At 73.3% G+C, this 56104-nt stretch carries 50 protein-coding genes and 1 pseudogene (1 of these 51 only partly in view); 28 read left to right on the top strand and 23 right to left on the bottom strand.

Going from position 1 to position 56104, the window contains the following annotated elements:
• On the top strand, positions 1–110 hold the final stretch of the coding sequence (locus ACQY0Z_RS24450; protein WP_439812810.1) for an NAD-dependent epimerase/dehydratase family protein. The gene continues 880 nt to the left of window position 1, outside the view; the window shows 110 of its 990 coding nt (coding positions 881–990); the start codon falls outside the window, past its left edge; the stop codon is at positions 108–110.
• Positions 111–259: 149 nt separating this feature from the next.
• Here the strand turns inward: ACQY0Z_RS24450 and ACQY0Z_RS24445 are convergent, their stop codons facing one another.
• Positions 260–1369, bottom strand: a complete 1110-nt coding sequence (locus ACQY0Z_RS24445; protein ID WP_189899326.1) for an ATP-binding protein — start codon at positions 1367–1369, stop codon at positions 260–262.
• 5 nt (positions 1370–1374) lie between these two features.
• Entirely contained in the window at positions 1375–2106 is a 732-nt protein-coding gene (locus ACQY0Z_RS24440; protein WP_189899194.1) for a response regulator transcription factor, read from the bottom strand.
• A gap of 105 nt (positions 2107–2211) precedes the next feature.
• Between ACQY0Z_RS24440 and ACQY0Z_RS24435 the strand changes: the two genes are divergently transcribed.
• From ACQY0Z_RS24435 to ACQY0Z_RS24425, 3 genes are read left to right on the top strand one after another with little or no spacing between them, the layout of a single operon-like run.
• Positions 2212–2970 (top strand): glycosyltransferase family 2 protein, encoded by a 759-nt coding sequence (locus ACQY0Z_RS24435; RefSeq protein WP_381727307.1) that lies wholly within the window; start codon positions 2212–2214, stop codon positions 2968–2970.
• Complete coding sequence (locus ACQY0Z_RS24430) at positions 2967–3587, top strand: TIGR04282 family arsenosugar biosynthesis glycosyltransferase (RefSeq protein WP_439812809.1); 621 nt, start codon at positions 2967–2969, stop codon at positions 3585–3587. The genes ACQY0Z_RS24435 and ACQY0Z_RS24430 overlap by 4 nt, the downstream gene beginning before the upstream one ends.
• Complete coding sequence (locus ACQY0Z_RS24425; RefSeq protein WP_439812808.1) at positions 3584–4405, top strand: class I SAM-dependent methyltransferase; 822 nt, start codon at positions 3584–3586, stop codon at positions 4403–4405. Before ACQY0Z_RS24430 ends, ACQY0Z_RS24425 begins: the two co-directional genes overlap by 4 nt.
• Here ACQY0Z_RS24425 and ACQY0Z_RS24420 read toward each other — a convergent pair.
• Both ACQY0Z_RS24420 and ACQY0Z_RS24415 read right to left on the bottom strand, forming a co-directional pair.
• A complete protein-coding gene (locus tag ACQY0Z_RS24420) occupies positions 4326–4766 on the bottom strand; it encodes a hypothetical protein (RefSeq protein WP_189899329.1) in 441 nt (146 codons plus the stop codon). The two genes, ACQY0Z_RS24425 and ACQY0Z_RS24420, sit on opposite strands and share 80 nt — an antisense overlap.
• Positions 4767–4789: 23 nt before the next feature.
• The gene (locus ACQY0Z_RS24415) at positions 4790–6052 is read right to left on the bottom strand and encodes a molybdopterin-dependent oxidoreductase (RefSeq protein WP_439812807.1); all 1263 of its coding nucleotides are present in this window, start codon (positions 6050–6052) and stop codon (positions 4790–4792) included.
• A gap of 115 nt (positions 6053–6167) precedes the next feature.
• Between ACQY0Z_RS24415 and ACQY0Z_RS24410 the strand changes: the two genes are divergently transcribed.
• Complete coding sequence (locus tag ACQY0Z_RS24410) at positions 6168–7541, top strand: hypothetical protein (protein WP_439812806.1); 1374 nt, start codon at positions 6168–6170, stop codon at positions 7539–7541.
• Positions 7542–7558: 17 nt separating this feature from the next.
• Here the strand turns inward: ACQY0Z_RS24410 and msrB are convergent, their stop codons facing one another.
• The 4 genes from msrB to ACQY0Z_RS24390 all read right to left on the bottom strand — a co-directional run bounded on the left by msrB (position 7559) and on the right by ACQY0Z_RS24390 (position 10948).
• Positions 7559–7966, bottom strand: a complete 408-nt coding sequence (msrB, locus tag ACQY0Z_RS24405) for a peptide-methionine (R)-S-oxide reductase MsrB (RefSeq protein WP_189899204.1) — start codon at positions 7964–7966, stop codon at positions 7559–7561.
• A 14-nt stretch (positions 7967–7980) separates the two neighbouring features.
• A complete protein-coding gene (murC, locus tag ACQY0Z_RS24400; RefSeq protein WP_439812805.1) occupies positions 7981–9369 on the bottom strand; it encodes a UDP-N-acetylmuramate--L-alanine ligase in 1389 nt (462 codons plus the stop codon).
• 81 nt (positions 9370–9450) lie between these two features.
• Complete coding sequence (locus tag ACQY0Z_RS24395) at positions 9451–9924, bottom strand: hypothetical protein (RefSeq protein WP_026243616.1); 474 nt, start codon at positions 9922–9924, stop codon at positions 9451–9453.
• 229 nt (positions 9925–10153) lie between these two features.
• Positions 10154–10948 (bottom strand): pyrimidine reductase family protein, encoded by a 795-nt coding sequence (locus ACQY0Z_RS24390; protein ID WP_189899208.1) that lies wholly within the window; start codon positions 10946–10948, stop codon positions 10154–10156.
• Between ACQY0Z_RS24390 and zapE the strand changes: the two genes are divergently transcribed.
• The 3 genes from zapE (at position 10947) to ACQY0Z_RS24375 (ending at position 15857) form a co-directional block, all read left to right on the top strand.
• On the top strand, positions 10947–12086 hold the full coding sequence (gene zapE, locus ACQY0Z_RS24385) for a cell division protein ZapE (protein ID WP_254587703.1): 1140 nt from the start codon (positions 10947–10949) through the stop codon (positions 12084–12086). The two genes, ACQY0Z_RS24390 and zapE, sit on opposite strands and share 2 nt — an antisense overlap.
• Positions 12087–12648: 562 nt before the next feature.
• Positions 12649–14097 (top strand): SulP family inorganic anion transporter, encoded by a 1449-nt coding sequence (locus tag ACQY0Z_RS24380; RefSeq protein ID WP_254587704.1) that lies wholly within the window; start codon positions 12649–12651, stop codon positions 14095–14097.
• A gap of 362 nt (positions 14098–14459) precedes the next feature.
• On the top strand, positions 14460–15857 hold the full coding sequence (locus tag ACQY0Z_RS24375) for an alkaline phosphatase PhoX (RefSeq protein ID WP_347225448.1): 1398 nt from the start codon (positions 14460–14462) through the stop codon (positions 15855–15857).
• Positions 15858–15923: 66 nt separating this feature from the next.
• On the opposite strand, the gene ACQY0Z_RS24370 is transcribed toward ACQY0Z_RS24375, so the two are convergent.
• Positions 15924–16409 carry an SRPBCC family protein gene (locus ACQY0Z_RS24370; RefSeq protein ID WP_189899210.1) on the bottom strand — a complete coding sequence of 162 codons (486 nt, stop codon included), beginning with the start codon at positions 16407–16409 and terminating at the stop codon, positions 15924–15926.
• A gap of 49 nt (positions 16410–16458) precedes the next feature.
• A complete protein-coding gene (locus ACQY0Z_RS24365; RefSeq protein WP_189899211.1) occupies positions 16459–16821 on the bottom strand; it encodes a metalloregulator ArsR/SmtB family transcription factor in 363 nt (120 codons plus the stop codon).
• Positions 16822–16936: 115 nt separating this feature from the next.
• Here ACQY0Z_RS24365 and ACQY0Z_RS24360 point away from each other — a divergent pair, with 115 nt between their 5' ends.
• The 3 genes from ACQY0Z_RS24360 to ACQY0Z_RS24350 all read left to right on the top strand — a co-directional run bounded on the left by ACQY0Z_RS24360 (position 16937) and on the right by ACQY0Z_RS24350 (position 19623).
• Positions 16937–18463, top strand: a complete 1527-nt coding sequence (locus ACQY0Z_RS24360; protein ID WP_439812804.1) for an FAD-dependent oxidoreductase — start codon at positions 16937–16939, stop codon at positions 18461–18463.
• Between the two features lie 107 nt (positions 18464–18570).
• Positions 18571–19413, top strand: a complete 843-nt coding sequence (locus tag ACQY0Z_RS24355; protein WP_381731557.1) for a polysaccharide deacetylase family protein — start codon at positions 18571–18573, stop codon at positions 19411–19413.
• Positions 19414–19431: 18 nt separating this feature from the next.
• Positions 19432–19623, top strand: coding sequence for a hypothetical protein (locus ACQY0Z_RS24350; RefSeq protein ID WP_019523443.1), 192 nt, complete (start codon positions 19432–19434; stop codon positions 19621–19623).
• 91 nt (positions 19624–19714) lie between these two features.
• Here the strand turns inward: ACQY0Z_RS24350 and ACQY0Z_RS24345 are convergent, their stop codons facing one another.
• Positions 19715–20080: a gas vesicle structural protein GvpA gene (locus ACQY0Z_RS24345; protein ID WP_189899214.1), complete on the bottom strand. Its 366-nt coding sequence runs from the start codon at positions 20078–20080 to the stop codon at positions 19715–19717.
• Positions 20081–20232: 152 nt separating this feature from the next.
• On the opposite strand from ACQY0Z_RS24345, the gene ACQY0Z_RS24340 reads away from it, so the two are divergent.
• The 3 genes from ACQY0Z_RS24340 to ACQY0Z_RS24330 all read left to right on the top strand — a co-directional run bounded on the left by ACQY0Z_RS24340 (position 20233) and on the right by ACQY0Z_RS24330 (position 24890).
• On the top strand, positions 20233–20952 hold the full coding sequence (locus ACQY0Z_RS24340; protein ID WP_189899215.1) for a peptidyl-tRNA hydrolase: 720 nt from the start codon (positions 20233–20235) through the stop codon (positions 20950–20952).
• Positions 20953–21048: 96 nt separating this feature from the next.
• Positions 21049–22644 (top strand): alpha/beta hydrolase, encoded by a 1596-nt coding sequence (locus ACQY0Z_RS24335; protein WP_439812803.1) that lies wholly within the window; start codon positions 21049–21051, stop codon positions 22642–22644.
• Positions 22645–22823: 179 nt separating this feature from the next.
• The gene (locus ACQY0Z_RS24330; protein WP_254588490.1) at positions 22824–24890 is read left to right on the top strand and encodes a neutral/alkaline non-lysosomal ceramidase N-terminal domain-containing protein; all 2067 of its coding nucleotides are present in this window, start codon (positions 22824–22826) and stop codon (positions 24888–24890) included.
• Positions 24891–24920: 30 nt separating this feature from the next.
• On the opposite strand, the gene ACQY0Z_RS24325 is transcribed toward ACQY0Z_RS24330, so the two are convergent.
• The gene (locus ACQY0Z_RS24325; protein ID WP_189899220.1) at positions 24921–25121 is read right to left on the bottom strand and encodes a DUF7691 family protein; all 201 of its coding nucleotides are present in this window, start codon (positions 25119–25121) and stop codon (positions 24921–24923) included.
• 205 nt (positions 25122–25326) lie between these two features.
• On the opposite strand from ACQY0Z_RS24325, the gene ACQY0Z_RS24320 reads away from it, so the two are divergent.
• The 3 genes from ACQY0Z_RS24320 to ACQY0Z_RS24310 all read left to right on the top strand — a co-directional run bounded on the left by ACQY0Z_RS24320 (position 25327) and on the right by ACQY0Z_RS24310 (position 29224).
• Positions 25327–26637 (top strand): DUF692 domain-containing protein, encoded by a 1311-nt coding sequence (locus ACQY0Z_RS24320; RefSeq protein WP_439812802.1) that lies wholly within the window; start codon positions 25327–25329, stop codon positions 26635–26637.
• A 117-nt stretch (positions 26638–26754) separates the two neighbouring features.
• The gene (locus ACQY0Z_RS24315) at positions 26755–27537 is read left to right on the top strand and encodes a TIGR04222 domain-containing membrane protein (RefSeq protein ID WP_254588468.1); all 783 of its coding nucleotides are present in this window, start codon (positions 26755–26757) and stop codon (positions 27535–27537) included.
• Between the two features lie 127 nt (positions 27538–27664).
• Entirely contained in the window at positions 27665–29224 is a 1560-nt protein-coding gene (locus ACQY0Z_RS24310; protein WP_347225442.1) for an alpha/beta hydrolase, read from the top strand.
• 4 nt (positions 29225–29228) lie between these two features.
• On the opposite strand, the gene hemQ is transcribed toward ACQY0Z_RS24310, so the two are convergent.
• Complete coding sequence (hemQ, locus tag ACQY0Z_RS24305) at positions 29229–29960, bottom strand: hydrogen peroxide-dependent heme synthase (protein WP_019523452.1); 732 nt, start codon at positions 29958–29960, stop codon at positions 29229–29231.
• Positions 29961–29965: 5 nt separating this feature from the next.
• On the bottom strand, positions 29966–31423 hold the full coding sequence (gene hemG / locus ACQY0Z_RS24300; RefSeq protein ID WP_439812801.1) for a protoporphyrinogen oxidase: 1458 nt from the start codon (positions 31421–31423) through the stop codon (positions 29966–29968).
• A gap of 158 nt (positions 31424–31581) precedes the next feature.
• On the opposite strand from hemG, the gene ACQY0Z_RS24295 reads away from it, so the two are divergent.
• Together ACQY0Z_RS24295 and ACQY0Z_RS24290 are read left to right on the top strand one after the other, a co-directional pair.
• Positions 31582–32610, top strand: a complete 1029-nt coding sequence (locus ACQY0Z_RS24295) for a DUF4349 domain-containing protein (RefSeq protein WP_254588465.1) — start codon at positions 31582–31584, stop codon at positions 32608–32610.
• A gap of 37 nt (positions 32611–32647) precedes the next feature.
• Entirely contained in the window at positions 32648–34042 is a 1395-nt protein-coding gene (locus tag ACQY0Z_RS24290) for an FAD-dependent oxidoreductase (RefSeq protein ID WP_381731187.1), read from the top strand.
• 383 nt (positions 34043–34425) lie between these two features.
• Here ACQY0Z_RS24290 and ACQY0Z_RS24285 read toward each other — a convergent pair whose 3' ends face one another.
• Positions 34426–34776 (bottom strand): hypothetical protein, encoded by a 351-nt coding sequence (locus ACQY0Z_RS24285; RefSeq protein ID WP_189899235.1) that lies wholly within the window; start codon positions 34774–34776, stop codon positions 34426–34428.
• A 132-nt stretch (positions 34777–34908) separates the two neighbouring features.
• Here ACQY0Z_RS24285 and ACQY0Z_RS24280 point away from each other — a divergent pair, with 132 nt between their 5' ends.
• From ACQY0Z_RS24280 to ACQY0Z_RS24270, 3 genes are all read left to right on the top strand, one after another.
• A complete protein-coding gene (locus ACQY0Z_RS24280; protein WP_439812800.1) occupies positions 34909–35841 on the top strand; it encodes a rhomboid family intramembrane serine protease in 933 nt (310 codons plus the stop codon).
• Between the two features lie 88 nt (positions 35842–35929).
• Positions 35930–37465: a glycoside hydrolase family 43 protein gene (locus tag ACQY0Z_RS24275; protein WP_254585258.1), complete on the top strand. Its 1536-nt coding sequence runs from the start codon at positions 35930–35932 to the stop codon at positions 37463–37465.
• 52 nt (positions 37466–37517) lie between these two features.
• Positions 37518–38561, top strand: coding sequence for a LacI family DNA-binding transcriptional regulator (locus ACQY0Z_RS24270; RefSeq protein WP_189899240.1), 1044 nt, complete (start codon positions 37518–37520; stop codon positions 38559–38561).
• Positions 38562–38809: 248 nt separating this feature from the next.
• Here ACQY0Z_RS24270 and ACQY0Z_RS24265 read toward each other — a convergent pair.
• From ACQY0Z_RS24265 to hemE, 5 genes and pseudogenes are all read right to left on the bottom strand, one after another.
• Positions 38810–39193: pseudogene (locus tag ACQY0Z_RS24265) on the bottom strand (CocE/NonD family hydrolase); the annotation flags it as partial.
• 68 nt (positions 39194–39261) lie between these two features.
• Positions 39262–40113 carry a carbohydrate ABC transporter permease gene (locus ACQY0Z_RS24260; protein ID WP_439812799.1) on the bottom strand — a complete coding sequence of 284 codons (852 nt, stop codon included), beginning with the start codon at positions 40111–40113 and terminating at the stop codon, positions 39262–39264.
• On the bottom strand, positions 40113–41054 hold the full coding sequence (locus ACQY0Z_RS24255) for a carbohydrate ABC transporter permease (RefSeq protein ID WP_189899244.1): 942 nt from the start codon (positions 41052–41054) through the stop codon (positions 40113–40115). Before ACQY0Z_RS24255 ends, ACQY0Z_RS24260 begins: the two co-directional genes overlap by 1 nt.
• A 10-nt stretch (positions 41055–41064) precedes the next feature.
• A complete protein-coding gene (locus ACQY0Z_RS24250) occupies positions 41065–42351 on the bottom strand; it encodes an extracellular solute-binding protein (protein WP_189899246.1) in 1287 nt (428 codons plus the stop codon).
• Positions 42352–42656: 305 nt separating this feature from the next.
• Positions 42657–43724: a uroporphyrinogen decarboxylase gene (hemE, locus tag ACQY0Z_RS24245; RefSeq protein ID WP_189899247.1), complete on the bottom strand. Its 1068-nt coding sequence runs from the start codon at positions 43722–43724 to the stop codon at positions 42657–42659.
• Positions 43725–43928: 204 nt separating this feature from the next.
• On the opposite strand from hemE, the gene ACQY0Z_RS24240 reads away from it, so the two are divergent.
• The 3 genes from ACQY0Z_RS24240 (at position 43929) to ACQY0Z_RS24230 (ending at position 47189) form a co-directional block, all read left to right on the top strand.
• Entirely contained in the window at positions 43929–44561 is a 633-nt protein-coding gene (locus ACQY0Z_RS24240) for a DUF3000 domain-containing protein (RefSeq protein ID WP_254585255.1), read from the top strand.
• 317 nt (positions 44562–44878) lie between these two features.
• A complete protein-coding gene (locus tag ACQY0Z_RS24235; RefSeq protein ID WP_006130493.1) occupies positions 44879–45541 on the top strand; it encodes a helix-turn-helix transcriptional regulator in 663 nt (220 codons plus the stop codon).
• Between the two features lie 358 nt (positions 45542–45899).
• The gene (locus ACQY0Z_RS24230; RefSeq protein WP_189899251.1) at positions 45900–47189 is read left to right on the top strand and encodes an HRDC domain-containing protein; all 1290 of its coding nucleotides are present in this window, start codon (positions 45900–45902) and stop codon (positions 47187–47189) included.
• 38 nt (positions 47190–47227) lie between these two features.
• Here ACQY0Z_RS24230 and ACQY0Z_RS24225 read toward each other — a convergent pair whose 3' ends face one another.
• Genes ACQY0Z_RS24225 through ACQY0Z_RS24215 form a run of 3 tightly spaced genes read right to left on the bottom strand, consistent with a single transcriptional unit; the run spans position 47228 to position 50327 of the window.
• The gene (locus tag ACQY0Z_RS24225) at positions 47228–48058 is read right to left on the bottom strand and encodes a carbohydrate ABC transporter permease (RefSeq protein WP_189899253.1); all 831 of its coding nucleotides are present in this window, start codon (positions 48056–48058) and stop codon (positions 47228–47230) included.
• Complete coding sequence (locus ACQY0Z_RS24220; protein WP_189899255.1) at positions 48055–49008, bottom strand: carbohydrate ABC transporter permease; 954 nt, start codon at positions 49006–49008, stop codon at positions 48055–48057. Before ACQY0Z_RS24220 ends, ACQY0Z_RS24225 begins: the two co-directional genes overlap by 4 nt.
• Entirely contained in the window at positions 49008–50327 is a 1320-nt protein-coding gene (locus ACQY0Z_RS24215; RefSeq protein ID WP_439812798.1) for an ABC transporter substrate-binding protein, read from the bottom strand. Before ACQY0Z_RS24215 ends, ACQY0Z_RS24220 begins: the two co-directional genes overlap by 1 nt.
• Before the next feature lie 151 nt (positions 50328–50478).
• Here ACQY0Z_RS24215 and ACQY0Z_RS24210 point away from each other — a divergent pair, with 151 nt between their 5' ends.
• The 3 genes from ACQY0Z_RS24210 (at position 50479) to ACQY0Z_RS24200 (ending at position 56013) form a co-directional block, all read left to right on the top strand.
• Complete coding sequence (locus ACQY0Z_RS24210; RefSeq protein ID WP_439812797.1) at positions 50479–52878, top strand: glycoside hydrolase family 2 protein; 2400 nt, start codon at positions 50479–50481, stop codon at positions 52876–52878.
• Entirely contained in the window at positions 52875–53909 is a 1035-nt protein-coding gene (locus tag ACQY0Z_RS24205) for a LacI family DNA-binding transcriptional regulator (protein ID WP_381728142.1), read from the top strand. Before ACQY0Z_RS24210 ends, ACQY0Z_RS24205 begins: the two co-directional genes overlap by 4 nt.
• A gap of 280 nt (positions 53910–54189) precedes the next feature.
• Positions 54190–56013, top strand: coding sequence for a hypothetical protein (locus tag ACQY0Z_RS24200; RefSeq protein ID WP_439812796.1), 1824 nt, complete (start codon positions 54190–54192; stop codon positions 56011–56013).
• Positions 56014–56104 lie beyond the last annotated feature (91 nt).

The following is a 56104-nucleotide window of genomic DNA, read 5'->3' as shown; positions in this document are numbered from 1 at the left end:
GCGACGTACGCCACATCACGGCGGACTCGACGCGCCTGAGGACGGACCTGGGCTGGAAGCCGGAAGTCACCTTCGAGCAAGGAATGAGGGAGTTCGCCGCAGCTTCTTGAGGAACACGGGGATCAGCACGCCTCAAGGGGCGCGGGGAACTCCGCGCTCAACCCCCACCGGCCCGCAGTCAACCCCCCCCGGCAACCCCCCTCAGGGGCGCGGGGAACTGCGCGACAAACCCCCGCCGGCCCGCGGCGAAGATGAACCCTCACCCCGCCAGAGGCAACGTCACCTCGAACCGACACCCACCCTCGACATTCCGCACCACCGCCCTCCCCCGATGCGCCTCCACAATCCCCCGGACGATCGCCAACCCCAACCCCGCCCCCGCCGGAGGCGTCCTCGCATCGCTCCCCCGCCACCCCGTGTCGAACACCCGAGGCAGATCCTCCTCGGGAATCCCCCCGCACCCGTCCGTCACGGACAACACAACCCCCTCCCCCGCCCGCCGCGCGGACACCGCGACCGTCCCGTCCTCCGGCGTCCGCCGGATCGCGTTCACGAGCAGATTCCCCAGCACCCGACTCATCTCCCGCCCGTCCACCTCCACCGGCACAGGCTCCACCCCGTCCCCCACGAGCCGCACCCCGTGCTCACGAGCGAGCGGATCCGCCCCGGCCAGCGCGTCACCGACAAGGTCGTACACACTCATCCGCGCGGGCGACAGCGACAACGCCCCCGCGTGAATCCGGGACAGCTCGAAAAGGTCCCCGACCATCTCGTTCAACCGCTCCACCTCCGTACGGATCTGCTTGAGGTACCGGTCGGGCTCGGCTGCCACCCCGTCCTCCAACGCCTCCGCCATGGCCCGCAGCCCCGCAAGAGGCGTCCGCAGATCATGCGAGATCCAGGCGACTAGCTCACGCCGCGAGGACTCAAGCGCCCTCTCCCGGTCCCGCGACTCCGCGAGCTTCACACTGGTGGCCTCCAACTCCCGGCTCAGCGCGGCGAATTCAGCAGTCGCCGGCCCGTCCGGGGCGGCGAAGTCCCCACCGTCCCCGAACGACCTGGCGGCCATGGCGAGTTCACGGCTCCGGGCGACAACCCACCGCCCCAGCAACAACGCGGTGACGAGCGAGACGACCGCCGCCATGGCCACCACCGTCGTCACCACACTCAGGTCGTGCGCCGACAGGAACATCGCGCGGGCGACGGCCAGCGTCCCCGCCAGCATCGCGGCGACCGCGACGGCGGCGACGACCGCGAGGTGCGCGGTCAGCGACCGCCGGCGGATCAGCAGCAGGACGCCCGCGCCGAGCACCCCGGCCGTGGTGGCGCCGAGGAACGCGAACAGGGCGATGAGCAGAGCGTCGCGCACCACGCTCACCCCTCTTCCGTCGTAGCGGGGTCGAAGCGGTAACCGACGCCCCACACGGTGCGGATGAGCCGGGGCCGGGCGGGGTCGTCCTCGACCTTGCCGCGCAGCCGCCGCACATGGACGGTCACGGTGGACAGATCACCGAAGTCCCAGCCCCACACCTCCCGCATCAACTCCTCACGCGCGAAGGCGCGCCCGGGGTGGGCCAGAAAGAATGCGAGCAGGTCGAACTCCCGTACGGTCAGAGCAAGTTCGGCCCCGCCCTTCGTAACCCTCCGAGCCCCGGGATCGACCACAAGCCCCGCGGCCCGCAGCACCCCCGAACCACCGGAGGCGTCTTCCACCGGCCGCACGCGCCGCAGCACCGACCCCACCCGCAGTACCAGCTCCCGCGGGCTGAACGGCTTGGTGACGTAGTCGTCGGCCCCGACCTCCAGGCCGAGGATCCGGTCGTCCTCGTCGCCGCGCGCGGTGAGCATGATGACCGGCACCGGACCCTGCCCGCGCATCCTGCGGCACACCTCGAGGCCGTCCATGCCGGGCAGCATGAGGTCGAGGACGACCAGGTCGGGCCGGTGGGCGGCGGCGCGGGCGAGGGCGTCGGGGCCGTCGCCGGCCCGGTCGACGACGTAGCCGGCGCGGTCGAGGTAGCCCGTGACGATCTCGGCGACGGTGGGGTCGTCGTCGACGACGAGGACCCGGGCTCCGGCCCCGTCGCCGGTGGGTGGCTGCTCCATGCCGTCCAGCCTCGCACCCCGCGCGCGCGAGGCGTCCGGGGCGGGCGCGGACGTCCGAGTTTCGTAAGGAGCCGATGCCCGGTATGCCCGTTTCGCGTTCGTAGGGTGAGAGCCGTGACCACCTCCCCCGAACCCATCCCCGAGCCACCGCCGAGCGGCCCGACGGCCCCCGTGGACGTCGTACTGCCGTGTCTCGACGAGGCCGCCGCACTTCCCTGGGTGCTGCGCCGCATCCCGCCCGGCTGGCGGGCGCTCGTCGTCGACAACGGTTCCACGGACGGCTCCGACCGCATCGCCCGCGAACTCGGCGCCACGGTCGTGCGCGAGACGCAACGCGGCTTCGGCGCCGCCTGCCACGCCGGACTGACCGCGGCCACCGCCGAGATCGTCTGCTTCTGCGACTGCGACGCATCCCTGAACCCCTCGGAGCTGGTGCCGTTCGTCGACGAGATCCGCGCGGGCGCGGCCGACCTGGTGCTGGGCCGGCGCCGTCCGCAAGGGCGGGGCGCCTGGCCGCCGCACGCCCGCGCCGGGAACGCGGCCCTCTCCCTGCTGCTGCGCCGCCGTACCGGACTGCGGCTGCGCGACCTGGGCCCGCTGCGGGCGGCCCGGCGCGAGGAGTTGCTCGCGCTGGACCTGACCGACCGGCGCAGCGGCTACCCGCTGGAGATGGTGGTGCGCGCCGCCGACGCCGGCTGGCGGATCACCGAGCACGACGTGCCGTACACCCCGCGCACCGGCGCCTCCAAGGTGACCGGCACCTGGCGCGGCACCTTCCAGGCCGTGCGGGACATGAGCCGGGTGCTCAAGGAGCCGCCCGCGCGCGAACAGGAGCCGTCCAGGCGCGAGGGAGTGACGCGGTGACGACGTCGGAGGTGACGCTGCTGGTCATCGCCAAGGAGCCGCGGCCGGGCCGGGTGAAGACCAGGCTGACCCCGCCGTTCGCCCCGGAGGAGGCGGCGACGCTGGCGGAGGCCGCGCTCGCCGACACCCTCGACACGGTGGTGCGTACGCCAGCGCGGCGGCGGGTGCTGGTCCTCGACGGGGAGCCGGGGCCGTGGCTGCCGGCCGGTGTGGAGGTCGTGCCGCAGTGCTCGGGCGGTCTCGACGAGCGGCTGGCCGGCGCGTTCGCCGGGTGCGACGGGCCCGCCCTGCTCATCGGCATGGACACCCCGCAGGTGACGCCGGAGCTGCTGACGGTGGACTTCGCGGACTGCGACGCCTGGTTCGGCCCGGCGGCGGACGGCGGCTTCTGGGCGCTGGGCCTGGCCGACCCCGATCCGGAGCTGCTGCGCGGGGTGCCCATGTCGACGCCGCACACAGGGGCCGCGCAACGGGGACGTCTTGACGGGCTGCGGGTACGGGACCTGCCGTTGCTGCGGGACGTGGACACGGCCGAGGACGCGGCGGCCGTGGCGGACGCGGCGCCTGGCGGGCGGTTCGCCGCGCGGCTGGCCCGGCTGACGGCGGCCCGCCGGTGAGCGGGGCACGCGCGACGGCCACGCCCCGCCTGGGCCCCCGGCGCACCCCCGGCCGTTCCTCCCCGACCGCTGACCCCGCCTGGTCGGCCGACCCGTACGCCGACGCGCTACGCGCGGGCCGGGGCCCGCTCTTCCTGCGCCGCACGGACGGCTGGCTGCTGCCGCTGGACGTGGAACGCTGGTGCGCGGACCCTGACCCGGCCGACCTCGACGTCCTGGCCCGCTGCGAGGGCGCGGTGCTGGACGTGGGCTGCGGACCCGGCCGGCTGGTGGCCGCGCTCGGCGGGCAGGGACGTCAGGCGCTCGGCATCGACGTCAGCGAGGCCGCGGTGGCGCACACGGTCCGGCGCGGCGGACGGGCGCTGCGGGCCTCGGTGTTCGACCGGCTGCCCGGCACCGGGCGCTGGGACACGGCGCTGCTGATGGACGGCAACATCGGCATCGGCGGCGACCCGCACGCCCTGCTGGCCCGGCTGGCGCGGCTCCTCACGGCGGACGGCCTGCTTCTCGTGGAGACGGTGCCGTACCCGGACGTCGACGAACGCCTCACGGTCCAGCTCACCGCCCCGCACACCACCCCGGGCACCCCCTTCCCATGGGCGCGCCTCGGCACCCCGGCCCTGCTGAGCCGCGCCCGCGCGGACGGCTGGCGCGTGGCGGACCGATGGTCCACGGACACCCGCACCTTCGTGGCCCTGCGGACGCCCGCGACGCGGACAGAGCCACTCCGGAGCCCCGTCAGTTCCCCGCCCCCGGCCGCCTCCTCCCCCCACGCACCGCGAACAGCACCGCCGACCCGCCGAACAGCGCCGCAGTGATCAGCAGCCAGCGGGCCGCGAAGCCGTCGGCGGAGAGGGCGGTGACGGCCTGGTACCGCTCCGACACCCGGCCGGAGATCAGCGGGAACCACACCAGGAGCAGCAGCCCGGACAGGGCGGCCGGGACGCGGACGTGGTTCACCCAGGCCGTGCGGCCGGCCGTGACGGTGATCAGGGCGCGGTCGGCCGCCGCGTACAGCGGCAGCAGCACCAGGTCGTGGACGATCGCCGCGCCCACGAACCAGACGGTGATCATCAGCCAGTCGCCGTCGAGCAGCCGCACCCCCGCGTAAGCACAGAGCGCGAACGAGCACAGCAGCACCAGCAGATGGAAGGGACTGCCCAGCACCGGCCGGGGCATCCGCTCGGCCACGGGACCTCTCCTCACAGCTCGCCGAAGGTCAGCCGTGTGACCCACTTGGTGTTGAGCACGCCGGGCGCGGCCGGGACGACGACGCGGGCCGGGTATCCGTGGTCCGGGGTCAGGTCGGCGCCGTTGACCGACAGGGCCAGCAGGGAGCGCCCGTCGGCGACCTGACCTGCGCTCAGGGCGGCGTGCCGCCAGGTGCCGCGCAGTTGCAGCGACTCCACGTACACGTCGGCCGGTTCGTCGTGTCCGACCAGCGCGGCGAGGTCCCGCAGCCGTACGCCCCGCCACGCCTGGTCGGAGGTGGACCAGCCCTCGACGCAGGCGATGGGCAGGGCGGCGTCGTGCTGCTCCATGGCGAGCAGGTCGGCCCTGGTGAGCCGTACGGTCCGGGTGCGGCCGGTGACGGTCAGCCGCCAGGTCTCCTCGGTGGTGTCGTCGGGGCGGATCCCGGCGTGGTCGGCCGTCTTGTTGACCTGGAACGCGCCGGGGCCGTGGCCCGGTTCGGGGCCGCCGTGCGGGGCGAGGACGGCGGTCTGGCGCAGGGGTCCGTCGATGCTGCGTCCGGCGGAGGTGGCGACGAGCAGCAGGGAGGCCCCGCCGACCAGGCCGAGGGCGCCGCGCCGGGTCACGGTCGGCGGGTCCGGCCGTGGCGCGGTCAGTTCCTCGTCCGGCTCCTCGTCCTCCCCGCGCCGCATGCGCCGCAAGTTCCGGAAGGCAGCCGGCGCCTTGAGCACGACGTGCGCGAGGAACGCGCCGAAGAAGACCCACGCGCCGTAGAAGTGCAGGGAGTAGAACGAGCCGGGGAAGATGTAGTCGAGCTGGATGTTGAGGATGCCGGTGACGAACTGGAACAGCGCGCCGCCGACCAGCAGGATGAGCGAGATCCGCTCCAGGGCGTGGGTGACGGAGCGGGCCGGCGGCAGGGTGAAGAGTTTCGGCACGACCGACCACAGCTTGGCCAGCAGCACCGGTACGAGCCCCAGGCCGAGGGTGACGTGGACGCCCTGGGTGAGCCGGTAGAGCCAGGGCGGGTCGGTGGGCCAGGAGAACAGGTAGAAGCCGAGGACGCCCTTGTCGGGGGTGCGGTCGTTCACCGGCGACAGATCCGGGTTGTACGCCGCGTACGACACCAGGCCCGTCACGAACAGGATCGTGATGCCGGCGAGCAGCACCACGCCGAGCACCGAGGTGAACCAGGTGCCGCGCAGCGGGCTGCGCCAGAAGTCCGGCGAGAAGGGGCCGCGCGGGAGGCGGCCGGGGAGGGAAGACCGTGCCATGTGCCGACGGTAGGTCGGCGCGGTGCCCGGAAGGGGTCCGCAACCGGTGACGAAACGCTGACGTCGCCGCTCGTCAGCCGCTTGCCGCAGGCCGGGCGGCCTAGCGTGTGACGTCGTGAAGCGCACTCCTGACCGCACGGACCTCCACGGCCCGCGTGTCCGCCCCGGCGCGGCGGCCGACACCTGCGCCGTGGCCGCCGCCGCGCTGCTGGTCCTGGCCGCCGCCCTGATCGGCACGCACCTGCAGGACCGCTACGGCGTCCTCCGCGTCGGCCGGCCGCCCCTCGTGGGCGACTGGATGCCGCACGTCGGCCCGGGCACCCCGGCCGCGCTCGTGGTCGCCGTGGCGGTGGTGGCGTGCGGGCCGTCGGTCGCGGCGCGGCTGCCGTGGCGGCCGCTGCTGCTCGCCGTGTGGGGCGGGGCGCTCGCCTGGACGTGGTCGCTGGCCCTGGTCGACGGCTGGCGGCGGGGGGTCGCCGGACGGCTGACCACCCGGCACGAGTACCTCCAGGTGATCGGCCGCTTCCAGGACATCCCGGCGGCCCTGCGGGACTTCCACGCGCACATCCTCATCGGCGCCCCCGACAACTGGCCGGCGCACGTGGCGGGGCACCCGCCGGGCGCCACGCTCACCTTCGTGCTGCTGGACCGGATCGGGCTGGGCGGCGGGGCGTGGGCCGGGGCGTTCGTCCTCACCGCCGGCACCACGGCGGCCGTCGCCGTCCTGGTCACCGTGCGGCGGCTCGCCTCCGAGGACCTCGCGCGCCGGGGCGCGCCCTTCCTCGTCCTCGCTCCCGCGGCGATCTGGACGGGCACGTCCGCCGACGGCTGGTTCGCGGCGGTCGCCGCCTGGGCGCTCGCCCTGCTGTCCCTCGCCGTCACCGGCCGGCGCCCGGTGTGGACGGGCCTCGGCGCGGGGCTGCTGTTCGGCCTGACGGTGTACCTGTCGTACGGGCTCACCCTGATGGCGGTGCCCGCCGTTGCCGTCCTGCTGCTGGGCACGCGGCGACTGCGGGCGCTGCCGTACGTGGTGGCCGGATTCCTGGTGGCGCCGGTCGTGTTCACGGCGCTCGGCTTCGACTGGTGGGAGGCGTACCGGCTGCTGGTGACCCGCTACTACCAGGGCGCGGGCGGTGTCCGCCCGTACGGCTACTGGGTGTGGGCGAACCTGGCGTGCACGGTGCTGATGGTGGGCTCCGCGACGGTGGCGGGGCTGCGTCGGGGCGGCGCGGAGCTCTGGAGGTCCGGCCGTGCGGCCGCCCTCCGGGAGCCGGCGCCCCGGCTGGCGCTCCTCGTCGGGGCCGCGCTGGTGGCGCTGCTGGTCGCGGATCTGTCCGGGATGAGCAAGGCGGAGACGGAGCGCATCTGGCTGCCGTTCGCCCTGTGGCTGCTGCCCGCCTGCGCGTACCTGCCCGGTCCGCGCGCATGGCTTGCCGGGCAGGCGGCACTGGCCCTGCTCCTCAACCACCTGGTGCTGACCGGGTGGTGAGGAGCGGGGCCGGCGGCTCAGGAGCCGGCGGTGCGCAGCTTCAGCGAGATGCTGTTGATGCAGTACCGCTGGTCCGTGGGCGTCGGGTAGCCCTCGCCCTCGAAGACGTGCCCGAGGTGCGAGCCGCAGCGGGCGCAGCGCACCTCGGTGCGCACCATGCCGTGCGAGCGGTCCTCGACCAGCTCGACGGCGTCGGTGTCCTTCGGGTCGTAGAAGGACGGCCAGCCGCAGTGCGACTCGAACTTGGTGTCCGAGGTGAACAGCTCCGCGCCGCAGGCACGGCAGGAGTAGACGCCCTCGGTCCTGGTGTCGGTGTACTCACCGGTGAAGGCCGGTTCCGTCGCCGCCTGGCGCAGAACCGCGTACTCGGACGGCGACAGCTCCGCGCGCCACTGCTCGTCCGGCTTCTCCACGTCGTACGGCATGAGGTTCCAGCCCCTTACTTCGGCAGTCGGTCCAGGATGCGCGGGCCGAGGTCGGTGACGTCGCCCGCTCCCATGGTGAGAACCAGATCGCCGGGCCCGGCCATTCCCGCGACCGCCGCGGGGACCTCCGCCGCGTCGTGGACGGCCGTCACGTCCGCGCCGGCCGCGCGGGCCGCCTCGATGATCAGCTCGCTGGTGACGCCGGGGATCGGGTCCTCACGGGCCGGGTAGATGTCGAGGACCAGCAAGGCGTCGGCGAGGGCGAGGGCGACGCCCATCTCCTTGCCGAGCTCGCGGGTGCGGGAGAACAGGTGGGGCTGGAAGACCACCAGGATGCGGGCGTCCCCGGCGGCGGAACGCATCGCCTCCAGGTCTGCGGTCATCTCGGTGGGGTGGTGCGCGTAGGAGTCGATGACCTGGACGCCGGCCGCCTCGCCCTTGAGCTGGAGGCGGCGCTTGACGCCGGTGTACGCGGCCAGCGCGGGCGCCAGCTCGGCGGCGGGGACGCCCAGCGCGACACCGGCGGCGAGGGCGGCGACCGCGTTGTGCGCGTAGTGCCTGCCGGGCACCGACACGGTGAAGGTGAGCGGGGCGCCGTCCAGCTCGACGGTCACCTCGCTCTTCAGGCCCTGCGGGACGACCGACAGCACCCGCACGTCGGCGTCCGCGGACTCGCCGTACGTGACGGTCCGCACGGAGCCGTCCAGGCGGCGGGTCAGCTCGCGGGCGCCCTCGTGGTCGGCGGAGATCACCAGCGTGCCGCCGGGGACGATCCGGCCGACGAACGTCTCGAAGGACTCGTGGATCTCCTCCATCGACGCGTAGTTCGCGTGGTGGTCCAGTTCCACGTTGAGGATGATCGCGACCTCGGGCGCGTACGTGTGGAAGCTGCGGTCGGACTCGTCGGCCTCGGCGACGAAGATCTCGCCCGCGCCGTGCAGCGCGTTGGAGCCGGGGGCGTCCAGGTCGCCGCCGATGGCGTACGACGGCTCGCGGCCCAGCTCGGTGAGGGCGACCGCCAGCATGGAGGTGGTGGTGGTCTTGCCGTGGGTGCCGGCCACCGCGATCGGGCGCAGGCCGTCCATCAGGGCGGCGAGGGCGTCGGAGCGGTGCACCACGGGGATGCCCAGCTCGGCGGCGCGCCGCAGCTCCGGGTTGTCCTCGCGGATCGCGGAGGAGACCACGACGCAGCTGGCGTCGTCGGCGAGGTGCGCGGCGGCGTGCCCGATGTGCACGGTGACGCCGAGGGCGCGCAGGGCCTCGGCGGTCGCCGAGTCCTTGGCGTCGCTGCCGGCCACCTTCGCGCCGCGCTGGGCGAGGATCTTGGCGATGCCCGACATCCCGGCGCCGCCGATGCCGATGAAGTGCGGTCGGTCCATGGCGGTAGGAAGGCCGGGTGCCATGCGTGTTCTCCCAGTGGTGCGACGAGCGGGACGACGGTCTTCGCGCCCTCGCGTGCCGAGCCGCGAGAGCGCCGCCCCAGCCTATGCCTTGCTGTGGGAGAAGAGTTTCAGCACCGGCACCCCGACCTTGTGGCGGGCCCGGGAGGCCCAGTCGCGGTGGAAGAACTCCTCCACGTAGTGCGGGTCGGTCAGGACGATCACCTCGTCCGCGTTCACCTCTTCGACGAGCTTCCTCAACGCGTCCAGCGGGTGGTCCTCGACGAGGCGGCCCTCGGCGGTGTCGCCGGTGGTGCGCAGCGCCTTCAGGGACACCTCGAGCGCCCGCTCCCCCATGCTCCGGGCCTCGTCGCCCTCGGGGGTCTCGGCCTCGCGCACGGCCTCGTCGATCTCGCCGAGCGCGACGTCGTCGATGGCTCTCAGCAGCCGGTCGGCCTGTTCCCCGCGTGGCTGGAGCAGGACGTGGAAGGCGACCGGCTCGTCGCCGTGCAGGGTGGTGACGAACTCCACGTCGGCGGACGTCAGGGCCTTCTCGATCATCAGTACGCTTGTGAACACCAGGCGCCCCTCTACTCCTCGGAGGGCTCGCGGACCCTCGCTGCTCCGTGGGCCGAGCCAGGCCCCCGCGGAGATCATCCTTCCCCGTGCGGGCGCGAGTACGGCCGGATTCAGTCTCGCCCTTCACCGCACGGGACGGGCCGGCGGTTCCGCCGATCGCCGGACCGGCAGGCTTCGTCGTCGTACCGGTTGTCCTTTCCACAGGCGGTTCCACCCCCGGCCGGGCCGGTCAGGCCCGCCGGTAGCGCGTGAACAGGAATCCGTCCTCCTCCAGCATCGACGACAGCGTGAACCGCCGCGGAACTGTCACTGAGGGTCCACCGGCGATGCGCTGAGCGTCACCCGCCGTGAGCATCGGGGAGACGGTGAGGCAGAGCTCGTCCAGCACGCCGGCGGCGATCAGCTGGCCGAGCAGCCGGGGTCCGCCCTCGGTCAGCAGGCGGGTGTGCCCCCGCTCGGCGAGAGCGTGCACGGCCCGGCCGGGGTCCACCCCGGCGCCCTCCCCCGCGACGACCACGCGGGCGCCCGCCTTCTCGGCGGCGGCGACGCGCTGCGGATCGGCGGCGGCGCCGGTGAGGACCAGGGTGGGCACCAGCGGAGAGGTGAACAGGGGCAGCGAGAAGTCGAGGTCCAGGCTCGCCGAGACCACCGCGATCGCGGGCGCCGGGCCCTGTCCCGCGGCCTCGCGTGCGGCGGCGAACTCGGCCCGGGCGCGGGCCGGGCGGTAGCCCTCCTGCCGTACCGTTTCCGCGCCGACCACGACCGCGTCCGCGAGGGCCCGCAGCACGCCGAAGATCCGCATGTCGGCGGGGCAGGAGATGGGCTGCGAGCGGCCCTCGTGCTGGGCGGCGCCGTCGAGGGTGGAGACCATGTTGCCCCGCAGCCAGGGCGCGGGGCCGTCGGGACCGGGCTCCGGGTAGGCGTAGGCGGCGGCCAGCTCGGCCAGGCTCCACTCCCGGGCGTCCGCCCCGCCGGCGGCTGCCGTCTCGTCGGTCACATCGGTCACGGGGAACAGGCGTCGCATGTCAGGCAGTCTTCCACGCCCCGTACGATGGGGGACCGTGTCGTCCTCCGCTGCCTCCCGCCCCGGTCCGATAGCCGACGTGGCTCCGCTCTCGCTGTGCGCCCGCGAGCCGCACGTCCCCGCGGACCGGCTCGTCGCCGAGATGGTGCCGCCGCCGCGGTTCGACGCCGTCCGCTTCGGTACGTACATCCCGGACCCGAACCAGCCGAGCCAGACCGAGGCCGTGCGCGTCCTCGAGGGCTTCGCGGCGGGTCTCGACGGGAAGCAGGGCGGGGACTCGGGCCGGCGCCGGCTGTTCGGCTTCGGCAAGGCCCCGAAGAAGGCCCCCTCCGGGCCGCGCGGCGTCTATCTGGACGGCGGCTACGGCGTCGGCAAGACGCACCTGCTGGCCTCCCTGTGGCACGCCACCCCGGCCGAGCCGGCGCTCAAGGCGTTCGGCACGTTCGTGGAGCTGACGAACCTGGTGGGCGCGCTGGGCTTCCAGCAGACCGTGAAGACGCTCTCCGGGCACCGGCTGCTGTGCATCGACGAGTTCGAGCTGGACGACCCGGGCGACACCGTCCTGGTCTCGACCCTGCTCGGCAAGCTGGTCGAGGCGGGCGTCGCGCTCGCCGCCACCTCCAACACGCTGCCCGGCAAGCTCGGCGAGGGCCGCTTCGCGGCGGCCGACTTCCTGCGGGAGATCCAGGGCCTGTCGGCGCACTTCCGCGCGCTCAGGATCGACGGCGAGGACTACCGGCACCGGGGCCTGCCCGAGGCGCCGCCGCCGTACTCCGACGACGTGGTGACCCGGGTGGCCCACGCCACCGAGGGCGCGTCGCTGGACGCCTTCCCCGACCTCCTCGACCACCTCGCCCGGGTCCACCCCAGCCGCTACGGCGCCCTCACCGACGGCATCGGCGCGGTGTGCCTCACCGGGGTGCGGCCGGTGCCGGACCAGTCGACCGCGCTGCGGCTCGTGGTCCTCGCGGACCGGCTCTACGACCGTGAGGTGCCGGTGCTCGCGTCGGGGCTGCCGTTCGACCAGCTGTTCAGCGAGGAGATGCTGAAGGGCGGCTACCGCAAGAAGTACTTCCGGGCGATCTCCCGGCTCACCGCTCTGGCCAGGGACGCCAAGCGGCTCGCGGACACCGTCTGACACCTCGCCGCACGGACGTTCGACACCCGAACGGACCATCGGCGGCCACGGAAGTGATCCCGCCAACCCATGTGTTCTTTTCGGGCTGAGTGCGGCGCGGCCCTCCGATGAGACGGTGCAAACGGCCACGCAGGGTTACCGTGTTTCTTGACCAACCGTTGACCTTGCGCGGACCTGTGGCACACGGTGCGAACCACCTTGTCAGGTGCGCGTGTTGCGAGGTCGGGCGACCGACGGCCGCACCCCGGGCCCTTGCCGTCGCTTTACCTCGGCCACCCCGTCCCGCGCCTTCCGCGGCCTTCGCATCCGCGCATACGGCCCGTCACCACGCGGGCCGGTGATCAGCGGGACCGGTCCTCGTCATGCCCGTCCGACGCGTCCCCACACGCGCCAGGAGGAAACAGATGCACCGCCCTTACGTCGACCACCCCCGCTCGTCCGGCCGGCGCCCCGAACCGTCCGCCGCGACACCTTCCGGGCGCCTGTCCCCCGGTGCCGTACCGCCCCCCGCCGACGCCCAGCGCCGCGCCCGCCGGGCGTGCCGGACCCGGTGAGGGCCCGCGTGCACCGCTTCCCGCATCTGCGGCAGGACGTCGCCGCCTCGCTCGTCGTGTTCCTCGTCGCCCTCCCGCTCTGCGTCGGCGTCGCCGTCGCCTCCGGGGTCCCCGCCGAACTCGGCCTCGTCACCGGCATCGTGGGCGGTCTGGTGACCGGCCTGCTGCCGGGCAGCAGCCTCCAGGTGTCCGGCCCCGCCGCCGGACTCACCGTGCTGGTCTACCAGGCGGTGGACTCCTACGGGCTCCCCGCGCTCGGCGTGATCGTGCTCGTGGCCGGGCTGCTCCAGCTCGCCATGGGGGCGCTGCGGCTCGGCCGCTGGTTCCGGGCGATGTCGTTGTCGGTGATCGAGGGCATGCTGGCCGGCATCGGCCTGGTCCTCATCGCCGGCCAGCTCTATGCCGCCGCCGGGCTCGAGGCGCCCGCCGGGGGCGTCGACAAGCTCCTCGGGATGCCCGGGGCCGCCGCGGACGCGCTCGCCGGCCGGGAGGCGCTCGCCTCGCTGGCGGTCGGCGCGGGCACCGTCGTGGTGATGGTGCTGTGGCGGCGCCTGCCCGGACCGGCCGGGGCCGTGCCGGGCGCGCTCGCCGCGGTGCTGCTGGCGACGGCGGTCACGGCGGCGTTCGCCGTGCCGGTCTCCACGGTCGAGGTGACGGGCCTGCTCGCGTCCGTCCAGCCGCCCGGAGCCGACGCCTTCGGTGTCCTCACGGACGTGGGCGTGCTGGGCACGATTCTCGCCTTCGCCCTCATCGCCTCCGCGGAGAGCCTGTTCAGCGCGGCGGCGGTGGACCGGCTGCACACCGGTCCGCGCACCCGCTACAACCGGGAGCTGATGGCGCAGGGCGCGGGCAACACGGTCTGCGGTCTGCTCGGCGCGCTGCCCATGACCGCGGTCATCGTGCGCAGCTCGGCCAACGTCCAGGCGGGCGCCAGAACCAAGGCGTCCCGGGTGCTGCACGGGGTGTGGCTGCTGCTGTTCGCGGCGCTGCTGCCGTCCGCCCTCGCGTGGATCCCGCTGCCGGCGCTGGCGGGCATCCTGATCCACGCCGGCTGGAAGCTGATCCCGTTCCGGGGGCTGGTCTCCCTGTGGCGCGGCCAGCGGGGCGAGGCGCTGATCCTGGTCGTCACGGCCGTGTCGATCGTCGTGGTGAACATGTTCGAGGGCGTGCTGATCGGTCTGGCGCTGTCGGTGGTGAAGACGGCCTGGGAGTCCTCGAAGGTCAAGCTGGAGGTCATGGACAAGGGCGCGGGCCCCATTCAGGTCCACCTCTCCGGCAACGCGACGTTCCTGCGCCTCCCGAAGATCCTGGACACCCTGGAGTCCCTCCCCCAGGACCGCCCGGTCGAACTCGACCTCACGTCCCTGCACCACCTGGACCACGCGGTCAGCACGGCCCTGAGCCACTGGGCGGAACGGCACGGGGCGGATGCACCGCCGGTGCGGTTGACCGGCTGACGCTGCGGTGCCCTCCGGGGGTTCGCCGGTTCCGGGCGCGACTCGGCCCCGGGCCGGTCCGGGCGCGGGGCCGGCTCCCCGGCTGGCTGGGGTGCGGGCCCCTGAGCGGGGCCAGGGCCCGCGGGCCCGTCCCGGCGCACGCGTGCGCCGGGACGGGCCCGGCCCCCGGCTTCCGGGGCCGCCACTTCCCCGAGGCACGACTCACCGGGGTGCGACTCACCGGGGTGCGAAGCGCCCCGTGGGAAGCCGGGGGCCGGGCCAGGTTCCCGGGACACATGCGGGTCGCGTGGTTCCCGTGATCGGCGGCAGGTGATAGACACGGCGGGGTCACAGTTCCTGTCCGCCAGCAGGAAGGTTTCCCCATGTCAGAAAACGGGTCCCCCCACGGCTCCACGGCAACAACCCGGCGCCAGATGCTCGCCCGTTCCGGCGCCGTCGGTGTCGGTATCGCCTTCACCGGCGCCCTCTCCGAACTGTTCACCGAGACCGCGGCCGCGCAGAACCTCGGCCACCACGGCTACGGCGACCTGGTTCCCGACCCCGACGGACTGCTCGACCTGCCCAAGGGATTCCGCTACACCGTGCTCTCCAGGGAGGGCGACCAGCTCCGCTCCGGTGAGGGCCCCGTCCCCTCCAACCACGACGGCATGGCCGCCTTCGCCGGCCGGCACGGCCGTACCCACCTGGTCCGCAACCACGAGAACCGCCACACCGGCAGAGCCCCGGTCCCGGTGATCGACGGGCTGACGTACGACCCGCAGGGCAAGGGCGGGTGTACCGCGCTCACCCTCGACCGCAGCGGCCGCGTGGTCGACGAGCGGGTGGCCATCGCCGGCACGGCCGTCAACTGCGCGGGCGGGCCCACCCCGTGGAAGACCTGGCTGACCTGCGAGGAGACCGAGGACAGGGCCGGCACCAACGGCTACACCAAGGACCACGGCTTCATCTTCGAGGTGGACGGCGCCGACCCGCGCCGCACCGGCGCCGTACCGCTGACCGCTATGGGCCGCTTCCAGCACGAGGCGATCGCGGTGGACCCGCAGCGGGGCGTGGTCTACGAGACGGAGGACGCCTTCGAGCGCCCCTTCGGCCTGTTCTACCGCTTCCTGCCGAAGAAGCCGCTCGGCGGCACGGGTTCGCTGCGCGCGGGCGGCAAGCTCCAGGCGATGCGGGTGCCCGGCGTGCCGGACCTGTCCTCGATCCAGGAGATCGGCGCCCGCTTCGACGACATCGAGTGGGTGGACGTCCCCGACCCGCTGGCCGCCGAAACGCCCATCCGTTTCCAGGACTTCGGCCCGAAGGGCATCACCCACGCGCAGAAGCTGGAGGGCTGCTACTGGGGCGGCCGCTCCGTCTACTTCGTGTCGTCCTTCGCCCGCGCCTCGGACGGGTCGGCCGCCGACCACTACGGCCAGATCTGGCGCTACGACCCTGACCGCCGCCGCCTCACTCTGGTGATCGTCTTCGGCCCGGACACCGACATCCAGCTGCCCGGCGAGTCCCCGGACAACATCTGCCTCGCGCCCAGCGGCGGTCTGATGGTGTGTGAGGACGGCGGCGGCGCCCAGCACGTGTACGGCGTCACCCGGCGCGGCGAGGTCTACCCGATGGCGCGCAACCGCCAGAACACGGGCACGGCCGAGGACCCGGAGTGGGGCGAGTTCGCGGGCGTCACGTTCTCCCCGGACGGCCGGACGATGTACGTCAACGTCTACGACCCGGGCACGACGTTCGCCGTGACCGGCCCCTGGCGCCGGTAACAGCGGAAGGTACGGATGGGAGGGAGGGCGGGCGAGTGCCGCGCCCGCCCTCCCTCTCCCCTTCCGTCAGTCCTTCAGCAGCGCGTCCATCTGGCCGACGGCCTGGCTCATGCCCTCGACCATGCCCATCTCGGCCAGCCGCTCCATCTGCTCCCGGGTGTCGAACACGGACCGCAGCTCCATGCGCGTGCCGTCCTCGTGCCCGGTGAGCGTCATCCGGACCGTGGTGACCGGCATCTCCGGGTCCGGCTTCCCGTCCTGGTCGGCGAAACCGTCGGTGAACTCGAGGGACGTCGGCGGCGTGACCGACGAGATCCGCCACCAGCCGCCGTACTTCTCGCCCTCCGGCCCGGTCATGTAGTACTTCACGCCGCCGCCGGGGGTGAGGTCGTGCTCCTCGACGGTCGCCGGGAATCCGGGCGGGCCCCACCAGCGCTCCAGCAGCCGCGGGTCGGCCCACAGCTGCCAGACCCGCTCCACCGGTGCGGTGAAGTCCGCGACGAGGGTGAACGTGAGAGCGTCGACGTCCTTGTCGACACGGGTGAGAGTCATCCGTCCGGTCCTTTCCTGTTGGCGTTCCTGTCGCTTCCGTACGCGGGCCTCAGCCGGTGTCCGGGCCGCCGCCCTCCTCCTCGGAGAGCAGGCCGGACATCCGGTCCACGCGGGCCCGCCAGGCCGACTCCAGCGCGTCGAGGGCCTGCCGCGCGCGGGCCACCGCGTCGGGGTCGGTGCGTACGAGCTGTTCCCGTCCGCGCCGCTCCTTGGTGACCAGCCCCGCCCGCTCCAGCACCGTGACGTGTTTCTGCACCGCGGCGAAGCTCATCGGGTACGCGGCGGCCAGCCGTGACACGGACAGCTCACCGCGGACGCAGCGGCGCAGCATGTCGCGCCGCGTCGCGTCGGCCAGCGCGTGGAACAGCCGGTCCACGGCCCGGTCGGCCTCGTCCATCCCATCTACAACCATTTGGTTGTACGTTACGCCCGCGACCGCCCTCCGGCAACCGCACGGCGCCGCCGGCAACCGCACGGCGCCCGTTCCGCCCGCCGTGAAGCCCCCGCACCGGGGTACTCGCCCCCGCATGACGGAGAAGCAGCACTCGGGTGACTCGTACTGGCTGAACACCGCGCCCGGCGGGGAGCGCCGCCCCGCGCTGTCCGACCCCCTGGAGGTCGACGTGGCGGTGATCGGCGGCGGCATCGCCGGTCTGTGCACGGCGTGGGAGCTGGCCAGGGCGGGGCGCAGCGTCGCCGTGCTGGAGGCGGGCAGGCTCGCGGCGGGCGTCACCGGGCACACCACCGCGAAGGTCACCGCGCTGCACTCGCTGGTCTACGACAAGCTGCGCCGCACCCGCGGCAGCGAGGGCGCGCGGCTGTACGCCCGGTCGCAGGCGGAGGCGATCGAGCGCACCGCCGGGGTGGTGGAGGAGCTGGGCGTCGACTGCGAGTGGGAGCGGCGGAGCTCGTACACGTACGTCACGGACGCGGACCGGGTGGATGAGGTGCGCGCGGAGGCGAGGGCCGCGCGGGAGGCGGGTCTGCCGGCGTCGTTCGTGACGGAGACGGGGCTGCCGTTCCCGGTGGCGGGGGCGGTGGAGGTGCCGGAGCAGGCGCAGTTCCATCCGCGCAAGTACCTGCTGGCGCTCGCCGACGACATCGAGGCGCACGGCGGACGCCTGTACGAGGACACCACGGTGCTGGGTCTGGAGGAGGGCGAACCCTGCCGCCTGTCGACCTCGACCGGGGCGTTCGTGACGGCCCGGGACGTCGTGGTCGCCACCCACTACCCGGTCTTCGACCGCGCGCTGCTGTTCACCCGCCTCTCCCCGCGCCGCGAGCTGGTCGTCGCGGGACCGGTGCCGGCGGAGCTGGACCCGGAGGGCATGTACATCACCCCGTACGGCGGCTCCCGCTCGGTGCGCACCGCGCCCTACGGCGACGACGCCTCCCGCCGGCTGCTGGTGGTCACCGGCGAGCACTTCACCCCGGGCACGGGCGACACCCGCGCCCGCTTCGACCGGCTGGCGCAGTGGACGCGCCGGCACTTCCCGGGTGTGGAGCTGACGTACTTCTGGGCCACGCAGGACAACGACCCCACCGACACGGTGCCGCTGGTCGGCCCGCTGCACCAGGGCGCCCGGCACTCGTACGTGGCCACCGGCTTCGGCGGCTGGGGCATGAGCGGCGGCATGATGGCGGGCCGGCTGCTGACCGCGCTGATCACGGGCGGGGAGTGCGCGTGGGCGGGTCTGTACGACCCACGGCGCGTGGCCTCGGCCGTGCGGGAGGCGCCGGCCTTCCTCAAGCACCAGGCGCAGGTCGCCAAGCACTTCGTCGGCGACCGTCTGCGCCCGACGCCCCCGGTGGAGGCACTGCCGCCGGGCGAGGGCGCGGTGGTCCGCACGGAGGGCGGCCGCCTGGCGGTGTACCGCGACGACGAAGGCACCCTGCACGCGCTCTCCGCCCGCTGCACCCACATGGGCTGCCTGGTCGACTTCAACGCGGCCGAACGCGCCTGGGAGTGCCCGTGCCACGGCTCCCGCTTCGACACGGAGGGGAACGTGGTGCAAGGGCCGGCGACGAAGCCGCTGGAGCGGCGGGACATCTGAACCGGCCCCCGGTCGGAGGGGGCCGTCCGCCTCCGACCGGGTGAGCGTGCGGTCGCCACCGACCGAGCCGCGGCGGTCACCGTCGACCCCCGCCCTACTGTCATACGGTGATCACACTTTCACGTCGTGTTATCGCCGCCTGTGCCCTCGCCGCCGCCCTCACCGCGTGCGGCTCCTCCACCGAACCGGCCGCGCGGCCTCCCGCCCCCGCGCCCTCCCCCGCCGCCCCGTCGGCGCCGCCCACGCTCGCCGCGGGTCCCGCGGGGGGCGTCCCGATGTTCGAGCACGGGCCGCGCGACGCCGGGAAGACCGTTGCCCTCACCTTCGACGCCGACATGACCGCCGACCAGGGTCCGCGGGCCGCGGCGGGCGAGCGGTTCGACCATCCGGGGTTGATCGAGACGCTCAAGAACCTGAAGGTGCCGGCGACCGTGTTCATGACCGGGCGGTGGGCCGAGGAGTACCCGGAGCAGGCCCGCGCCATCGGCCGTGACCCCCTCTTCGAGGTCGCCAACCACTCCTACAGCCACTACGCCTTCACCGCCGACTGCTACGGCCTGCCCACGGTCCCGGAGGAGCGGATGCGGGCCGATGTGGAGCGGGCGTACCAGGTGTTCCGTGCGGTGGGCGTGCCCGAGCCGATGCCGTACTTCCGCTTCCCGGGCGGGTGTTACGACCGGCGGGCGCTGAAGGCGCTCACCCCGGCCGGTGTCACGGCCGTGCAGTGGGACGTCGTCGGCGGCGACGCCTTCGCCACCGACCCGGACGCGGTGGCCCGGCAGGTGCTGGACGGGGTGCGCCCCGGTTCGGTGGTCGTCCTGCACTGCACCCGCAGCGCCGCCCCGACGACGGAGGAGGCCGTACGGACGGTCGTCCCGGAGCTGCGCCGCCAGGGCTACCGCTTCGTGAAGGTGTCGGAACTGATCGGCACGGCGAACGGACGCGGCTGACCGTCCTACGCTGGAGGCATGAGCGACGACGTGACCGACCGCGACTACTGCCTCGTCGGCACCGAGCGCCCGCCGAAGGCGGACGGCCCGCCGTACGCGGCGTGCGTCCAGTGCCAGGAGCCCACGGAGTACCCCGAGTCGTACAAGGGCATCACGCTGTGCCCGGTCTGCGAGTGGCGCGAGGCGGAACGCACGGCCTGCTCGGGCTGACCGGAGCCGAGTCCGTGCGCGCTGTCGTCGGGGCCGTCCGCCGGGCGGGGGCGTGGCCCTGATCCCGCGCGCGGCTCACGACGCGGTGCCGCTACCGCCGCCTCGGTTCCTCACGGGCGGACTGGAAGGCCTCGGAGATCGTCTCCGCGGCACCGGACAGGATGCCCTTGGTCGCCCCCTTGGAGCCCGACTCCCGCATCTTGTCGGGGAGTTCGGTCAGTCCGGCGGGCTTGCGCGGGCCGGACTCCAGGTCCAGCCGGTTGCACGCCTCGGCGAAGCGCAGGTAGGTGTCGACGCTCGCCACCACGATGCGAATGTCGATCTTGAGTATCTCGATCCCGACCAGGGACACGCGCACGAACGCGTCGATCACCAGCCCCCGGTCGAGGATCAGTTCCAGTACGTCGTAGAGACCACTGGAGCCTCCTCCGCCACGCTGCGGCACCGCCTGAGTCATCGCGTATCAGTCCCTTCCCCCACCCTGGTGCCCCCTCGGCGCCCCTTGATGTCCGCCGGTGCCGCCGGCGGCGCCCCGCCCGGCATCGCTCCCGTCCCGCCCGGCACTGCCCCGTCCGGCATCACCCCCGTCCCGCTTGGCACACTGGGCAGGTGAACGACGACCGGACGACACCCGCCCCCGACAGCCCCTTCCGACCCGACCCGGGTGACCGCGACGCGGCGCCGCAGTTCGTGCTGCCGCTGGTGGTCCGTATCGAGCGCGGCTCGCCGCCGGCGCGGACGGACGCGCTGGAGACGGCGGCCCGCGCGGTGCTGGTGATGCTGACCGACGAGCGGTCGGTCGGCGACGGCGAGTGGGCGCGGGCGATCCGCGACTGGCAGGACGCCCGGATCCGCAAGGTGGTGCGGCGGGCGCGCGGCGCGGAGTGGCGGCGCGCGGAGGCGCTCCCCGGGATCACCGTGACCGGGAAGTCGGCCGAGGTGCGGGTGTTCCCGCCGGTGCCGCTGGACGGCTGGCCGAAGGACCTGGCCCGGCTCCAGGTGTCCGGCACCGACCTCGACGACCCGGACCCGGTGCCGCCCGCGGACCCCGGTGTGCCCACGCTCTGGATGAACCCCGAGCTGGAGATGTCCGCGGGCAAGGCGATGGCCCAGGCCGGGCACGGCGCCCAACTCGCCTGGTGGGAACTGCCGGACGCGGCCCGCGAGGCCTGGCGCGCGGCCGGTTTCCCGCTCGCCGTGCGCACCGCCGACCCCGCCGGCTGGCCCGCCCTGACCGGCTCCGGCCTGCCCACCGTGCGCGACGCGGGCTTCACGGAGATCGCCCCCGGCTCCTGCACCGTGGTGGCGGACCACCCGGCGCTGCGCTGACCCGGGGCGCCCCCGGATGGATGGTGCCGACCCGGCCGTCCCCCGGATGGATCGGACGGCCGTGCGGCCGCCGATGGCCCGCCTGAGGCTGGGCGCATGCCGACACGACGTACGACAGCCGCTGCCCTGCTGTCCGGCGCCGTCCTGCTCTCCGCCTCCCTGGCCGCCTGCGGCCCGGCCGGCGAGGGCGGGGCCGGAGGCGGAGGCGGCGAGGAGGACGACCGCGGACGGATATGGGCGCAGTCCCTCACCTGGAAGGACTGCCCCGCACCGTCCCCCCTGCAAGGCGGCGGAGACGCGCCCCAGCCGTTGCCGGACGGCACCCGCTGGCAGTGCGCCACCGTGCGGGCGCCGCTGGACTGGGACAGACCCGACGGTGAGACCGTCGACGTGGCTCTGATCCGGGCGGCGTCCCGCGCGGACGCCGCCGACCGCATCGGCTCGCTGCTGTTCAACTTCGGCGGGCCCGGCGAGTCCGGCGTGGCCACCCTGCCCGCCCTCGCCCCCGACTACGAGCAACTCCGTTCCCGCTACGACCTCGTGAGCTTCGACCCGCGCGGGGTCGGCGCGAGCGCCGGGGTGACCTGCCTGGACGCCGAGGCGGCGCAGGCGACGGACGAGCAGGACGGCACCCCCGACGACGGCGACGACGAGGTGACCGCCCTGCTCCAGGCGCGGCAGCGGTACGCCGACGCCTGCGAGCGGGAGTCGGGCCGCGTGCTGCCGCACGTGGGCACCGAGGACGCCGCCCGCGACATGGACCTGCTGCGCCATCTGCTCGGCGACGACAAGCTGCACTACTTCGGGATCTCCTACGGCACCGAACTCGGCGGCGTCTACGCCCACTTGTTCCCCCGGAACGTGGGCCGGGCCGTCCTGGACGGCGTCGTCGACCCGACGCTGGACCAGATGGAGGGGGCGCTGGCGCAGGCGGGCGGGTTCCAGATGGCCTTCGAGCACTTCGCCCGGTGGTGCGTGGACACCGGCTGCGCGCTCGGCGACACCCCGGAGGAGGTCGCACAGCTCGTCATGGAACTGGAGGAGAAGCTGGACGACGAGCCGCTGTCCGTCGGCGGGGAGAGGGTGTTCACCGGCTCCCAGTTCGTCGACGCCGTCATCCAGGCGCTCTACCTGGAGACCGCGTGGCCCGCGCTGGAGGTGGGCCTGCAACTGCTCGCCGCCGACGAGGGCGAGACGCTGCTCGGTCTCGCGGACGCCCTCAGCGGCCGGCACGCCGGCGGCTACAGCGACCAGGAGGACGCCCAGACCGCCGTCACCTGCGCCGACCGCAGCGACCGCTACACCGTCGACGACGTGCTGGAACAGGCCGCCGCGTTCGAGAAGGCGTCCCCGATCTTCGGCGACACCATGGTGTGGGGCGCGCTGGAGTGCACCGACTGGCCGGTGCGGGGCAAGGCCGAACACCCGGACGTGAGCGCGCCCGGCGCGCCGCCGATCCTCCTCGTCGGCAACACCGGCGACCCCGCGACGCCGTACCAGGGCGCCGCGCGGATGGCGGAGCGGCTCGGCAAGGGCGTCGGCGTGGAACTCACCTACGAGGGCGAGGGCCACGGCGCGTACGACTCCGGCAACACCTGCGTGCGGAAGGCCGTGAACGCGTATCTGCTGGACGGCACGGTGCCGGCGGCGGGGGCCGTGTGCGAGCGGGAGCCGCTCCAGGGCAAGGAATAGCTTCACCGTGTGGGAGCCGGCCCGGTGGTCCGTGAGGAACGGACCACCGGGCCGGCCGCGTCGTACGCGCGCACGACTCTTGCCGTGTTCATGGCGGCCGGTGTACCAATGAGGCGCGGAACTTGAATGTTGTTCATGTTTCGTCCGCCGGGGGGCCGACCGAGCCTGAGGAGCAGCGTATGACCGCGGAACGTCCTCCCTCGCACAGCCGCAGGACCGTCCTCAGGGCGGGCGCCGTCACCGGCCTGGGCCTCGCGGGCGCGCATCTGGTCGCACCGGGCGCCGCTGCCGCCGCGGCTTCGGGAAGCGGCGGCGGGTATCTCGTCGGCCGGGGGATCTCCGACGCCACGGGTGAGGTCGCCGAGGTCGGCATGATGGGCTACGGCCGCTTCGACCAGCAGGCGGCGGGGCTCCACACCCGGCTGCGGGCGCGGGCGTTCGTCGTGGCCGAGCAGACGAGCGGACGCCGTGTGCTGCTGATCGTCGCCGACTCCCCCATGATCTTCGAGAGCGTGCACCGCGCGGTGCTGCGGCGGCTGAGGCAGGCGTACGGCGACACGTACACCGAGCAGAACGTCCTCATCACCGCCACCCACACCCACGCGGGCCCCGGCGGCTACGCGCACCATCTCCTCTACAACACCACGACGTTCGGCTTCCACAAGGCGACCTTCGAGGCGGTGGCGGACGGCCTGTTCGAGGCGGCGCGCAACGCGCACGAGGACCTCGCCCCGTCCGAACTGCTGCTCAGCCACGGCACCTTGACCGGCGTCAGCGCCAACCGCTCGCGCACCGCCTTCGATCGCAACCCTAAGGAGGACCGGGACCACTTCCCGGACGGCGTCGACACCCTGACCACTCTGCTGCGGGTGGAGCGGGAGGGCCGCACGGTCGGGGCGGTCAACTGGTTCCCGGTGCACGGCACCAGCATGTCCGGCGACAACCGTCTGATCAGCGCCGACAACAAGGGCTACGCCGCCTACCACTGGGAGCGCGAGGTCCACGGCGTGGACTATCTCGCCGACGGCGCACCGGAGTTCGTGTCGGCGTTCGCCCAGACCAACAGCGGCGACATGTCGCCCAACCTGGACCTGGTGCCGCCCACGACGCCCGCCGACTTCGAGGCCACCCGCACCAGCGGGCTGCGCCAGTACGAGGCGGCCGCGGCGCAGGCGGACACGCCGGGCACGCGGCTGTCCGGGCCGGTCGACTCGCGGCTGGTGTACATCGACCTGTCCGACGTCACCGTGCGTCCGGAGTTCACCGGCGACGGGAAGACCCACCGCACCTCCAAGCCGTGCGTCGGCGCGTCGATGGCGGCGGGCAGCCTGGAGGACGGGCCGGCCTTCCCCGGCTTCGACGAGGGCGACAACCCCTTCTGGGACGCGATCTCCAACTCCGTCGTCTACACGGTCTCCCCCGAGCTGAAGCAGGCGCAGGCGCCGAAGGACGTCTTCGTGCCGATCGGGGAGATGAACCGGATCTACCCGTGGGTGCAGGAGCGGGTGCCGGTGATGCTGGTGCGCATCGGCGGCCTGTACCTCATCGGCATCCCTGGCGAGGTCACCGTCTGCGCGGGCCTGCGGCTGCGGCGCACGGTCGCCGGCATCGTCGGCGCGGACCTCGACGACGTCCTGGTCGCCGGGTACAGCAACTCCTATTTCCACTACGTGACCACGCCGGAGGAGTACGACGCCCAGCAGTACGAGGGCGGCAGCACCCTCTTCGGGCGCTGGCAGCTCCCCGCGCTCCAGCAGACCGCGGCCGAGCTGGCGGTCTCCCTGCGCGACGGCACGGACCTGCCGCTCGGGCCCGAGCCGCCGGACCTCACCGGCAAGGCGCTCACGCTCCAGCCCGGCGTGGTGCTGGACGCGCCGCCGCTGTTCCGGAAGTTCGGCGACGTGCTGGTGCCGCCGCGGGAGAACTACCGGACCGGGGAACGCGTCGAGGTCGTCTTCGCCGGCGCACACCCGGGCAACGACCTGCACCGCGGCGACACGTACCTCCGGATCGAGCGGCGCGACTCCGGCGGCGCGTGGCGCACCGTCGCGGACGACGGCGACTGGGGGACCCGCTTCCACTGGGCCCGCGACGGCATCGCCGCGTCCAAGGTGACCATCACCTGGGACATCCCCCAGGGCACCCCCTCGGGCACCTACCGCGTCGTCTACCACGGCGACGCGAAGAGCCTGGGCGGGAAGATCTCGTCGATCGAGGGTGTGTCGACGGCGTTCCAGGTGCGGTGAGGCTGCCCGGGCCGGCGCGGGGGCGTCGGCTCAGCCGGTGATCGAGAAGAAGATCGTGTCCTGGTCGTACCAGTCGATGGCCTTCGTCGCGTGGTCCTCCTGGGCGGCCTCGGCCCGCTCCCGCACCATGCCGAGGACGCGGTGCTGCTCAGCCGTGAGCTTCTCGCCCGCTCCGAGGCAGGACAGGACGTCGGCCCTCGTGGCCGTGTTGTACGTGATCACTCGACTCACGGCGCTCATCCTGCCGCACCCCACTGGCAACGCGTCAGGCGTCCGTTCCCCGACGGTCCTCTCCCAACCTCAAATGTTCCTCTGAAGGCGGCCGGAGGACGGTTCGGGCGCGGAGCCTCGGGTCATATCCCCGGCACGTCCGGCACGCCCGTGCGGACGGATCGGGGGCCGGGCGGGAACGCCCGGGGTGAAGGAGGGGACGGGGATGACGACGGTGCGGCTGGGGACCGGGATCGGGTGGCGTCCGGAGATCGCGGACGCGGTGGAGGCCATGCCGGGCATCGACTGGGTCGAGGTGGTCGCGGAGAACGTCTGCCCCGGCCATCCGCCCGCGTCGCTGCTGCGGCTGCGCGAGCGCGGCGTGACCGTCGTGCCGCACGGCGTCTCCCTGGGGCTCGGCGGCGCCGAACGCCCCGGCGAGGGGCGGCTCACCGCGCTCGCCGAGCGGGCCACGGCGCTCGGATCGCCCCTGGTCACCGAGCACATCGCGTTCGTGCGGGCGGGCGGTCCGCTGACCGCGTCCCCCGGCATCGAGGCCGGGCACCTGCTGCCGGTGCCGCGCACCCGCGACGCCCTCGCCGTGCTGTGCGAGAACGTCCGCATCGCCCAGGAGGCGCTCCCGGTGCCGCTCGCCGTGGAGAACATCGCCGCGCTGTTCTCCTGGCCCGGCGAGGAGATGACCGAGGGACAGTTCCTGTACGAGCTGGCCGACCGCACCGGCGTACGGCTGCTCATCGACGTCGCCAACCTGCACACCAACCACGTCAACCGCGGCGAGGACCCCGCGAAGGCGCTCGGCGAACTCCCCGTGGAGGCCATCGCGTACGTCCATGTCGCGGGCGGGTTCGAACGGGACGGCGTGTGGCACGACAGCCACGCCCACCCCGTGCCGCGGCCGGTGCTCGACATCCTCACGGACCTCGCCTCGCGGGTGTCGCCCCCGGGCGTGCTGCTGGAACGGGACGAAAATTTCCCGCCCCCGGCGGAGCTGGAGCGTGAACTGGTCGCGATCCGCGAGGCGGTGGAGGCGGGCGCCCGCGCCCGGGTGGCGTCGGCGCCGGAACCCGTACGGGAGCCGGCCGCCGCCGAGCCCGTCGCCGGGGCCGCCCGGGAGCGGCTGGCGCTGGCCCAGACCGCCGTGCTGTCCTCGCTCGTCGCGGGGACGCCGGTGCCGGAGGGGTTCGACCGGACGCGGATGCGCGTGCAGGCACGGGCGCTGGCCGCCAAGCGGGCGGACGTCGTCGCGAAGGTGGCCCCGGAGCTGCCGGAGATCCTCGGCGACGGCTACCGGCCGGCCTTCCTCGCGTACGCGCAGACCCGCCCGATGACGGGCGGTTACCGGCACGACGCGCTGGCCTTCGCGGAACACCTCCTGCGCCCCGGCCGCGTCGACAGCCCTCGCACCCGTCGCGCCCTCCGCGACTGGCACCACGACCGCTCGGGCCCCCGCCCCCGAGCCCCCCGCCCGACGGCCCGCCTGGCCAGGGCGACCCGCCGGTCACTGCTGCGGCGCTGACGCCCTCCGGGCACCCGCGGCAACACCCCCGGCCGGAACGTCACATACCCACACCGCTGTGTCCGGATCGTGAACAAGGCATGGTGTTCCCGCGACCGTGTCCCTTACAAACGACTCATGTTCTGGGTTCCTCTCCTGCTGCTGGCCTGGGCGATCGCCGGGGTCGCCGGGTTGCGGCTGTGTCGGGCGGCGGTGCGCGAGGCGGCCTGCGCCCGTGAAGAGGCGGGAGGGCGGCAGGGGTTGACGCTGTACGAGGCGGCGTTCCTCTCCGGCGGGCCCGCCCGGGTCGCCGATCTCACGCTCGTCGCGATGGCCCGTCAGCGGCGGCTGCTGCTGGCGCACACCGGCTGGGCCACCGTCGTCGATCCGCGCGGGCGGGACGCCATGGAGCGCACGGTGATCGGGGCGATAGGGCCGGAAGGCCAGTCGCCCATAGCGCCGGTGCGGAAGGCCGCGGCGACCGCGGAGGCGGTGCGTACGCTGGCGGAGCGGCTGGTGCGCGCCGGGCTGGCGGTGCCGGAGGGGGATGGGCGGACCGTCGCGGAGGCGCTGCGCCGGCTGCGTCTCGCCGTGCCGGCCGTGGCCGGGCTCGCCGTGGCCGCGCTGCTCATGCCCGTGCCGTCGCAGATGCCGCGCCTGCTGGTCGCCCTGTGGTTCGCGCTGCCGCTGGTGTTCACGCTGGGCTGCCTGGCCGTAGCCCGCTTCGAGTTGAGCCCCGCCTCACCCTGGGCGTCCCCGGCGGGACAGCGCCTCCTCGCCTCCGTGCGGCAGGCGGCGGACGGTGACACCGACGACGACCGCGCGTACCTCACCTCCGTCGCCGTGCGCGGGGTGCACGCGGTGGGCGAACCGCAGGTGCGCGCCGCCTTCGCGCACCGGGAGCCGCGCGTGGAGTGGTGACCGGGTGACCCGGACGCGGTGAACCCGTCGCCGACACCCGGCGGGCGGTCCTTGCCCGGCACCACGCATGCCGAAAACATCCCTTTTGTCGCCGTCGCCGCAGCGCACCGAAGGGATCACCTCACCGATGAGAACCGCCGCCGCCCTCGTGGCCGCCGGGTCCTTGCTCCTCACCACCCCCGCGTCCGCGTCCCCGTCCACGCCCGCGTCCGAGGCGCGCGGCACCGCGGTGGCCGCCGCGCGCGCCGCCTCCGAGGGGATCGGCTTCGGCCCGTGTGCGGAGGAGCAGGAGCTGCCGCCCTCCGTGGAGTGCGGCACCTTGCGCGTGCCGCTCGACTACGCCCGTCCGGACGGCGAGCAGATCCGGCTCACCGTCAGCCGCTCCCGGGCCACAGGGAAGGACCCCGCGACCGGGCGGGCGGTGCCCCGGCAGGGCTCCCTGGTGAACAACCCGGGCGGGCCCGGCGTCAGCGGCATGTACGTCCCGATGCTGGGCATGGTGCCGGGCTGGAAGCGGCTGGCGGCGGCGTACGACCTGGTCGGTTACGCGCCGCGCGGGGTGGGCCGTTCCGCCCCGCTGTCCTGCACCGACCCGAAGACGTTCCACCAGGGCCCCGCATCGGCGCCCCAGCACCCCACGGCGGCGGTCAAGCGGGAGCGCGCGGCCCGCGCGGCGGCGTACGCGCGGGGGTGCGCCGAGCGCGCCGGCGACGCCCTCCGGCACTACACCTCGCTGAACAACGCCCGTGACCTGGACGTGCTGCGCGCCGCGCTGGGCGAGACCCGGCTGACGTTCCTCGGCTCGTCCTACGGCACGTACGTCGGGGCGCTGTACGCGACGCTGTTCCCCTCCCGCGTGCGGCGGATGGTGTTCGACTCGGCGGTGAACCCGGCGCCGGAGCGGATCTGGTACCGCAACAACCTGGCCCAGTCGGCCGCGTTCGAGGACCGCTGGGCGGACTTCCGGGCCTGGATCGCCCGGCACCACGACGTGTACGGGCTGGGCGACACCGCGCGGAAGGTGCGCGACAGCTACGACGTCGTACGGGAGCGGCTGGCGCGGGAGCCGGCGGGCGGGAAGGTGGGTCCGGCGCAGCTGCACACGGCGATGCTGAAGGCGGCGTACTACGACGACCACTGGCCGCAGCGCGCGCACGCCCTGTCGGCGTACATGAAGGGGGACCCGGCGCCGCTGGTGGAGCAGGCGGAGGAGCAGCCCGAGGCGGCTGCGGAGGCGGAGAACACGCGCGCGGTGTATCTGGCCGTGGAGTGCAACGACGCGCCCTGGCCGACGGACTTCGCGGTGTGGGACCGGGACAACACGCGGCTGGCGCGCCGGGCGCCGTTCGAGACGTGGGACAACGTGTGGACCAACCTGCCCTGCGCCTCCTGGCCGGCGCCCCGGCAGCGGCCGCTGGACGTGCGCGCCGGGGAGGACTCGCTGCCGCCCACGCTGATCCTGGCGGCGGAACGGGACGCGGCCACCCCGTACGACGGGGCGCTGGAGCTGCACCGGCGGCTGGCCGGCTCCGCGCTGGTGACGGAGCGGGACGCCGGCAGCCACGGGCTCGCGGGCGGCGCCAACGCGTGCGTGAACGCGCACCTGACGGCGTATCTGTTGGAGGGCCGGGTGCCGGGCCGGCGCGCGTCCTGCGCACCGCACCCGGCGCCCGCTCCCAGGGCTTGAGGCGTCAGGCCAGACCGGCGACCAGCTCGGCGACGTCCTTGCGGCGGCCCGTGAAGAACGGGACCTCCTCACGGACGTGCCTGCGGGCCTCCGAGCCGCGCAGGTGACGCATCAGGTCGACGATGCGGTACAGCTCGTCGGCCTCGAAGGCGAGGATCCACTCGTAGTCGCCGAGGGAGAACGAGGCGACCGTGTTGGCGCGCACGTCCGGGTAGCCGCGGGCCATCTTGCCGTGGTCCGCGAGCATCCGGCGGCGGTCCTCGTCGGGCAGCAGGTACCAGTCGTAGGAGCGCACGAACGGGTAGACGCTGACGTAGTCGCGGGGCGTCTCGTCGGCGAGGAACGCCGGGATGTGCGAGCGGTTGAACTCGGCGGGGCGGTGCAGCGCCATGTTCGACCAGACCGGCTCGAGCGCGCGGCCCAGCTTGGTGCGGCGGAAGAGGTTGTAGGCCTCCTGGAGCTGGTCGGCGGTCTCGGCGTGCCACCAGATCATGAGGTCGGCGTCAGCGCGCAGGCCCGACACGTCGTAGGTGCCGCGGATCGTGACGTCCTTGGCGGCGAGCTGGTCGAACAGCTCCTGGACCTCCTCGGCGTAGCCGGCGCGGTCCTCCGGCAGGACGTCCTTCAGCTTGAACACGGACCACAGGGTGTAGCGGATGACCTCGTTGAGGTCCTTGGCCAGCTTGCCCTTGTTGGGGATCCGGTCGGGCGCGGGGGTGGTGGCGTCGTCACTCATGTCCCTTATTCTCCTGCTCCTCCGTGAAGGCTTTGCACCGGGTGCGCGGTGAGCTGCTGCACAGCGCGCAGGTCACCCTGGATCTGGTCGGCGGCGGCGTACGCGCTCGCGATGCACGCGGGCACGCCGACGCCGTCGTACGCGGCGCCGCACACGGCCAGGCCGGACAGGCCCGAGAGATGGGCGCGGACGCGGGCGACGCGCGCGTGGTGGCCGACCGGGTACTGCGGCAGGCCGTCGTCCCAGCGGGTCACGCGGGCGGCGACCGGGGTGGCGTCCAGGCCGGTGGCCGCCTTCAGGTCGTGCCGGGACAGCTCCACCAGCTCGTCGTCGTCGCGGTGCAGGATCTCCGTCTCGCCGTGACGGCCCACGGAGGTGCGCACGACGGCCAGGTCCGGGTTCTCCTCGGCGATCCAGCCCCACTTGCGGGAGGCGAAGGTGGACGCCTTGATGGAGCGGCCCTCCACGGGCGGCACCAGGAACCCGCTGCCCTCGGGCAGCCGCGCCTCGTCGCGCCGGTAGGCGAGGGTGATCAGCGCCATCGAGGCGTACTCGACGGCGGACAGCTCGGCGGCGGCGCCCGGCGCCTCGGCGCGCAGCAGGTGCGCGGCGGCCGGGGCGGGCACGGCGACGACGACCGCGTCGGCGTGCAGCACCTCGCCGCCGGCGACGAGCCGCCAGCCGTCGTCGGCCTCGCGGCGCAGTTCGGTGACCGGGGCGCCGGTGAGGATGCGGACGCCCCGGGAGCGCAGGGAGTCGGCGACCGCGAGCGGCAGGGTGCCCACGCCTCCCGTGACGCCCGTGAAGACGGGACCGGCCTGCTGGGCGGCGGCCGTCCTGGCCTGCACGGCGCGCACCGCCTCGGTCAGGGTGGCGTGCGCGCGGGCCGCCTCGAACAGCTGCGGGACGGCCGAGCGCATCGAGATGCGGTACGCGTCCCCCGCGTACACCCCGCCGAGCAGCGGCTCCACGAGCCGGTCGACGACCTCACGGCCGAACCGCGCGGCGACGTGCTCGCCGATGGCGACGTCGTCGCCGATCTCGGAGGGCGGCAGCTCGGCGTCCCGCCCGATCCGGGCGAGGCCCTCGTCGGACAGCACGCCGGCGAGCGCCGCGGCGGTGCCGGGGACGCCCATGACGTGACCCTTCGGCATGGGGCGCAGCGCACCCCGGGTCCACAGCGCGGCGGAGGCGGTGGCGGGCGGCTGGAGCCGGTCGGCCAGGCCCACCGCGCGGGCGAGTCCGACCGCCTCGGGCCGGCGGGCCAGCAGCGACTCCGCGCCGAGGTCGACGCGGGCGCCCGCGATCTCGCCGGACAGCAGCTTGCCGCCGACCCGGTCCGAGGCCTCCAGCACGGTGACCCGCGCCCCGTGCTCCAGCAGCCGGTGCGCGGCGGCCAGTCCGGCGATGCCCGCTCCGACGACGACGGCGTGCCGGCCGCCGTCCGTGTGTGATCCGCTCATGCCCTCCACCTTCTCAAACGCCGCGCACGGCTCCGCCAGGGCCGTGTGGCCCCGCCGAGTCCCTACCGTGACCCCATCGCGACCGTCCGGCCCGAACGTCCGCCTCCCTCACGGCGTCTGAGGAGCGTCAGTGTCACCACGGCAGGGGGAGTCCCGCAATGCGCACACGACGATCCGTACGATCCGCCCACGCACTGGCGGGGGCGTTGCTGGCGGCGGCCCTGCTCGTCACGGGGTGCAGCGCGTCGTCCGACGACCTCGGGGCGGGGTCCGACAGCAAGGCCGCGCCCGGGGTGGCGGCGGACGAGGGCGCGGCCGTGGACGCGGCGCCCGAGTCCGGGAAGCAGGGCGCGCCCGGCGGCGGCACTGCGGACCGTTCCGCCCCGTCGGCGCCCCGGCCGGCGGCGGAGCACATCATCCGCACCGCCTCGCTGACGGTGCGCGTCAAGGACGTGCCGACGGCGCTCGACGAGGCGCGCACCGCGACGACGAACGCGGGCGGCTACGTCGGTGACGAGACGACCCGCCGGGACGGCCGGGGGCATGAGCGCACCCGTGTGGTGCTGCGCGTGCCGGTGGACGCGTACGACGAGGTGCTGGCCGCGCTGGAGGGCACGGGCACCCTGGTCGAGCGCCGCGCGAACGCGGAGGACGTCACCGACCAGGTGGTCGACGTGGAGAGCCGCATCCGGTCGCAGCGGGCGAGCGTGGCGCGGATCCGCGAGCTGATGGACCGGGCGACCCGGCTGAGCGACGTGGTGACGCTGGAGGGCGAGCTGAGCAGCCGCCAGGCGGACCTGGAGTCGCTGCTGGCCCAGCAGGCGTCCCTGAAGGACCGCACGAGCCTCGCCACGATCACGCTCACGCTGTCCGAGACGCCGGTGAGGAAGGAGAAGAAGGAGGACGAGGCCCCCGGGTTCCTCGACGCGCTCGCGGGCGGCTGGGGCGTCTTCGTGACCCTGCTGCGCTGGCTGATGCTGGCGCTGGGCGCGGTCCTGCCGTTCGCGGCGGTGGCGGCGCTGCTCGCGCTGCTGTGGAGCAGGCTGATCGGCCCGCGGCTCGCGCGCCGCCCGCGTCCCGAGCCCGCGACGTCCGGCGGTCCGGACACGGGCACGGGCACGGGTTCGCTGCCCGTCGCCCCGCCGGTCCCGGGGCGCGCCCCCGACGCCGGGAACGGCGACGCCTGAGGAACCCTGCTCGCCCCTCCCCCGTAGCGTGGGCGGCATGAACACGAGCGCTGCGCACGGGGCGAGGGAACGGCTGGTCGTGATCGGCGGCGACGCCGCGGGGATGTCCGCGGCGTCGCAGGCCCGGCGGATGAGGGGACCGGACGAGCTGGAGATCGTGGCGTTCGAACGCGGCCACTTCACCTCCTACTCCGCCTGCGGCATCCCCTACTGGGTGGGCGGCGACGTCGGCGACCGGGACGAGCTGATCGCCCGCACCCCCGAGGAGCACCGCGCGCGGGACATCGACGTGCGGCTGCGCACCGAGGTCACGGAGATCGACGTGGACCGGGGGCGGGTGCGCGCCCGCGACCTGGAGTCCGGCGCCGAGTCGTGGACGTCGTACGACAAGCTGGTGATCGCGACCGGTGCGCGGCCGGTCCGCCCGGACCTGCCCGGGATCGACGCGCCCGGGGTGCACGGGGTGCAGACCCTGGACGACGGGCAGGCGCTGCTGGACACGCTGTCCCGTACGGGCGGACGCCGCGCGGTGGTCGTGGGGGCGGGTTACATCGGCGTGGAGATGGCCGAGGCGCTGATCAACCGCGGCTACGAGGTGACGGTCGTCAACCGGGGCCGGGAGCCGATGGCGACGCTCGACCCCGACATGGGCCGGCTGGTGCACGAGGCCATGACCGGGCTCGGCATCACGATGGTCGACGACGCCGAGGTGACCGCGCTGTCCACCGGTGCCGACGGCCGCGTGCGGGCGGTCGTCACCGCGGACGCCGAGTACCCCGCCGACGTCGTGGTCCTGGGCATCGGCGTACGGCCCGAGACCAGTCTCGCGCGGGCCGCGGGTCTGCCCCTCGGGGACAGCGGCGGGCTGCTCACCGACCGGTCGCTGCGGGTGCGCGGCCAGGAGAACGTGTGGGCGGGCGGCGACTGCGTGGAGGTGCTCGACCTGGTCTCCGGACAGCTGCGGCACATCCCGCTCGGCACCCACGCCAACAAGCACGGCCAGATCATCGGGACGAACGCCGGCGGCGGCTACGCCACCTTCCCGGGCGTGGTCGGCACGGCGGTCAGCAAGGTGTGCGACCTGGAGATCGCGCGCACCGGCCTGCGCGAGAAGGACGCCCGCCGTGTGGGCCTGCGCTTCGAGGCGGTGACGATCGAGTCGACCAGCCGCGCGGGCTACTACCCGAACGCCGCACCCATGACGGTGAAGATGCTGGCGGAGCTGGGCACGGGCCGCCTCCTCGGCGTCCAGATCGTCGGCCGCGAGGGCGCGGGCAAACGCGTGGACATCGCGGCGGTCGCCCTCACGGCGGGCATGACGGTCCACCAGGTGGCGGCCCTGGATCTGGGCTACGCCCCGCCCTTCTCCCCGGTGTGGGACCCGATCCAGGTGGCCGCGCGGAAGGCGGCGGCGAAGGTGCGGGGGAGGTGAGCACGGCCCGCTCCCGGTCAGCCGGTACGGCCGCGGGGCCGGCCGCCGGCGCACGGCCCCGCGGCGCGGCCGGCGGCCGCCGCGAGTGGCCGCCGGACCGGTACTCGGCACTTGACACTTGGCACTTGGCACTCGGCACTCGGCACGAGCGGACCCAAGCGCGGGCCCCGGTCGCACGGGGCCGCAAGCCCGCAGCCCGCGAGGCCGGCTCACGCCCCGCGTACGGCACCGGCCCGGCGGTGCGGCCCCTGTGGCGGGCCGGCGCACCGGTGGGCGGACCGGTGCGGCGTGTCCCCGCATGCGGCTCGTGTCCGGCAGGCGGGGCGCACCCGGCGCGCGTCGGCTGTCCCGGGCCCGGGACACGGCCGCCGTGCGGGACGGCGTCACGCCGTGCCGTTGATCCGTTCGATCGCCTGGCGGGCCTGTTCGGCCGGCGGGCGGGACGGGAGGGAGGAGACCGAGCCGGTCGTCGACGTGGCGGAGGCGGTGGCCGGGGGGACGGCGGGGGGCTGTTCGCCGGCCGTCGGGCGGGCGTGGGCGGCGGTGGCGCGCGCGGACCGCAGGCGGTGGCCGACCGCCTCGTCCAGTGTCACCGGCCGCTGCATCTGCGCGGCGAGCCGCCCCGCCTCCTGGCCGAGCCGGGCGACGTCCTCCCAGGGGAGGCGGACCACGAGCGTCAGCTCGGCCTCGCCGTCGGGCAGGGCGTGCACGGGGACGGTCACTCGGTCGTTCATCGCCTGTGTCCTCACGTCGGCCCCGCGGCGCCTTCCCCGCGCCGCGGGCGGTTGAGGAGACATACGCACGGCGGACGGGCGGCGTTCAGGCTCCCCTTGATTCACCGGCGGCCGTCCGGGCACTAGTGGGATGTGGTCATCCCCGTCCATGACGTGAACCCCGCGCGCCGCACCCCCTGGGTGACGTACGCGCTGATCATCGCCAACATCGTCGTCTTCGTGGTGTACACGCCCGGTGTCGTCGGCTCCCTGACCGGGGGCGGCGGCAGCCTGGCCGACCTGTGCCACCTCCAGGCGTTCCTGGAGCGGTGGGCGGTGGTGCCCAGGGAGCTGATCCACCACCAGCAGCCGAGCCTGGTGCCGACCGGCGCCACCGGCGTGGGCCCGCAGGGCGCCGGCTGTGTGATCGGCCCGCCCCGCTACGACAAGTCGCCCGAACTGAGCGTGCTGACGGCGATGTTCCTGCACGGCGGCTGGCTGCACCTGCTGGGCAACATGCTGTTCCTGTGGATCTTCGGCAACAACATCGAGGACCGCATGGGGCACCTCCGCTTCCTGCTGTTCTACCTGGTCTGCGGCTACGCGGCCGCGTACGGCTTCGCGCTGCTGAACGCCGACTCGGGCGAGCCGATGATCGGCGCGTCGGGCGCCGTCGCCGGCGTCCTGGGCGCGTACCTGGTCCTCTATCCGAGGGCGCGCGTCTGGGTGCTGGTGCCGTTCCTGATCTTCCTGCCGCTGCGGCTGCCCGCGTGGATCGTGCTGGGCCTGTGGTTCGGGCTCCAGGCGGTGTACTCGGCCGGCCAGGGCGTCACGGACGCGGGCACGGTGGCGTACGCGGCGCACGTCGTCGGGTTCGTCGTCGGCATGCTGCTGGCGTGGCCGCTGAAGCCGGGCACTCCCCCGCCGCCCGAGCCGCGCGGCATCCTCTTCGGCCGGCGGGCGCGGCCCGGGTGGCGGGGCGGGCCCGGGTGGCGGGGCGGGCCCGGGTGGCAGGGCGGACCCGGGTGGCAGGGCGGACCCGGGTGGCAGGGCGGACCCGGCGGACCGAGGGGGCCCGGCCGGTAGCACGGGCCCGGCTGCCGGAACGACCTCCCGCTTGATCGTCCGCGGGCCTAGACTCCCCCCAGCGGCCCGCTGTTCGATGGGGAGGACCATGTTCGACCACACGTACGACAACCCGGTGATCAGCGGTTTCCACCCCGACCCGAGCGTGTGCCGGGTCGGCGACGACTACTACCTGGTGTGCTCCAGCTTCGAGTACTTCCCCGGGCTGCCCCTCTTCCACAGCCTGGACCTCGTGCACTGGGAGCAGATCGGCAACGTCCTCGACCGCCCCGCCCAACTGCCGCTGCCGCTCCCCGGCTCGAAGGCGTCCGGGGGCCTCTACGCCCCCACGATCCGGCACCACGACGGCCGCTTCTGGGTGGTGAACACCAACGTCGACGGCGGCGGCAACTTCGTCGTCACGGCCGAGCGCCCCGAGGGGCCGTGGAGCGACCCCGTCTGGATCGGCATCGAGGGCATCGACCCCGACCTGGCGTGGGAGGAGGACGGCACCTGCTGGTGCGCCCATTCCGGACCCGCGGGCGGCATCAACCTGGCGCGGATCGACCCGGTCACGGGCACGGTGCTTGAGGGCCCCTTCCCCACCTGGTCCGGCAGCGGCCTCAAGTACCCGGAGGCGCCGCACCTCCACCGCATCGGCGACTGGTGGTACCTGCTGATCGCCGAGGGCGGCACGGAGCGCGGCCACGCCGTGTCGGTGGCCCGCGCCCGCTCCCCGCGCGGCCCGTGGGAGGACGCGCCCGGAAACCCCCTGCTCTCCCACAGCGGCACCGCCCGCCCGATCCAGAACACCGGCCACGCCGACCTCGTGCAGGCGCCCGACGGCGGTTGGTGGATGGTGCTGCTCGGCGTCCGCCCCCGCGGGTTCACGCCCGACGTGCACGTCCTGGGCCGGGAGACGTTCCTGACGCCCGTGGAGTGGGACGAGGACGGCTGGCCGGTCGTCGCGCCCGTGCCGGAGCGTCATGCGGCGCCCGGCGGCGCCTGGCACCCCGTACCGGCTCCGCCCGCCCGCGACGACTTCGACGGGACCGCCCTCGCCCCGCACTGGATCTCGCCGTTCACCCGCCCGGACGGCTCCTGGTCGCTCACGGAGCGTCCCGGCTCGCTGGTGCTGCGCGCGACCGGCCCCACCCTGGACACCCCCGGCTACACGTTCGTCGGCCGCCGCCAGCAGCACCTCGACTGCCGCGTCACCGCCCAGGTCGACCCGGGCACCGGGCGGGGCGGGATCTGCGTACGACTCGACGAGGCCCACCACTACGAGGTGGAGGTCGGCGGCGGCGAGGTGCGCGTGGTCGCGCGGATCGGGCCGCTGAGCGAGACCGTGGCCCAGCGGTCCGCCCCGCCCGGTCCGCTGGTCCTCGGCGTGACCGTCCGCACCTCGGACCTGGTGCCCGCGTCGCCCCTGCTCACCGACGGACACACCACCGGCCCCGACACGCTGGCCTTCTGGCTGGGCGACCCCACCGCCCCGGGCGCCCACCCGCTCGCCGAACTGGACGGGCGCTACCTGTCCACCGAGGTCGCCGCCGGCTTCACCGGCCGTGTCATCGGCATGTACGCCACGGAGGGTTCGGTCGCCTTCGACTGGTTCGAGTACGTCCCGACGCCCGCCGTGTGAGGGACCGCTGAAGGCCGTAGGGCCCTGCGCCGGTTGGGCTAATCTGTCCCCCATGCCACCCCGACCAGCCGGAACGCGTCCCACCCTGTCCCTGGTCGCCGAGACCGCCGGCACCAGCGTTCCGACCGTGTCGAAGGTGCTGCGCGGCGGGACCGACGTCTCGGCGGAGACCCGCGCGCGGGTCATGGAGGCCGTACGGGCCGTCGGCTACACCCGCAGGGGCGGCGGCAAGGCCGAGGCCGGGCGGGACGAGAACGGCCGGTCCGACGTCCTCGACCTGGTGGTCACCCACTTCGAGGGGTCGTGGGCGAACCTCCTCATCGCCGGAGCCGGCCGCGAGGCCGCCGCGGCGGGGCTCGACGTCGTGCTGACCCTTGCCGAGCCGCACGGCGACTGGGTGTCGCGGGTGCTCCGCAGGCGCACCCTCGGCGTGGTGGGCACGCTGGTCGACCCGGCGTCGCCGCAGTTCGGCGCGCTGTTCGCGGCGGGCGTCCCGGTGGTGCTGATCGACCCGATGACCACACCGCCCGCGGGCGTGACCAGCGTCGGCGTCGCGAACTGGGAGGGCGGCCGCATGGCCGCCGAGCATCTGCTGTCCCTCGGCCACGAGCGGCTCGGCGTGGTCGCCGGGCACGCCCGCCATCTGTTCAGCCGGGCCCGCGTCGACGGCTTCCGCGGGGCGGCCGACACGGAGACCGGCGGACGGGCCACGGTGACGGTGACGTACGGCGGCTGGAACCGCGCCAAGGCGGCGGCCGCCACCCACGCCCTCCTCGACGAGAACCCGGGCATCACGGCGGTCTTCGCCTGCGCCGACTCGATGGCGCTCGGCGTCTACGACGCGCTGGGCGAGCGGGGTCTGCGGGTCCCCGACGACATCAGCGTCATCGGCTTCGACGACCTGCCGGAGGCGCAGTACATCACCCCCGGCCTGACGACCGTACGGCAGCCCAGCACCGAACTGGGCGCCGCGGCGGTCAAGTTGCTGCTGGACCTCGCGCGCGGCGAGGACGGCGGGACCCGCGCCGCGGCCCGGGTGAAGCTGGCGACGGAACTGGTCGTCCGCGCCTCGACCGGCCCCGTGTCACACGGGTGACGTGACGACGTCGAGGACGAGCCGGCTCGGCCGCCCGGGGCCCGCGGCCCCGGCGCGGTACGCCTCGCCCGTCGCGATCGCCTGCTCGGTCGCCTCGTGGCGCCGGCGCTCGGCCTCCCGTTCGCGGGCGGAGGGGAGACGGGCGATCGCGTCCGGCGCGATGGCGTGGTGCGTCCACGCGAGGGTGCTGCCGAGCTCCGCACGCCACCCCGGAAGCGGAAGCCGTCGAGCGCGGACAGCGTGGGCGTCATGGCGGGGGCGAGCGCCCGCAGCGCCGGGGCGCCGCCGAGCAGCGGGGCGAACTGGGTGTCGGAGGCGTAGGACGCGCCCCACATGCCCACGGCGCCGTCGCACTCGGGGCGGGCCGCGAGCCCGGCCACGGCGTCGGCGCCGTCCGCCTCCTCCTGGGCGCAGGGGTCCAAGACGCCCTCGGGACCGAAGCGGCCCCGCACGTCCTGGAGCGCGACCAGGTAACCGGCGGCCACCGGGCGGCGGACGTCCAGGTACCCGTCGTCCTCCTCGCGCGTCACGTCGTAGGGGTGGCGGGTGAGGAGGGCCGGCCGGGGCCCGGTGCCGTGCGGGAGGAGCAGTAAGGTCCGCAGCCGTGTTCCGTCGCGCGACGGGCAGGTCACCTCCCGCCGTTCGGCGACCGGGTCCGGTGTCGGCCGGGAGGTGACGGTCACGGCTGCGGTCCCTTCCCTCAGCCCTTCACCGCGCCGGTGAGACCGCCGACGATGCGCTTCTCGAAGACCGAGAAGAACACCAGGGCGGGCAGCATCGCGAGCGAGGTGAAGGCGAGCACCTTCGCGGTGTCCGTGGAGTACTGCGAGGAGAACACCTGCACGCCCAGCGGCAGCGTGAAGTTGGCCTGCGAGTTGAGGACGTACAGGGGCAGCAGGTAGTTGTTCCAGCTGCCGACGAAGGCGAGGATGCCGACGGTGACCACGCCGGGCAGCGACAGCGGGACCACCATGCGGAAGAAGAACCCGAGCCGGCTCATCCCGTCGAGCGCGGCGGCCTCCTCGATCTCGTTCGGGATGGCCCGCAGGAACGGCACCAGGATGATGACGGTCGTCGGCAGGCCGAACGCGATCTGCGGGACGATCACGCCCAGCAGGTTGTCGACGAGCCCGAGGTCCTTGATCACCAGGTAGAGCGGGGTGATCGCGATGACCATCGGGAACATCAGGCCCGCCGCGAACAGCGAGTACATGGCGCCCTTGAACCGGAAGTCGTAGCGGGCGATGACGAAGCTGACCATCAGCCCCAGCGCGACGATGCCGGCCGTGCTGGCGAGCGCCACGATCAGCGAGTTGGCGAACTCGCCCCAGAACACCGACGACTTGAGGACGCCGAGGTAGTTGACGGTGACCCAGGGGTCGGGCAGCTCGGCCGGATCGGTGGTGATATGGGCGTTGGTCCGGAAGCCCCCGAGCACGATGTAGAGCACCGGCGCGACGCACACGCCGACGAACAGCAGCGCCACGAAGTAGGTGACGGGGCCGCCGTCGCGCCCTTTGGGCTTCCGGGAGAGGGTGGTCGTCGCGCTCATCACACGGTCCCTTCGGTGACGGCGCCCCTGAGGTCGCGGCGCAGGACGAACCGCTGGTAGATCAGCGCGACGACCAGCGAGATCACGAACATCACCACGGCGACGGCGCTTCCGTAGCCGTAGTTGCCCGCGTTGCGGCCCTGGGCGAGCATGTAGATCGCCATGGTGGAGGTCCCGGCGGTGCCCGAGACGTACTGGCCCCAGATGATGTAGACGAGGTCGAACAGCTGCAGCGAGCCGATGATCGACAGGAACGCCCAGATGCGGATCGTCGGCCCCAGCAGCGGCAGCGTGATGCGGCGCTGGATCTGCCAGTAGGAGGCGCCGTCGATCTGCGCGGCCTCGAAGATCTCGTCGGGGATCGACTGCAGTCCCGCGAGCATCAGGATCACCGCGAAGCCGAGGTACTTCCAGGTGATGACGGCCATCAGCGTCCAGAGCGCCAGGTCCGGGTCGGAGATCCAGTCGGCCTCCAGCGAGCCCAGACCGATCGCGCGCAGCAGGCCGTTGACGGCGCCGTCGCTCTGCAGCATCAGGCTCCAGCCGGTGCCGACGATCACCTCGGAGATGATGTACGGCACGAAGACCAGGACGCGGATGGCGGAGCGGCCGCGGATCCGGCGGTTGAGCAGCAGGGCGAGACCGATCGCCAGGGGCCCCTGGAGGACCAGGGACAGCACCAGGATCAGGCCGTTGTGCCACAGCACGTCGTGGAAGGCGGGGTCGGTGAGGATCAGCCGGTAGTTGTTCAGGCCGACCCAGTCGGTGGGGTCCCCGTAGCCCTTCCACCGGTAGAAGCCGTAGTAGGCGGCGAGCACGACCGGGAAGATCACGAACGCCAGGAAGACGAGGACGGCCGGTGCGGACAGGACGGCGATCTCCAGTCGCGTCCTGCCCCGGCGGCGTGCGGCCGCACGCCGCGGGGCGAGGGTGTCGCTCATGTCTGTCCGGTCAGCCCTTCTCCGCCGCGGCCTTGACGTCCTTGACGATGTCGGCCGCGGTGCCCTTGCCGGCCAGCAGGTTCACCACGGCGATGTTCATGGCGTTGCCGACGTTCTGGCCGTAGAGGGTGTCGAGGAACTGCATGGAGTAGGCGGCCTTGTTGAACGCCTGCAGCGCCGAGATGTTGTACGGCTCGGTGACGACGCCCTGGGCCGCCTTGTTCACCGGGATGGTGTCGAAGGCCTCGGCGTAGGCCTCCTGCTGTTCCTTGGTCACCGTGAACCGGAGGAAGGCGAGGGCTTCTTCGGGCGCGTTCTTGGAGAGGGAGTAGCCGCCGGCGCCGCCCATGATGGCGGTGGGGTCGCCCTTGCCGCCGGGGACGGCCGGGAAGGGGAACCAGCCGAGGTCCGGGAGCGGCTTCTTGTCCGGGGTCAGGTCGGCGATGACGCCCGGGTTCCAGTTGCCCATGAGCTCCATGCCGGCCTTGTGGTTGGCGATCAGGCCCGCCGACGATCCGGCGCCCTGCTGCGAGGTGGCCGTGAGGAAGCCCTTCTGGAAGGGGTCGGCGCCCAGGAGGTCCGCGAGGTCCTCGCCGGCCTTCGTCCAGCAGGGGTCGTCGAAGGTGAGCGACTTGGCCGACTCCTGCAGCGTCTCCTGGCTGCACTCGCGCAGGGCGAAGTTGTAGTACCAGTGCGCGGCGGGCCAGGCGTCCTTGGCGCCGACCGCGATGGGGGCGACCTTGATCGCCTTCAGTTTCGCGACGGCGTCCTTCAGCTCGTCCACCGTCGTCGGGGGCGCGGTGATGCCGGCCTTCTTGAAGAGGTCCTTGCTGTAGTAGACGCCCTCGGGCTGGGTGTCGAGCGGCATCGCGTAGACCTTGCCGTCGATGGAGACGCCCTCGAGGGCCGCCTCGCCCACGTTCCCCCGGTCGGTGTCGGTGAGCGGCAGCTCCTTGATCTGGCCGGCGTCGACCATGGCCTGCATCTTGCCGCCGCCGCGCTGGAGGAAGATGTCGGGCGCGGAGCCGGAGTTGAGGGCGTTCTGCAGCTTGCCGTCGAGGTCCTCGTTCTGCACGGACTGGATCTTGATGGTGACGTCGGGGTGCAGCTTCTTGTACTCCTTGGCGGCGTCCTGCCAGAAGACCAGGCCGCGTCCCTCCATGGCGTTCGTCCACACGGTCACCGTCGCCGCGCCGCCGCCGGCGCCGTCGTCACCGCCACCGGCACATCCGCCGGCGGCGAGTGCGAGGCACAGGCCGATCGCGGCAGCCGTCGCGCTGCGGGTCATCCTCGTCATCGTGGAGCTCCTGATCTGTCGCCAGTGATCCAAAAGCTGATTAGTTTGCGCAAACTAACGAGCCGTCCGCGAAGTGAGGCAAGGTGTATCGTCGAAAATGTCGGCGGAGCAACAGAAAGTTTTCGCAAGTTGCCCAATCGTTACCGACATGGCGACCATCGTTCGACATGTCGAACGTGACAACAAGGGGGCGGGCGCGCGGTGGGTTCCCGGGAACGCCGAAGGCCGGTGCGGCGCGCGGGAACGCGCGGCACCGGCCTCAGCGGCGGCCCGGGGGCCGCCTCAGAACGATCAGCTGTATACGGTCAATGGGCGGTCGCCGTGTGCACGTACTCCACCAGCCGCGTCAGCGCGTCCGGGTCCGTGGACGGCATGACGCCGTGACCGAGGTTGAAGACGTGGCCCTCCAGGCCGGCGGCCGAGTCCAGGACCTCCTGGGCCTTGGTCTCGACGGCCTCGCGGCCGGCGAACAGCACGGTCGGGTCGAGGTTGCCCTGGAGCGCCTTGCCGGGGCCGACGCGGCGGGCGGCCTCGTCCAGCGGGACGCGCCAGTCGACGCCGACGACGTCCGCGCCGGCCTCGCCCATCAGCCCGAGCAGTTCGCCGGTGCCTACGCCGAAGTGGATGCGCGGCACCTCGTAGGAGGCGACCGCGTCGAACACCTTCGCCGACGCGGGCAGCACCGAGCGGCGGTAGTCGGCGGGGGCGAGCGCGCCGGCCCAGGAGTCGAAGAGCTGCACGGCCGAGGCGCCGGCCTCGATCTGCACCTTCAGGAACGCCGCCGTGATGTCCGCGAGCCGGTCCAGCAGGTCCGCCCACAGCTCAGGATCGCCGTACATCATCGCCTTGGCGTTCTCGTACGTGCGGGACGGGCCGCCCTCGACGAGGTAGCTGGCGAGGGTGAAGGGGGCGCCCGCGAAACCGATCAGCGGGGTGGCGCCCAGCTCCCGGGTCAGCATCCCGATCGCCTCGGTGACGTAGGGGACGTCCTCGGGGGTCAGGTCGCGCAGCCGGTCGAGGTCGGCGCGGGTGCGCACCGGCCGCTCGACGACCGGGCCGACGCCCGGCTTGATGTCGAGGTCGATGCCGATGGCCTTGAGGGGCACGACGATGTCGCTGAAGTAGATGGCCGCGTCGACCTGGTGGCGGCGCACCGGCTGGAGCGTGATCTCGGTGACCAGGTCGGGGCGCATGCAGGAGTCGAGCATGCCGATGCCCTCGCGCACCTTGCGGTACTCCGGCAGGGAGCGCCCGGCCTGCCGCATGAACCACACCGGGGTGTGCGGCACCGGCTCACGCCGGCACGCCTTGAGGAAGGCACTGTCGTACGTCGAAGTCGGCTGGCTGCCCGTCGGGCTCACGTTGGCGCTCACACCGGCAAGTCTCGCATGACGCCGCGACGGCGCGGCCCGCCGGGGAGCCCTGACCGCGGGGAGCGGGGGCGCGCGGCGGGGGTACGGCGTGATCCGGACACCCCCGGACGGCACGGGTGTCCCTCCCTGCGCCGACGGCCCGTTCCGCTTAATCTTCCCCGCATGGCTGCGGCTCAGGGACGACTGTCGGACGGCGCTGGCGGAATGGACGAATCCAAGGAGGCTGGGAGCACCACCGGACCCGGGGGCGCACCCCCGCCGCCCTTCCGGAGCGCTGTCGACGCGCTGCGCGGCGCGCGGCTGCGGCCGCAGATCGAGGTCGAGCCCACCCCCGCGCCGAAACGCCTCGCTCCGTACGCGTACGCGCTGGAGGCGGCGGTCGTGGACGGCGAGGAGGATCTCGCCGACGGCCGTCTGGTGCTGCTGTACGACCCTGCCGGGCACGACGCCTGGCACGGCACGTTCCGGCTGGTGACCCTGGTGCGCGCGGAGCTGGAGCCGGAGATGGCGGCGGACCCGCTGCTGCCGGACGTGTGCTGGTCCTGGCTGACGGGTGCGCTCACCGCGCGCGGGCTGGCGTTCGGCGAGCCGAGCGGGACGGTGACGCGGGCGAGCTCCCACTACTTCGGCGGGCTGTCCGAGCGGCCCGCCGCCTCGCAGATCGAGATCCGCGCCTCATGGACGCCCCGGGAGGGGCTCGGCGGGGTGCCGGACACGGCGACCCATCTGGTCGCCTGGTGCGATCTGCTCGCGCAGGTGGCGGGGCTGCCGCCGGCCGCGCCCGGCGACGCGTCGGTGGTGACGCTGCCGCAGCGGCGGGGGCCGCAGTCGCGCTGACACCCTCGCCGGGTCGGATTTCGGCCAGTCGTGGCGACGACCGCCCGGGATGTCCCGTTCCAAACCTCACGGGCGCCTCATTGGCCGTCACTTTGTCGATACGGCCACATTCGGAAGCGTTTCGCCGCGGACCGAAACCGTTCGATCTTCGAATGATCGATCGTGCGTCCGAATTGCCCGGATTGTTACTCACCAGATCGTGATCATTTCCTAAAGGACTTCAGGTTTGCTGCCGAAGACGACTGTGACCTTGAAAGCACGGTTCGTCCCGGCTTCACCCCCACGAGCCGGCCCCGTCCCGCACCCCAGGAGGCCTGGTGTCCGTTCTCCTCGAGCAGCCCTCAAGCCTGGTCGCCTACCGCCCGAACAAGCCGACCGCCATGGTGGTCGTGGCCGACCCCCGCGTCCGTTCCACCGTCACCCGCCATCTGTGGGCGCTCGGTGTGCGCGATGTGATCGAGGCCTCGTCCGTCGCGGAGGCTCGTCCCCGCATCGGCAACCCCCGCGACATCTGCGTCGCCGAAGTCCATCTGCCGGATGGCTCCGGCCTCACCCTTCTCTCCGAGACCCGCGCGGCGGGCTGGCCCAACGGCCTCGCCCTCTCGGCCGCCGACGACATCGGCGCCGTGCGCAACGCCCTCGCCGGCGGCGTGAAGGGCTACGTCGTCACCGGCACCCGCACCAACCTCGGGCTCCCCACCCGTCCCGGTGCGGCCCCCATCGGCGCGGCGGCCGCCCGCCTGCACCGTCGTCCCCCGGGCGCCCCGAGCCACCCGGGTGGCTACCGCGAGCTGTCCGGCCGTGAGGTCGAGGTGCTGCGGCTGGTTGCGGAGGGCCAGTCGAACAAGGCGATCGGCGTCTCGATGGGCCTGTCCGCGTTGACCGTGAAGAGCCACCTCGCGCGTATCGCGCGGAAGCTCGGCACGGGGGACCGGGCGGGGATGGTGGCGGTGGCGCTGCGCACCGGAATCATCCACTGATCACTCCTTCCCGACCGTCCCCGTCCCCACCCGCGCCCGCCGATGCCCCCGCGTCGGCGGGCGCGGGTGGTAGGTGGCTGATCGCGCAGTTCCCCGCGCCCCTTAAGGGCGCCTCCGCAGCGGCGGGCAGTCGTGCCGCCGGGGACGGCACGGGTGGGCACGGCGGCACCCGTGCAACGCCGGGTGCGGGACCTCCGTGGCTGAGCGCGAAGTTCCCCGCGCCCCTTGGGGGTGTGCATGCGCCGGTGTCTGGAGGCTCACCCTCCTTCGCCCGGCCGGCGGCCTGTTTTCGCTGGTCGGCGGGCTCACCCCCCGGAGGGGCGGGCCGGGCCCCGGCCCGTGCGGATACTCTTGACAGGTGACCGACGCCCACGACACCGCAGCAGACAGTTCACTGCGCACCACCGGAGGCGCCCCTCCGGACGACGGCGGATCCTCTGCTGCACAGGCGCCGATCCCCCTGCTGGAGCCCCGCGAGGGCATCCCGCCCGTGGTGGCCGACGAGGCCGCCCTCGCCGAGGTGGTCGCCGCCTTCGCCGCGGGCCGCGGCCCCGTCGCCGTGGACGCCGAGCGCGCCTCCGGCTACCGCTACGGTCAGCGCGCCTACCTCGTCCAGCTCCGCCGCGAGGGCGCGGGCACGGCCCTGATCGACCCGGTCGCCTGCCCCGACCTCTCCGCCCTGAGCGAGGCGCTGTCCGGCGTCGAGTGGGTGCTGCACGCCGCCACCCAGGACCTGCCCTGTCTGCGCGAGATAGGCATGGTGCCGACGCGGCTCTTCGACACCGAGCTGGCGGGCCGGCTGGCCGGGTTCCCCCGGGTCGGCCTCGGCGCGATGGTCGAGAACGTGCTCGGCTACCTGCTGGAGAAGGGCCACTCCGCCGTCGACTGGTCCACCCGCCCCCTGCCCGAGCCGTGGCTGCGGTACGCCGCCCTCGACGTCGAGCTGCTGGTCGACCTGCGGGACGCCCTGGAGAAGGAGCTGGACCGGCAGGGCAAGCTGGACTGGGCGCGGCAGGAGTTCGACGCGATCGCCTCGGCGCCGCCGCCGGAGCCCCGCAAGGACCCCTGGCGCCGTACGTCCGGCATGCACAAGGTGCGCCGCCGCCGGCAGATGGCCGTCGTACGGGAGCTGTGGCAGACCCGGGACCGGATCGCCCGGCGCCGTGACGTCTCCCCCGGCAAGGTGCTGTCCGACGCGGCGATCGTCGAGGCCGCCCTCGCCATGCCGTCCAACCCGCACGCGCTGGCCGCGCTGAACGGCTTCGGACAGCGGGTCGGCCGCCGCCAGCTCGAGCAGTGGCAGGCGGCCGTCGACCGGGCGAAGGCGCTGAGCGAGGACCGGCTGCCCCAGCCGGGCCAGCCGGTGACCGGTCCCCCGCCGCCGCGCGCCTGGGCCGACAAGGACCCGGCGGCCGCGGCCCGGCTGTCGGCCGCGCGGGCGGGCGTGACCGCGCTCGCGGAGCAGCTGAACATGCCCGCGGAGAACCTGATCACGCCGGACACCGTGCGCCGGGTCTGCTGGGAGCCGCCGTCCCCCGCCACGGCCGAGTCGGTCGCCGCGGCCCTGACCGCGCACGGCGCCCGCCCCTGGCAGGTCGAGCAGGTCACCCCGCTCCTGGTCACCGCCCTGACCGCCGGACCCGCCTGACCCACGTCGTCCACGTCTTCCACTTCGTCGCCCCTCTTCTACTTCGTCGCTCCTCGCATGAAGCCGTTGTAGAGGAACCGCTGCAGGAACAGGAAGACGATCAGCGTGGGCAGGATGACCAGGATCGTGCCCGCCGAGATCGTCTCCCAGTGCGCCCCGAAGGGGCCCTTGAAGCGGAACAGGGACGTCGAGATCACGCCAAGGTCCTCGGAGGGCATGTAGAGGAAGGGGATGTAGAAGTCGTTGTAGACGTTGATCCCCTTCACGATGACCACCGTGGCGATCGCCGGCTTCAGCAGCGGCAGGATGACCTTGCGGTAGACGGTGAACGCGTTCGCGCCGTCCAGGCGGGCCGCCTCGTCCAGGGAGACCGGGATGGAGCGGATGAACTGCAGGAAGATGTAGATCGACACGATGTCGGTGCCCATGTAGAGGGCGATGGGCGCCCAGAGGCTGTCGAACATGCCGAGGCTGTCGACGATCTGGAAGGTCGCGACCTGGGTGGTCACCCCGGGCACCAGCGCGGCCAGCAGGAACAGCGCCACCACCAGTTTCCGGAAGCGGAAACGGAAGCGGTCGACGGCGTACGCGGTCATCGAGCCGATGAGGATGGTGCCGCCGACGGCGACGACGAGGACGACCGCCGTGTTGGCGAAGGCGGACAGCATCTGCCCGTCGCGGAACGCGGTCAGGTAGTTGGCGAAGTTCAGCGGGTCGTCGGGCAGGGCGAGCGCGCCGCTGCCGTTCGCCATCTCGCGGGAGGTCTTCAGCGAGGTCAGCAGCACCACCGCGAGGGGCAGCAGCACGACCAGGGCAGCGGTGATCAGCGACAGGTGCACCAGGGCGCGGGCCACGGCACGGCGGGTCATACCAGGTCCACCTTCTCGTCGGGGACGATGCGCCGCTGCACCCAGGTGACCGCCAGGACGATCAGCAGCAGCACGACGGCGGCCGCCGAGGCGAGCCCCGTCTTGTTGAACTGGAAGGCCAGCTTCACGGTCTGGATGACGAACGTCTCCGTGCCGGTGGCGCCGCCGGTCATGATGTACGGGATCTCGAAGACCGACAGCGAGCCGGAGACGGACAGGATCACGCTGAGGCTCAGCACGGGCCGGATGCCGGGCGCGATGATGTACCGGAACTGCTGCCAGCGGCTCGCCCCGTCGATCTCGGCCGCCTCGTACAGCTCGCCGGGGATGGACTGGATCGCGCCCAGGAACAGCACGAAGTTGAGGCCGAGGTAGCGCCAGACGGAGACGCCGGCGAGCGAGGTGTTCGCGGAGAACGGCGTGCCCAGCCAGGCGTGGTCGCTCTCCACGCCGAGCAGGCGCAGCACGGAGTCGAGGGTGCCGCCGTCCTGGAAGAAGTAGAGGAAGACGAAGCCGATCGCCACCCCGTTGATCAGGTACGGGAAGAACAGCACGCCCTTGAAGAAGTTCCGGAAGCGGGCGTCGAAGCTGAGGACCGTGGCGAAGTACAGGGCGAGGACGATCTGCACCACGGACGCGACCAGGTAGTAGCCGCTGACCAGGAACACCTCGAACAGCTCGGAGCGGGTGAGGAGTTCGGTGTAGTTCTCGGCGCCGGTCCAGTTCAGCTCCGGGCTCACGCCGTCCCAGTCGGTGAAGCTGTACGCGACCATGTTGGCGATCGGCGCGTAGGTGAAGGTCAGCAGAAGGGCGAGCGGGACGGCGAGGAACAGCCAGGGGGTGACGCGGGCCCGCCGCCGGGTGCGGCGGGCGGCGGGCTCCGTACGTCCGGGGGCCAAGGGCGCGGCCGGGACGTCCGGCCGCGCCGCCTTGCGGGTGGTGTCGGTCATCACGACCCCAGCGCGTCGCGTGCCTCGGCCCAGCGCTCGCCGAGGCCGGCGAGGTGGTCGTCGAGGCTGCCCTTGCGGGCGCCGCGGGCGAGATCGACGAGCTCCTGGCGGTAGTCGGGCTTGAAGATGCCGACCTCCGAGGAGTTGTCGATGGACTTGACCTCGGCGCCCTTGCTGTCGTCGAGGTCGAGCAGCTTCACGCCCGCCTCCTGGTAGGGAGTGAGGATGTCGGGCAGCGGGGCGTCCTTCAGCGGGGACAGCGCCAGATTGGCCTCGGCGTAGCCGGACTTGTCGGTGAACCAGTCGATCCAGGCGCGCGCCGCCTGCTTGTTGTCGGAGTTGACGTTGACGGCCTGCTGGTAGTCGGGGGACGCGACCGCGCAGAAGACGCCGTTCTTCTGCGCGGGGAACGGCATGAAGCCGATGTCGGCGGGGTCGGCGCCCGCCTGCTTGGCGGCGTCCCGCATCTGCACGACCGCCCAGGAACCCAGCCACATGGTGGCGATCTCGCCCTTGGCGAGGCGGGGCTTGGACGCCTCCCAGTTGGTGGTGGTCGGGTCCTTCTCGGCGAGTCCGCCGCGCACGATGTCGTACAGCAGGGTGTCGCCCACGCGCAGGTCGGCTCCCTCGGCCCACGGGTCGCCCTCGGCGAGCTTGGTCGTCGCCTTCGTGTCGCAGCTGACGGAGCCGTTGACGTTGGTCCACTGGGTCAGCGGCCACATGTCCTTGAAGTTGGTGTAGTACGGCACCGCGCCGGTCTTCGCCTTGACGGCCTTGAGCGCGTCGAGGAACTCGCCGGGTGTGGTGGGCCAGTCGGTGACGCCGGCCCGGGCCCAGACCTTCTTGTTGTAGACGAAGCCGGGGACGACGCCGATGGGGCTCTGGCCGTAGACCTTGCCGTCGACGGTGGAGTAGTCGGTGAAGCGGTACTCGGCGGAGCGCTCCTTCCGCGTGCCGAGCGACGCGAAGAACTTCGGGTAGTCCTTCTTCTCCATGACCGCGGGGATCATCAGGACGTCGCCGTAGTTCTCCGTGTTCATGCGGATCTTGACCTCGCCCTCGTAGTCGGTGAGGCCCTCGAACTTCACCGTCACGCCGGGGTAGGTCTTGTTGAACTCGGCCGCGTACTTCTTCATGGTGCCGTCCTGCACCAGGTCGGTGCGGTGGGTGAGGACGGTGATGGAGCCCTTGACCTGGGACGGGTCGTCGGGGGCCTCGGCGTCCGCGCCCGTCGCGGAACCCCCCGAACCGGTGCAGGCGGAGGCCAGCAGGGCGACGGCGACGGCGATCGATCCGGCGAGTGCTGTGCGGCGGTTCATGTGCACCAGCTCCGTTCACGGGGCGGACGAGCACGGGTGGGTTGGCTGGTTCGGCACTCTGACAGCCCGTCACTGAACCGGTAAAGTCTCTATTGCGCCAACGCTACGAAAACGTTGCGAGCCATGACCTCAACCGGTTTAGGGAGTGTGCATGCGTCAGGTCACACCGCTCACCGACGGATGGATCCTGCGGCACCCTGACGGGACGGGGGAGGCGCTCCCCGCCTCGGCGCCGGGATGCGTGCACACCGACCTGCTGACGGCCGGCCTGATCCCGGACCCGTTCCTCGGACGGAACGAGACCGAGGTGGCGTGGGTGGGCCGCCGCGCGTGGACCTACGAACGGGACCTGACGGCCGGGAGCACGGGACACGAGCGGACGGACCTGGTGTTCGACGGGCTCGACACCGTCGCCGAGATCCTGCTCGACGGCCGCCCGCTGGGCCGCACACGGAACATGCACCGGTCGTACCGCTTCGACGTGACGGGGCTGAGCGGGCGGCTGACCGTGCGGTTCGCGTCCGCCTACGAGGAGGCGGACGCGGTACGGGCCGCGGTGGGCGACCGGCCGGGGGCGTACGACGAGCCGTACCAGTACGTGCGGAAGATGGCCTGCTCGTTCGGCTGGGACTGGGGGCCGACACTGGTCACGGCCGGGATCTGGCGGCCGGTGCGTCTTGAGCACTGGTCGACGGCCCGGATCGCGCGGGTGCGCCCGCTGGTGACCGTGGAGGACGGCACGGGCATGGTCGACCTGGCCGTGGACGTCGAGCGCACGGGGTCCGGGGCGCCGCTCGAGGTCGAGGCGACCGTCGGCGGGGTGCGCGCCCGCGCCCCGATCGAGGGGACGGCCGGGACGGTACGCCTGCGGGTGCCGGACGCCCGCCTGTGGTGGCCGCGCGGCTACGGCGAACAGCCGCTGTACGACGCGACGTTGACGCTGCTGGACGGCGAGGAGGCGGTGGACTCCTGGGAGCACCGGATCGGCTTCCGGACGGTGGAGCTGGACACCTCGGCCGACGCGCACGGCACCGGATTCACCCTGGTGGTCAACGGGGAGCGGCTGTTCGCGCGCGGGGTCAACTGGATCCCGGACGACGCCTTCCCCTCCCGCATCACCCGCGACCGCTACCGCCGGCGGCTCGAACAGGCGGCCGCGGCGGGCGTGGACCTGGTGCGGGTGTGGGGCGGCGGGATCTACGAGAGCGAGGACTTCTACGACATCTGCGACGAACTGGGCCTGCTGGTCTGGCAGGACTTCCCGTTCGCCTGCGCCGCCTACCCGGAGGAACAGCCGCTGCGCGGCGAGGTGGAGGCGGAGGCCCGGGAGAACGTCGTACGGCTGATGCCGCACCCGTCGCTGGTGCTGTGGAACGGCAACAACGAGAACCTGTGGGGCTTCCGGGACTGGGACTGGGAGCCCGCGCTGGCCGGGGACTCCTGGGGCGAGGGCTACTACCTGGGCGTCCTGCCTCGCGTGGTGGCGGAGCTGGACCCGACGCGGCCGTACACGGCGGGCAGTCCGTGGTCCGGGTCCTGGCGTCACCACCCCAACGACCCGGCGCACGGCACGCACCACTCCTGGGAGGTGTGGAACCGCCGGGACTACGCCGACTACCGCCTCGACGTGCCGCGTTTCGTCGCCGAGTTCGGCTGGCAGGCGCCGCCCGCGTACGCCACACTGCGGCGGGCGCTGCCCGGGGAGGAGCTGTCCCCTGACTCCCCCGGTGTGCTGCACCACCAGAAGGCGGAGGACGGCAACGGCAAGCTGGAGCGCGGGCTCGCCCGTCATTTCGCGCTGCCCGAGGGGGACTTCGACCGTTGGCACTATCTGACACAGCTCAGCCAGGCGCGCGCGGTGGCGGCCGGGATCGAGCACTGGCGCTCGCACTGGCCGGTGTGCGCGGGCACGGTGGTGTGGCAGCTCAACGACTGCTGGCCGGTGACCTCGTGGGCCGCGATCGACGGCGACGGACGGGAGAAGCCGCTGTACCACGAGCTGCGCAGGCTGTACGCGGACCGGCTGCTGACCGTGCGGACGGACGAGGACCGGTTTGTCGTCGCGGCGGTGAACCAGGCCGTCGACGCGTGGCGGACCACGCTGCGGCTGCGGCGGATGACCGTGGGCGGCGCGGTGCTCGCCGAGGCGGAGCCGGAGTTCGCGGCGGACGCGCGGACCGTGGCGCTGGTCGACGTCCCGGCCGGGCTGGTCCCCGCCGGACCCGACGAGTTCCTGGTCGCCGACGTCGCGGACCCCGCTGTACGGGAGCCGTTGCGGGCGCTGCACTTCCCGGCGGCGGACCGCGACATCCCGTACCCGCGTCCGGAGTTCGAGGTGGCGCTCGCGCCCGAGGGGGTCACGGTCACCGCGCGCACCCTGGTGCGGGACCTGCTGCTGCAGGCGGACCGGCTGGGCCCGGAGGCGGCCGCAGACCGGGGGCGGGTGACGCTGCTGCCCGGGGAGCGGGTGACCATCGGGGTGCGGGGCTGGAAGACTCCTGACCCCGAGACCGCCCGCACCGCCCTGTACTGCGTGGAGCCCACTCGATGACGGCAACGCCGACCCCCCGCGTCACCATCAAGGACGTCGCCGCGCGCGCCGGTGTGTCCAAGGGGGCCGTGTCCCTCGCGTTCAACCGGAAGCCCGGGCTGTCCGAGGCGACCCGGGACCGTATCTTCGCGGCGGCGCGGGAGCTGGGCTGGTCGCCGAGCACGACCGCGCGGACGCTGGCCGGGTCCCGGGTGGACGTGGTGGGGCTCGCGGTGTGCCGGCCCGCCCGGCTGCTCGGCCTGGAGCCCTTCTACATGGAGTTCATCTCCGGGGTGGAGAGCGTCCTGGTCGAGCGGTCCTGCGCGCTGCTGCTGCGGCTGGTGCGCAGCCCCGAGGAGGAGGTGGGGCTGCTGGAGTCGTGGTGGAGGGGGCGGCAGATCGGCGGCTCGATCCTGGTGGACTTCCGCGCCGACGACCCCCGCCCGGCGGTGGCGAAACGGCTCGGGCTGCCGGCGGTGGCCGTGGGGCACCCCTCGCTGACCGGGGGTCTGACGTCGGTGTGGACGGACGACGCGACGGCGGTGGCGGAGGCGGTGCGGTACCTGGCGGCGCTGGGGCACCGCAGAATCGCCCGGGTGGGCGGCGCGGCGGAGCTGGGGCACACGTCGATCCGCACGGCCGCGTTCGACGAGGCGGTGGGGGCGCTGGAGCCTGCCGCGCGGGCCTGGCAGGTGGCGACGGACTTCTCCGGGGACGCGGGCGCGCGGGCCACCCGGACGCTGCTGGCCGCGCCGGCCGGGGAGCGGCCGACCGCGATCGTGTACGACAACGACATCATGGCGGTGGCGGGGCTGTCGGTGGCGGCCGAGATGGGGCTGCGGGTGCCCGAGGACGTGTCGCTGCTGGCGTGGGACGACTCACAGCTGTGCCGGCTGACCCGGCCCACCCTGTCGGCGATGAGCCACGACGTGCACGGCTTCGGCGCGGAGGTGGCGCGTACCCTGTTCGGGACGCTGACCGGGGACGGTCCGGGGTCGCACCCGGTGCCGACGCCGGTGCTGACCCCGCGGGGCTCCACGGCCCCGCCGTGACCCGGCCCGGCGGGCGGCGCCGGCCGTGCGGGGAAGTGCGCTGTCGCGAGGGTCACTTGACCTGAATTCCGGCGCACTGTCCGCATGCGTCGCCGGTGACAGGGAATACGCGGAACGAGGCACAGGTCCGCCTCTCGCGACACGGCGGGAGCATAGGTTAGCCTCGTCCCGGCTGCTCTTCCTGCGAAAACGCCCGCACCCCCACGTCGGAGAGTGTTTCCTGCGGAGCGGCCCGAACTCCGAACGGAAAATCTCTGACAGGAACAAGGGGCACCATTTCATGGAACCCACCCAGGTCCGCCCGGCCAACCCGCAGCATTCGGACACACTCCCCCACACGTCCGAAAACTACAGGACAGCGACGATCCGCACCCCCGAGATACGTGTGGAGAAATACGGCAACTGGGAGATCGAGTACGAGTTCACGCCCGCTGCGGGCGACCACGGCAACCTGCTCGTGGTGTTTTCCTCCGTGGGCTCCAAGTACGGATTCGGCGCCGCCCTTTCGGGCGTCCAGTGCAACGTGCTGAGAATCCGCGACCGGTTCGACGGAGGCCCGTCGTACTACGTGGCGCGGGCGATGGACTTCTCCGTTTCCGACGCCGTCGAGGAACTGATTACGCACTACCGGGAAAAGCTGGGCCTGGAGCGGGAGACGGTGGTTCTCGCCGGTTCCTCGAAGGGCGGCAGCGCGGCCATTTTCTACGCGCTGAAGTACGGCTACCGGCACATCGTCGCCTCCACGCCGCAGTACTTCATCGGCAGCTACTCACAGGGGCACGGCGTGCTCGGCGAGTGGGTGCTCGGCGAGGGCCAGCCGCAGGAGAACGTGGACCGGCTCGACTCGGTACTCCCGGAGCTGCTCGCGGAGACCACGGACCTGGACCGGAACATCTACCTGTTCTCCTCGACGAAGGACTACCAGTACGAGGAACACGTCGTCCATTTCCTCCCGGCTCTGCGGAAGTACTCCAATTTCAACTTCTTCATGGTGGAATCGCCCGCCCTGGTGAAGCACGCGGAGGTGACGCGGCAGGGCCTCTCGGTGATCCTCAGCGTGATCTACGCGCTGACCGAGGGGACGGTGCCGCGGTTCGGCGAGGTGCAGGTCGGCTCCAACGAGGTGGACGACGACGCGGCCACCGAGCATCTGTCGGACCTGCGGGCGCGGGACACCGCGGCGGGCGTGCTGACGGCCGCGCAGCTCACCCCCGAGCGGGCCACGCTGTCCGGGCACGCCTTCCTGCCCGGCGTCTCCGCCGAGCGGGGCGAGGAGGCCGGCGCGCGGGAGACCAAGCAGCTGGTGCTGGTCCGGGACGAGCAGGCGTGGGTGGCCGACGCGAAGACCGTGCCGGTGGACCAGCTGTACCTGAAGTACTTCGACACGCACTTCGCGTCCTACAAGGACGGCGGCTTCACCTGCGAGGCGCGGGAGCTGTTCGACACGCTGCCCGACGGCGTGTACGACGTGTTCGCCCGGGTGACCAGCGAGAGCGAGGACATCGACCGCAGGGTGCCGCTCGTCGCCTACCGGGCGATCGACCGGCGTGCTGCCTCCGCGGGACGCGAGGTGGTCCTGAGGGGTGACGCGAGGAGCGTCCGGGTGATCAAGCGCGACCTCACGGCGGCAGGACCCGGCGGGTCCGTGTTCGCGCTGAAGCGGTTCGCCATGGAGGGGCCGAGACTCCGGGTGTACGGCGTCTTCTTCCTCCCCGGCCGCAACGCCGACCGCGCCACCCACTCGACGTACTACCTGACGCTGCGCGGCGCGGACAGCACGCACACCGTCGCCCTCAAGGCGGTGAAGCGGGAGGACAAGGTGCGCCCGCACATGGCGCCGGGCGACTTCGGGTCGTACTCCTTCGGGTACTTCACCTCCGAGGACAAGGAGGGCGTGGACCTTTCCGAGGTGCCGCCCGGGACGTACACGGCGGAGATCGCGATGAGCACCGGCGGCGGGCTGTTCGCGCACCAGGCCGGTGAGCTGGAGGTGCGGGAGAACCGGGCCTCCTCGGTGGCCCGCCGGATCTCCGGCCGGAACGAGCGGGTCTCCACCCGGGCGCGGCTGCGCCGGGGCCTGCGCAGGCGGCTCTGGCGGTCGTAGCACCGCCCTGGACGACACACGGCCGGCCCCCGTTCGCGGGGGCCGGCCGTGTGATGTTCGCCGCTCCGGCCGACGGGGGTGTGCAGTGACG

The sequence above is a fragment of the Streptomyces sp. P9-2 genome, assembly GCF_051903975.1.
Taxonomy (GTDB): Bacteria; Actinomycetota; Actinomycetes; order Streptomycetales; family Streptomycetaceae; genus Streptomyces; species Streptomyces cellulosae.
The sequence above is the reverse complement of the archived record's forward strand: the minus strand, read 5'-3'. Positions and strand labels throughout refer to the sequence as shown.

What these genes read in the sequence shown, in the direction of transcription:
- ACQY0Z_RS24420 (WP_189899329.1), bottom strand. Translation starts at nt 4,766, where the DNA reads ATGCCCCGGCCGGTGCTGGGCAGTCCCTTCCATCTGCTGGTGCTGCTG.
- ACQY0Z_RS24350 (WP_019523443.1), top strand. Translation starts at nt 19,432, where the DNA reads ATGAGCGACGACGTGACCGACCGCGACTACTGCCTCGTCGGCACCGAG.
- msrB (WP_189899204.1), bottom strand. Translation starts at nt 7,966, where the DNA reads ATGCCGTACGACGTGGAGAAGCCGGACGAGCAGTGGCGCGCGGAGCTG.
- ACQY0Z_RS24270 (WP_189899240.1), top strand. Translation starts at nt 37,518, where the DNA reads ATGCCACCCCGACCAGCCGGAACGCGTCCCACCCTGTCCCTGGTCGCC.
- ACQY0Z_RS24345 (WP_189899214.1), bottom strand. Translation starts at nt 20,080, where the DNA reads ATGACTCAGGCGGTGCCGCAGCGTGGCGGAGGAGGCTCCAGTGGTCTC.
- ACQY0Z_RS24215 (WP_439812798.1), bottom strand. Translation starts at nt 50,327, where the DNA reads ATGAACCGCCGCACAGCACTCGCCGGATCGATCGCCGTCGCCGTCGCC.
- ACQY0Z_RS24240 (WP_254585255.1), top strand. Translation starts at nt 43,929, where the DNA reads ATGGACGAATCCAAGGAGGCTGGGAGCACCACCGGACCCGGGGGCGCA.
- ACQY0Z_RS24360 (WP_439812804.1), top strand. Translation starts at nt 16,937, where the DNA reads ATGACGGAGAAGCAGCACTCGGGTGACTCGTACTGGCTGAACACCGCG.
- ACQY0Z_RS24200 (WP_439812796.1), top strand. Translation starts at nt 54,190, where the DNA reads ATGGAACCCACCCAGGTCCGCCCGGCCAACCCGCAGCATTCGGACACA.
- zapE (WP_254587703.1), top strand. Translation starts at nt 10,947, where the DNA reads ATGTCAGGCAGTCTTCCACGCCCCGTACGATGGGGGACCGTGTCGTCC.
- ACQY0Z_RS24440 (WP_189899194.1), bottom strand. Translation starts at nt 2,106, where the DNA reads ATGGAGCAGCCACCCACCGGCGACGGGGCCGGAGCCCGGGTCCTCGTC.
- ACQY0Z_RS24320 (WP_439812802.1), top strand. Translation starts at nt 25,327, where the DNA reads ATGACGACGGTGCGGCTGGGGACCGGGATCGGGTGGCGTCCGGAGATC.
- ACQY0Z_RS24310 (WP_347225442.1), top strand. Translation starts at nt 27,665, where the DNA reads ATGAGAACCGCCGCCGCCCTCGTGGCCGCCGGGTCCTTGCTCCTCACC.
- ACQY0Z_RS24315 (WP_254588468.1), top strand. Translation starts at nt 26,755, where the DNA reads ATGTTCTGGGTTCCTCTCCTGCTGCTGGCCTGGGCGATCGCCGGGGTC.
- ACQY0Z_RS24335 (WP_439812803.1), top strand. Translation starts at nt 21,049, where the DNA reads ATGCCGACACGACGTACGACAGCCGCTGCCCTGCTGTCCGGCGCCGTC.
- ACQY0Z_RS24290 (WP_381731187.1), top strand. Translation starts at nt 32,648, where the DNA reads ATGAACACGAGCGCTGCGCACGGGGCGAGGGAACGGCTGGTCGTGATC.
- hemG (WP_439812801.1), bottom strand. Translation starts at nt 31,423, where the DNA reads ATGAGCGGATCACACACGGACGGCGGCCGGCACGCCGTCGTCGTCGGA.
- ACQY0Z_RS24370 (WP_189899210.1), bottom strand. Translation starts at nt 16,409, where the DNA reads ATGACTCTCACCCGTGTCGACAAGGACGTCGACGCTCTCACGTTCACC.
- ACQY0Z_RS24220 (WP_189899255.1), bottom strand. Translation starts at nt 49,008, where the DNA reads ATGACCGACACCACCCGCAAGGCGGCGCGGCCGGACGTCCCGGCCGCG.
- ACQY0Z_RS24415 (WP_439812807.1), bottom strand. Translation starts at nt 6,052, where the DNA reads ATGGCACGGTCTTCCCTCCCCGGCCGCCTCCCGCGCGGCCCCTTCTCG.
- ACQY0Z_RS24390 (WP_189899208.1), bottom strand. Translation starts at nt 10,948, where the DNA reads ATGCGACGCCTGTTCCCCGTGACCGATGTGACCGACGAGACGGCAGCC.
- ACQY0Z_RS24225 (WP_189899253.1), bottom strand. Translation starts at nt 48,058, where the DNA reads ATGACCCGCCGTGCCGTGGCCCGCGCCCTGGTGCACCTGTCGCTGATC.
- ACQY0Z_RS24330 (WP_254588490.1), top strand. Translation starts at nt 22,824, where the DNA reads ATGACCGCGGAACGTCCTCCCTCGCACAGCCGCAGGACCGTCCTCAGG.
- ACQY0Z_RS24365 (WP_189899211.1), bottom strand. Translation starts at nt 16,821, where the DNA reads ATGGTTGTAGATGGGATGGACGAGGCCGACCGGGCCGTGGACCGGCTG.
- ACQY0Z_RS24205 (WP_381728142.1), top strand. Translation starts at nt 52,875, where the DNA reads ATGACGGCAACGCCGACCCCCCGCGTCACCATCAAGGACGTCGCCGCG.
- ACQY0Z_RS24285 (WP_189899235.1), bottom strand. Translation starts at nt 34,776, where the DNA reads ATGAACGACCGAGTGACCGTCCCCGTGCACGCCCTGCCCGACGGCGAG.
- ACQY0Z_RS24375 (WP_347225448.1), top strand. Translation starts at nt 14,460, where the DNA reads ATGTCAGAAAACGGGTCCCCCCACGGCTCCACGGCAACAACCCGGCGC.
- ACQY0Z_RS24255 (WP_189899244.1), bottom strand. Translation starts at nt 41,054, where the DNA reads ATGAGCGACACCCTCGCCCCGCGGCGTGCGGCCGCACGCCGCCGGGGC.
- ACQY0Z_RS24275 (WP_254585258.1), top strand. Translation starts at nt 35,930, where the DNA reads ATGTTCGACCACACGTACGACAACCCGGTGATCAGCGGTTTCCACCCC.
- ACQY0Z_RS24260 (WP_439812799.1), bottom strand. Translation starts at nt 40,113, where the DNA reads ATGAGCGCGACGACCACCCTCTCCCGGAAGCCCAAAGGGCGCGACGGC.
- ACQY0Z_RS24210 (WP_439812797.1), top strand. Translation starts at nt 50,479, where the DNA reads ATGCGTCAGGTCACACCGCTCACCGACGGATGGATCCTGCGGCACCCT.
- hemQ (WP_019523452.1), bottom strand. Translation starts at nt 29,960, where the DNA reads ATGAGTGACGACGCCACCACCCCCGCGCCCGACCGGATCCCCAACAAG.
- murC (WP_439812805.1), bottom strand. Translation starts at nt 9,369, where the DNA reads ATGGCACCCGGCCTTCCTACCGCCATGGACCGACCGCACTTCATCGGC.
- ACQY0Z_RS24295 (WP_254588465.1), top strand. Translation starts at nt 31,582, where the DNA reads ATGCGCACACGACGATCCGTACGATCCGCCCACGCACTGGCGGGGGCG.
- ACQY0Z_RS24250 (WP_189899246.1), bottom strand. Translation starts at nt 42,351, where the DNA reads ATGACGAGGATGACCCGCAGCGCGACGGCTGCCGCGATCGGCCTGTGC.